Source organism: Paenibacillus paeoniae, from assembly GCF_003388735.1.
Classification (GTDB): domain Bacteria; phylum Bacillota; class Bacilli; order Paenibacillales; family Paenibacillaceae; genus Pristimantibacillus; species Pristimantibacillus paeoniae.
In genome coordinates, this window is sequence record NZ_QUBQ01000001.1 from 519,043 (window position 1) to 576,713 (window position 57,671).

The 57,671-nt window shown below is 49.9% G+C and carries 56 protein-coding genes (1 of these 56 running past the window's edge); 50 read left to right on the top strand and 6 right to left on the bottom strand.

Features of this window, described 5'->3' with window-relative positions:
- Positions 1 to 803 precede the first annotated feature (803 nt).
- From DX130_RS02385 to DX130_RS02435, 11 genes are all read left to right on the top strand, one after another.
- Positions 804 to 3,167 carry a LysM peptidoglycan-binding domain-containing protein gene (locus tag DX130_RS02385; protein ID WP_116042528.1) on the top strand — a complete coding sequence of 788 codons (2,364 nt, stop codon included), beginning with the start codon at positions 804 to 806 and terminating at the stop codon, positions 3,165 to 3,167.
- Positions 3,168 to 3,332: 165 nt separating this feature from the next.
- Positions 3,333 to 4,016, top strand: coding sequence for a BofC C-terminal domain-containing protein (locus tag DX130_RS02390; protein ID WP_116042529.1), 684 nt, complete (start codon positions 3,333 to 3,335; stop codon positions 4,014 to 4,016).
- 212 nt (positions 4,017 to 4,228) lie between these two features.
- Positions 4,229 to 4,732 carry a crossover junction endodeoxyribonuclease RuvC gene (ruvC, locus tag DX130_RS02395; RefSeq protein WP_116042531.1) on the top strand — a complete coding sequence of 168 codons (504 nt, stop codon included), beginning with the start codon at positions 4,229 to 4,231 and terminating at the stop codon, positions 4,730 to 4,732.
- Positions 4,729 to 5,361 carry a Holliday junction branch migration protein RuvA gene (ruvA, locus tag DX130_RS02400; RefSeq protein ID WP_116042533.1) on the top strand — a complete coding sequence of 211 codons (633 nt, stop codon included), beginning with the start codon at positions 4,729 to 4,731 and terminating at the stop codon, positions 5,359 to 5,361. Before ruvC ends, ruvA begins: the two co-directional genes overlap by 4 nt.
- A 21-nt stretch (positions 5,362 to 5,382) precedes the next feature.
- Positions 5,383 to 6,387: a Holliday junction branch migration DNA helicase RuvB gene (gene ruvB, locus DX130_RS02405; RefSeq protein ID WP_116042535.1), complete on the top strand. Its 1,005-nt coding sequence runs from the start codon at positions 5,383 to 5,385 to the stop codon at positions 6,385 to 6,387.
- A gap of 53 nt (positions 6,388 to 6,440) precedes the next feature.
- Positions 6,441 to 8,558 (top strand): SpoIID/LytB domain-containing protein, encoded by a 2,118-nt coding sequence (locus DX130_RS02410; protein WP_116042537.1) that lies wholly within the window; start codon positions 6,441 to 6,443, stop codon positions 8,556 to 8,558.
- Positions 8,559 to 8,568: 10 nt separating this feature from the next.
- Positions 8,569 to 9,615, top strand: a complete 1,047-nt coding sequence (gene queA / locus DX130_RS02415; protein WP_116042539.1) for a tRNA preQ1(34) S-adenosylmethionine ribosyltransferase-isomerase QueA — start codon at positions 8,569 to 8,571, stop codon at positions 9,613 to 9,615.
- A gap of 8 nt (positions 9,616 to 9,623) precedes the next feature.
- Positions 9,624 to 10,772 carry a tRNA guanosine(34) transglycosylase Tgt gene (gene tgt, locus DX130_RS02420; RefSeq protein WP_116042541.1) on the top strand — a complete coding sequence of 383 codons (1,149 nt, stop codon included), beginning with the start codon at positions 9,624 to 9,626 and terminating at the stop codon, positions 10,770 to 10,772.
- A 14-nt stretch (positions 10,773 to 10,786) separates the two neighbouring features.
- Positions 10,787 to 11,098 carry a preprotein translocase subunit YajC gene (gene yajC / locus DX130_RS02425; protein ID WP_116042542.1) on the top strand — a complete coding sequence of 104 codons (312 nt, stop codon included), beginning with the start codon at positions 10,787 to 10,789 and terminating at the stop codon, positions 11,096 to 11,098.
- 391 nt (positions 11,099 to 11,489) lie between these two features.
- Positions 11,490 to 12,005 carry a hypothetical protein gene (locus DX130_RS02430; RefSeq protein WP_116042544.1) on the top strand — a complete coding sequence of 172 codons (516 nt, stop codon included), beginning with the start codon at positions 11,490 to 11,492 and terminating at the stop codon, positions 12,003 to 12,005.
- Between the two features lie 14 nt (positions 12,006 to 12,019).
- Positions 12,020 to 12,637, top strand: a complete 618-nt coding sequence (locus DX130_RS02435; RefSeq protein ID WP_116042546.1) for a hypothetical protein — start codon at positions 12,020 to 12,022, stop codon at positions 12,635 to 12,637.
- An 890-nt stretch (positions 12,638 to 13,527) separates the two neighbouring features.
- On the opposite strand, the gene DX130_RS02440 is transcribed toward DX130_RS02435, so the two are convergent.
- Complete coding sequence (locus DX130_RS02440) at positions 13,528 to 13,920, bottom strand: TIGR04086 family membrane protein (RefSeq protein WP_116042548.1); 393 nt, start codon at positions 13,918 to 13,920, stop codon at positions 13,528 to 13,530.
- 219 nt (positions 13,921 to 14,139) lie between these two features.
- On the opposite strand from DX130_RS02440, the gene DX130_RS02445 reads away from it, so the two are divergent.
- The gene (locus DX130_RS02445; RefSeq protein WP_240644143.1) at positions 14,140 to 14,901 is read left to right on the top strand and encodes a YetF domain-containing protein; all 762 of its coding nucleotides are present in this window, start codon (positions 14,140 to 14,142) and stop codon (positions 14,899 to 14,901) included.
- On the opposite strand, the gene spoVB is transcribed toward DX130_RS02445, so the two are convergent.
- Positions 14,894 to 16,453, bottom strand: a complete 1,560-nt coding sequence (spoVB, locus tag DX130_RS02450) for a stage V sporulation protein B (RefSeq protein WP_116042549.1) — start codon at positions 16,451 to 16,453, stop codon at positions 14,894 to 14,896. The two genes, DX130_RS02445 and spoVB, sit on opposite strands and share 8 nt — an antisense overlap.
- Before the next feature lie 197 nt (positions 16,454 to 16,650).
- Here spoVB and DX130_RS02455 point away from each other — a divergent pair, with 197 nt between their 5' ends.
- The 17 genes from DX130_RS02455 (at position 16,651) to DX130_RS02530 (ending at position 33,897) form a co-directional block, all read left to right on the top strand.
- Positions 16,651 to 16,890 (top strand): post-transcriptional regulator, encoded by a 240-nt coding sequence (locus DX130_RS02455; protein WP_116042551.1) that lies wholly within the window; start codon positions 16,651 to 16,653, stop codon positions 16,888 to 16,890.
- 82 nt (positions 16,891 to 16,972) lie between these two features.
- A complete protein-coding gene (gene secD, locus DX130_RS02460; RefSeq protein ID WP_116042553.1) occupies positions 16,973 to 18,211 on the top strand; it encodes a protein translocase subunit SecD in 1,239 nt (412 codons plus the stop codon).
- Complete coding sequence (gene secF / locus DX130_RS02465) at positions 18,201 to 19,121, top strand: protein translocase subunit SecF (RefSeq protein WP_116042555.1); 921 nt, start codon at positions 18,201 to 18,203, stop codon at positions 19,119 to 19,121. Before secD ends, secF begins: the two co-directional genes overlap by 11 nt.
- A 180-nt stretch (positions 19,122 to 19,301) precedes the next feature.
- On the top strand, positions 19,302 to 19,718 hold the full coding sequence (locus tag DX130_RS02470) for a cation transporter dimerization domain-containing protein (RefSeq protein ID WP_116042557.1): 417 nt from the start codon (positions 19,302 to 19,304) through the stop codon (positions 19,716 to 19,718).
- A 34-nt stretch (positions 19,719 to 19,752) separates the two neighbouring features.
- A complete protein-coding gene (gene recJ, locus DX130_RS02475; protein ID WP_116042558.1) occupies positions 19,753 to 21,768 on the top strand; it encodes a single-stranded-DNA-specific exonuclease RecJ in 2,016 nt (671 codons plus the stop codon).
- 46 nt (positions 21,769 to 21,814) lie between these two features.
- Positions 21,815 to 22,345, top strand: a complete 531-nt coding sequence (locus DX130_RS02480) for an adenine phosphoribosyltransferase (protein WP_116042560.1) — start codon at positions 21,815 to 21,817, stop codon at positions 22,343 to 22,345.
- A 268-nt stretch (positions 22,346 to 22,613) separates the two neighbouring features.
- On the top strand, positions 22,614 to 24,794 hold the full coding sequence (locus DX130_RS02485) for a RelA/SpoT family protein (protein WP_116042561.1): 2,181 nt from the start codon (positions 22,614 to 22,616) through the stop codon (positions 24,792 to 24,794).
- Positions 24,795 to 24,807: 13 nt separating this feature from the next.
- Positions 24,808 to 25,251, top strand: coding sequence for a D-aminoacyl-tRNA deacylase (gene dtd / locus DX130_RS02490; protein WP_116042564.1), 444 nt, complete (start codon positions 24,808 to 24,810; stop codon positions 25,249 to 25,251).
- Between the two features lie 99 nt (positions 25,252 to 25,350).
- The gene (locus DX130_RS26315; RefSeq protein ID WP_165861128.1) at positions 25,351 to 25,518 is read left to right on the top strand and encodes a hypothetical protein; all 168 of its coding nucleotides are present in this window, start codon (positions 25,351 to 25,353) and stop codon (positions 25,516 to 25,518) included.
- 592 nt (positions 25,519 to 26,110) lie between these two features.
- A complete protein-coding gene (hisS, locus tag DX130_RS02495) occupies positions 26,111 to 27,358 on the top strand; it encodes a histidine--tRNA ligase (protein ID WP_116045671.1) in 1,248 nt (415 codons plus the stop codon).
- 69 nt (positions 27,359 to 27,427) lie between these two features.
- On the top strand, positions 27,428 to 29,248 hold the full coding sequence (gene aspS, locus DX130_RS02500) for an aspartate--tRNA ligase (protein ID WP_116045673.1): 1,821 nt from the start codon (positions 27,428 to 27,430) through the stop codon (positions 29,246 to 29,248).
- A 26-nt stretch (positions 29,249 to 29,274) separates the two neighbouring features.
- The gene (locus DX130_RS02505) at positions 29,275 to 30,024 is read left to right on the top strand and encodes a tRNA threonylcarbamoyladenosine dehydratase (RefSeq protein WP_116042566.1); all 750 of its coding nucleotides are present in this window, start codon (positions 29,275 to 29,277) and stop codon (positions 30,022 to 30,024) included.
- A gap of 2 nt (positions 30,025 to 30,026) precedes the next feature.
- A complete protein-coding gene (locus DX130_RS02510; protein ID WP_116042568.1) occupies positions 30,027 to 30,695 on the top strand; it encodes a YdeI/OmpD-associated family protein in 669 nt (222 codons plus the stop codon).
- A 228-nt stretch (positions 30,696 to 30,923) separates the two neighbouring features.
- On the top strand, positions 30,924 to 31,310 hold the full coding sequence (locus DX130_RS02515) for a VOC family protein (protein ID WP_116042570.1): 387 nt from the start codon (positions 30,924 to 30,926) through the stop codon (positions 31,308 to 31,310).
- A gap of 26 nt (positions 31,311 to 31,336) precedes the next feature.
- The gene (locus DX130_RS02520) at positions 31,337 to 32,092 is read left to right on the top strand and encodes a class I SAM-dependent methyltransferase (protein WP_116042572.1); all 756 of its coding nucleotides are present in this window, start codon (positions 31,337 to 31,339) and stop codon (positions 32,090 to 32,092) included.
- 81 nt (positions 32,093 to 32,173) lie between these two features.
- Positions 32,174 to 33,478, top strand: a complete 1,305-nt coding sequence (locus tag DX130_RS02525) for a replication-associated recombination protein A (RefSeq protein ID WP_116042574.1) — start codon at positions 32,174 to 32,176, stop codon at positions 33,476 to 33,478.
- A gap of 140 nt (positions 33,479 to 33,618) precedes the next feature.
- Positions 33,619 to 33,897: a hypothetical protein gene (locus DX130_RS02530; RefSeq protein ID WP_133297877.1), complete on the top strand. Its 279-nt coding sequence runs from the start codon at positions 33,619 to 33,621 to the stop codon at positions 33,895 to 33,897.
- An 18-nt stretch (positions 33,898 to 33,915) separates the two neighbouring features.
- Here the strand turns inward: DX130_RS02530 and DX130_RS02535 are convergent, their stop codons facing one another.
- The gene (locus DX130_RS02535) at positions 33,916 to 35,115 is read right to left on the bottom strand and encodes a helix-turn-helix domain-containing protein (protein WP_116042577.1); all 1,200 of its coding nucleotides are present in this window, start codon (positions 35,113 to 35,115) and stop codon (positions 33,916 to 33,918) included.
- A gap of 268 nt (positions 35,116 to 35,383) precedes the next feature.
- On the opposite strand from DX130_RS02535, the gene DX130_RS02540 reads away from it, so the two are divergent.
- From DX130_RS02540 to DX130_RS02555, 4 genes are read left to right on the top strand one after another with little or no spacing between them, the layout of a single operon-like run.
- Complete coding sequence (locus tag DX130_RS02540; RefSeq protein WP_116042579.1) at positions 35,384 to 36,370, top strand: sulfonate ABC transporter substrate-binding protein; 987 nt, start codon at positions 35,384 to 35,386, stop codon at positions 36,368 to 36,370.
- A 46-nt stretch (positions 36,371 to 36,416) separates the two neighbouring features.
- A complete protein-coding gene (gene ssuD / locus DX130_RS02545) occupies positions 36,417 to 37,556 on the top strand; it encodes an FMNH2-dependent alkanesulfonate monooxygenase (protein ID WP_116042581.1) in 1,140 nt (379 codons plus the stop codon).
- Positions 37,557 to 37,592: 36 nt separating this feature from the next.
- Positions 37,593 to 38,381 carry an aliphatic sulfonate ABC transporter permease SsuC gene (gene ssuC / locus DX130_RS02550; protein ID WP_420818509.1) on the top strand — a complete coding sequence of 263 codons (789 nt, stop codon included), beginning with the start codon at positions 37,593 to 37,595 and terminating at the stop codon, positions 38,379 to 38,381.
- Positions 38,381 to 39,151 carry an ATP-binding cassette domain-containing protein gene (locus tag DX130_RS02555; RefSeq protein ID WP_116042584.1) on the top strand — a complete coding sequence of 257 codons (771 nt, stop codon included), beginning with the start codon at positions 38,381 to 38,383 and terminating at the stop codon, positions 39,149 to 39,151. Before ssuC ends, DX130_RS02555 begins: the two co-directional genes overlap by 1 nt.
- A gap of 49 nt (positions 39,152 to 39,200) precedes the next feature.
- On the opposite strand, the gene DX130_RS02560 is transcribed toward DX130_RS02555, so the two are convergent.
- Both DX130_RS02560 and DX130_RS02565 read right to left on the bottom strand, forming a co-directional pair.
- Positions 39,201 to 40,286: a copper resistance D family protein gene (locus DX130_RS02560; RefSeq protein WP_116042586.1), complete on the bottom strand. Its 1,086-nt coding sequence runs from the start codon at positions 40,284 to 40,286 to the stop codon at positions 39,201 to 39,203.
- Complete coding sequence (locus tag DX130_RS02565) at positions 40,283 to 40,864, bottom strand: copper resistance CopC family protein (RefSeq protein WP_116042588.1); 582 nt, start codon at positions 40,862 to 40,864, stop codon at positions 40,283 to 40,285. Before DX130_RS02565 ends, DX130_RS02560 begins: the two co-directional genes overlap by 4 nt.
- Positions 40,865 to 41,089: 225 nt before the next feature.
- Between DX130_RS02565 and DX130_RS02570 the strand changes: the two genes are divergently transcribed.
- Entirely contained in the window at positions 41,090 to 41,632 is a 543-nt protein-coding gene (locus DX130_RS02570) for a hypothetical protein (protein WP_116042589.1), read from the top strand.
- Positions 41,633 to 41,711: 79 nt separating this feature from the next.
- Positions 41,712 to 43,130, top strand: a complete 1,419-nt coding sequence (locus DX130_RS02575; RefSeq protein WP_116042591.1) for a hemolysin family protein — start codon at positions 41,712 to 41,714, stop codon at positions 43,128 to 43,130.
- A gap of 15 nt (positions 43,131 to 43,145) precedes the next feature.
- Here DX130_RS02575 and mnmA read toward each other — a convergent pair whose 3' ends face one another.
- Positions 43,146 to 44,306 (bottom strand): tRNA 2-thiouridine(34) synthase MnmA, encoded by a 1,161-nt coding sequence (mnmA, locus tag DX130_RS02580; RefSeq protein ID WP_116045675.1) that lies wholly within the window; start codon positions 44,304 to 44,306, stop codon positions 43,146 to 43,148.
- 120 nt (positions 44,307 to 44,426) lie between these two features.
- On the opposite strand from mnmA, the gene cymR reads away from it, so the two are divergent.
- From cymR to DX130_RS02655, 15 genes are all read left to right on the top strand, one after another.
- Complete coding sequence (gene cymR / locus DX130_RS02585) at positions 44,427 to 44,846, top strand: cysteine metabolism transcriptional regulator CymR (RefSeq protein ID WP_116042593.1); 420 nt, start codon at positions 44,427 to 44,429, stop codon at positions 44,844 to 44,846.
- Between the two features lie 339 nt (positions 44,847 to 45,185).
- Positions 45,186 to 45,737, top strand: a complete 552-nt coding sequence (locus DX130_RS02590) for a pyridoxamine 5'-phosphate oxidase family protein (protein ID WP_116042595.1) — start codon at positions 45,186 to 45,188, stop codon at positions 45,735 to 45,737.
- Positions 45,738 to 45,789: 52 nt separating this feature from the next.
- Positions 45,790 to 47,220 (top strand): MocR-like pyridoxine biosynthesis transcription factor PdxR, encoded by a 1,431-nt coding sequence (gene pdxR / locus DX130_RS02595; RefSeq protein WP_116042597.1) that lies wholly within the window; start codon positions 45,790 to 45,792, stop codon positions 47,218 to 47,220.
- 363 nt (positions 47,221 to 47,583) lie between these two features.
- Positions 47,584 to 48,735 carry a cysteine desulfurase family protein gene (locus tag DX130_RS02600; RefSeq protein WP_116042599.1) on the top strand — a complete coding sequence of 384 codons (1,152 nt, stop codon included), beginning with the start codon at positions 47,584 to 47,586 and terminating at the stop codon, positions 48,733 to 48,735.
- Between the two features lie 23 nt (positions 48,736 to 48,758).
- Positions 48,759 to 49,295: a PRC-barrel domain-containing protein gene (locus DX130_RS02605; protein WP_116042601.1), complete on the top strand. Its 537-nt coding sequence runs from the start codon at positions 48,759 to 48,761 to the stop codon at positions 49,293 to 49,295.
- A 21-nt stretch (positions 49,296 to 49,316) separates the two neighbouring features.
- Positions 49,317 to 49,520 (top strand): hypothetical protein, encoded by a 204-nt coding sequence (locus DX130_RS02610; RefSeq protein ID WP_116045676.1) that lies wholly within the window; start codon positions 49,317 to 49,319, stop codon positions 49,518 to 49,520.
- Between the two features lie 167 nt (positions 49,521 to 49,687).
- Complete coding sequence (locus DX130_RS02615) at positions 49,688 to 50,758, top strand: AI-2E family transporter (protein ID WP_116045678.1); 1,071 nt, start codon at positions 49,688 to 49,690, stop codon at positions 50,756 to 50,758.
- A 330-nt stretch (positions 50,759 to 51,088) separates the two neighbouring features.
- On the top strand, positions 51,089 to 53,722 hold the full coding sequence (alaS, locus tag DX130_RS02620) for an alanine--tRNA ligase (protein WP_116042603.1): 2,634 nt from the start codon (positions 51,089 to 51,091) through the stop codon (positions 53,720 to 53,722).
- Positions 53,723 to 53,774: 52 nt separating this feature from the next.
- The gene (locus DX130_RS02625; RefSeq protein WP_116045679.1) at positions 53,775 to 54,038 is read left to right on the top strand and encodes an IreB family regulatory phosphoprotein; all 264 of its coding nucleotides are present in this window, start codon (positions 53,775 to 53,777) and stop codon (positions 54,036 to 54,038) included.
- Between the two features lie 19 nt (positions 54,039 to 54,057).
- Positions 54,058 to 54,474 carry a Holliday junction resolvase RuvX gene (gene ruvX / locus DX130_RS02630; protein ID WP_116042604.1) on the top strand — a complete coding sequence of 139 codons (417 nt, stop codon included), beginning with the start codon at positions 54,058 to 54,060 and terminating at the stop codon, positions 54,472 to 54,474.
- 8 nt (positions 54,475 to 54,482) lie between these two features.
- Positions 54,483 to 54,779: a DUF1292 domain-containing protein gene (locus tag DX130_RS02635; protein WP_116042606.1), complete on the top strand. Its 297-nt coding sequence runs from the start codon at positions 54,483 to 54,485 to the stop codon at positions 54,777 to 54,779.
- Positions 54,779 to 55,090 carry a DUF1292 domain-containing protein gene (locus tag DX130_RS02640; protein ID WP_116042608.1) on the top strand — a complete coding sequence of 104 codons (312 nt, stop codon included), beginning with the start codon at positions 54,779 to 54,781 and terminating at the stop codon, positions 55,088 to 55,090. Before DX130_RS02635 ends, DX130_RS02640 begins: the two co-directional genes overlap by 1 nt.
- Before the next feature lie 135 nt (positions 55,091 to 55,225).
- Positions 55,226 to 56,341 (top strand): endolytic transglycosylase MltG, encoded by a 1,116-nt coding sequence (gene mltG, locus DX130_RS02645; RefSeq protein ID WP_116045681.1) that lies wholly within the window; start codon positions 55,226 to 55,228, stop codon positions 56,339 to 56,341.
- A gap of 60 nt (positions 56,342 to 56,401) precedes the next feature.
- Positions 56,402 to 57,334: a peptidase U32 family protein gene (locus DX130_RS02650; RefSeq protein ID WP_116042610.1), complete on the top strand. Its 933-nt coding sequence runs from the start codon at positions 56,402 to 56,404 to the stop codon at positions 57,332 to 57,334.
- 28 nt (positions 57,335 to 57,362) lie between these two features.
- Positions 57,363 to 57,671 carry the start of a peptidase U32 family protein gene (locus DX130_RS02655; RefSeq protein ID WP_116042612.1) on the top strand. It continues 948 nt past the right edge of the window, so only the first 309 of its 1,257 coding nucleotides appear in the window; it begins with the start codon at positions 57,363 to 57,365; its stop codon lies off the right edge, out of view.

A 57,671-nucleotide genomic window follows, 5' to 3' on the forward strand; every position in this document is an offset into this window, starting at 1 on the left:
TTTGATCGATTGGAGAGAAGCTTGTGCGCGAAGCACAAGACTTTCTGCATGCGGCGAAGGGTTGTTTTTTGCGTATGTAGCGCTGTGTGGTCGGTACGTGGGAGGTTTGTAAGTCGATTTGATCGACTTAAAATGCTCGATGCGTCGGCTTTGCGAGTTTAAGTCGGCCTCACCGATTTAAAACTAGTGATCAGCCATTTTCGGAGCAATAAGTCGGTATCATCGACTTAAAATACCCGTTGCGTCGGCCCTGCGAGTTTTAAGTCGGCCTGACCGACTTAATTGTGACTCCTGAAATTTAGTCGTGTGAGGCAGCGTATTCCCCCATTCCACCGTCTTCAGCAATGTAGTGATGTCTTGCAACGCTATTCCGGAAATGACTGTGACTTCTGAGTTTTAGTGGTGTGAGGCGGCGTTATTTCCCCCATTTTACCGTTTTTAGCAATTTAGTGTTTCTTGGCAGCACTGTTTCCGAACACTCTGCGCTTTTGGTAAATTAGGGTTATATAGCGATGTGATTCTCTTCATTTAGCTGGTTCAAGCGAATGTTGTTTTGCTACTACTACGATCTCCAAGTCGCTTCAACTGACCTGAATCAGGCATAGGCCGCGCTTTTTGCTCAAATAAGACCATCCCATCTACTTACTCTCGTCCGTTCAACTCGCCAACTGTCTCCTTATGCCGCGAGACTATTTTTTCGAGAAAGTGGAGACACCTGCCTATGATCTGCATAGGATGTAGAGATTGATAACGGGCATTAGCCTTGCCAAGTTATTCAGAACGTGACAGGAGGTCATCGGCGAGTGAGAATCCATATTGTAAAAAATGGCGATACCTTATACTTTATCGGTCAGAAGTATAATGTGCCGCTTGAAGACATTTTGAAGCTCAATCCGGGCATATCCAATCCGGATGTGCTGGAGGTAGGAACTAAGCTGAAGATTCCATCGACCCCTACTGCACAGAATGGAGTGAGTGGAATGGATATCATGCATCAGCATATTGTCAAGCAAGGAGATACGCTTTGGAAGCTCTCCAAAGCGTGGGGGGTTCCGCTGGCCACGATGATTCATGCGAACCCGCATCTCAAAAATCCTAATGTGCTTCTGACTGGAGAAGTTGTAAACATACCTAAAGCCGATACGCAAGTGCCTTCGACGGTAACTCAACAAAGCACTGGCGGAAAAACGCCAACGCATCCACTTCACCCAGCTTCGATTATGCAAGGCGTTCAGGGCATAGTTGGCAAATTGTCCACTGCACCGTCGGTCGTTGGCAAGACGTTTACAGGCCTCGCAACGGAAAAGAAAAATACGGCACCTGTGACAGAGAAAAAGCCAACAGCTCCGATCGTATCACCTGTACCGCCGGCGCCAGCTCCAAAGCCGCCTGCCGCCAAGGTCGAGCCGGTCGCAGAGAAAAAAGTAGAGCCGCTTGCTAAGAAAGTTGAACCGCTAGCAACTAAAGTAGAGCCTTTAGCATCAAAGAAGGTAGAGCCTTTAGCATCGAAAAAGGTCGAGCCATTGGCAACGAAGACAGAACCGCTTGCAGCCAAAAAGCAAGAGCCGCTGTCTACCGGGAAGATAGCTCCATTGTCATCTAATGTGAGTCCATTAGCAGAAAACAACGTTGCGCCGCTCGCAAACAGCAATATTGCCCCGTTGTCTTCCAATACGGCACCAGCCCCAAATAGTAACATTGCGCCATTAGCTACCGGAAAAGTAGCTCCGCTGGCGTCCAAAGCTGCACCTCTCGGCACAGGCAAGGTAGCACCGCTATCTTCGAATGCAGCGCCGCTTTCTACTGGCAACATAGGCCCGCTGTCGTCGAACATCGCACCGTTGTCTAACAGCAACGTAGGCCCGCTGTCGTCGAACATTGCGCCGATGTCCAATGGTAACATAGGCCCGCTGTCATCGAACATTGCGCCGTTGTCTAACAGCAACGTAGGCCCGCTGTCGTCGAACATCGCGCCGCTGTCCAATAGTAACATAGGCCCGCTGTCATCGAACATTGCGCCGTTGTCTAACAGCAATGTAGGCCCGCTGTCGTCGAACATTGCGCCGTTGTCTAACAGCAACGTAGGTCCGCTGTCGTCGAACATCGCACCGTTGTCTAACAGCAACGTAGGCCCGCTGTCGTCAAACATCGCGCCATTGTCTTCCAATGCCGGGCCTAACGCGAATATAGCTCCTCTGTCGAATGCCTCTGTGACTAAAGTGACGCCATATGCCGGTAAAAAGCCACTGCCTATTGAAAAGCCGGTGGAGAAAAAGATTCAAGCATCCAATTCGGAATATATGGAAAGCATTGATTTGTTCCATCAGTATGGCACACCATCCTCTGATGTTATGTCTCTATACGATCTGCCTAATTATCCGGAAGCGAACGCTCCGAATATTCAGCCTTACGGCTTACCAAACAACGTAATGCCGTATAGTGTCAATGCGGAGCCGAATATAGCGCCTTATTCGGAGACGTCTCCGTATTACCCTTATGATTGTCCGCCGGGGACGTTCATGTCCGGCTATCCGAATTCATCCATAATGCCTTATGGAACAGGTCCAGATTGGGGATACGGAGGCAATCCTTCTTACTACGGAATGGGCGAAAACACAGCTGTATCACCATCAAGCTATGGCCCCAATGAGGGAATGTTTTCGCCACTGTCTAATGCGCCGAACACAGGAATGGTTTCACCGTTGTCTAATGCGTCGAACGCAGGAATGCTTTCGCCGCTGTCTAATGCGTCGAACGCAGGAATGGTCTCGCCGCTGTCCAATGCGCCGAACGCGGGTATGATTACGCCGTATTCCAATGTTCAGGCATTGTCGGCCATGTACCCGCCGCCTGGTTATGCCGGGTTCCCGAATAGTTACCCGAACAGCTATCCAAACAGCAACCCAAACGCATACTTGAACAGCTATCCCAGCGGATACCCTTATCCTGGATGGCCGAACAACGCGGCTCCTGTGTCGCCTGCAAGCAAATCAAAGGATGATTGCGGCTGCGGCGGGAAAAGGGAAGACGAACTAACGGGTACGACAGGGGCAAAATCGACAGGCGCGAAACCGCGCAAAAAAGGCAAAAAAGCGGTCATTCGCACCGTTGCGCCCAGCCCCAAAAAGAAAAGAAAAAGCGGAAGTCGCCCTTGGTTGAATCGTTAACCCCTCTGTTGATATCTGACTCAAATTGAATCATTGAAGACTCGGCCGAACCGATCAGGCGCTTGTACTGATCGGTTTCAGCTTTGTTAAATGTGACCATTCAGTTTGAATAATTATACAACTTTGGAGCAGACTATCGGAAAACGCAATAAAGGGGTCTTCCTCATGATAACATTCAGCTTGTGGAAGCAATTGAAACGAAGGTTGCGCAGAAACCGCAGACCGCTCTGGACGCTTGGTGGACTCGTGTGTTGGCTGCTATTCGTTTCAACTGCCTTAACACCAATATCGGTACATGCGGCAGACGGTAGTGAGGGCATTTCACAAAGGATACAAGTTGTAACGATGAAATCGGCAGAACTAAACAGTCAACCGTCCATTATACCGTTTTTGAAAAAAAGGAAAGAGGCAATGCCTGTCGTTCTCCAGCGTATTTATGTGTGCGGGGAAGAGACAGAGCCGCTCGGACGGATGAGCAGCCATGAAGTAGTCATGATGCTGTCCGAACATCCCGAATGGAACGCAACGCTGCAAAGAGATAACGAAACGGTTATGCTGGAGCATCGTATCGAGGATATCTCAGATTATTGCCGGGAACACGCACACTTTGGTGTAGACAAACGAGGGAATTTCTCCTTGTTCGATGGAACGCCAAAAGAAGAAAAGGTCATGAGAACCTTCTTCCAATTGGATATTCGCTATATGGAAAGCAGCCTGCCGCAGAGGCAGCTGGAGCTGCTGAATCAGGGCATCCGAGTCAATGATATTGAGGAGTACAACAGCGTACTGTCGACATTCAGCGACTATGCCGTGCAAAATGACGAAAGAGCCATGAAGCAAGCGTATTAACGGACAAGCTGTGAAAAGCGGTACGGCAACAGAAGAACCTCTCTTGAGATAGGTGAAGAGAGGTTTTTTGCGGTGTCTAAAATAGGTCGATTTGTTCTCCACTCTGCAATCGTTGATTAGAAACATCAAACGTTCGTTCTCATTCCCGGCAAGTTTTGCTATAATGATAGATGGGCCTAATTGAGTTGATAGGTTGGTAGGGAGTTGGCGAATTGCGTGTTTTAGGAATTGACCCCGGCATTGCCATAGCGGGTTTCGGATTTATAGACAAAGCAGGACATAAGCTTACGCCCGTTCAGTACGGGGCGATTACGACAGAAGCGCATACCCCTCAGGAGGAACGCCTTGTCCAAATCTATGAGTCGGCAGGAGCGCTCATGGACCGGTACAAGCCAGATACCGTAGCGGTGGAGAAGCTGTTCTTCAATCGCAACGTGACAACGGCTTTTGCGGTCGGCCAGGCGCGAGGCGTCATTATATTGGCCGCCGCCCAGCGGGGATTGCCCGTTGCGGAATATACACCGCTGCAAGTAAAGCAGTCGGTCGTCGGATATGGCAAAGCAGAGAAGCGGCAGGTACAGGAGATGGTGAAAATGTTCCTTAAGCTTTCGGCCATTCCGAAGCCTGACGACGTAGCGGATGCACTTGCTGTGGCGATCTGCCATGCGCATTCTGCCGTTATGACACAAAAAATTAACGAGGTGACGCGAACATGATTGATTTTTTACGCGGGCCGGTCGTACATATGGAAGCTGAATATATTGTAATGGATATCAGGGATATCGGATACCGTGTGTTCGTTCCCAATCCGTATGCCTTTGCGGCGAAGGATGAAGCTGTCACCGTTTATATTCACCATCATGTCCGTGAGGACGCTATCTTGCTTTTCGGATTTGAATCAAGGGAGCAGCAGACGCTGTTCCGCAAGCTATTGGATGTATCCGGCATCGGACCGAGAGTGGCGCTGGGCGTGTTGTCTGCAGGCAAGCCTGAGTCGGTCGTATCGGCCATCCAGCAAGAGAATATCGGACTGTTGACGAAGCTGCCGGGAATCGGGAAGAAAACAGCACAGCGGATGATATTGGATTTGAAGGATAAGCTGTTATTTGCTGTTCCGGAAGGCGGCTTGCTATCTGCAGCAGGATTCGGGGCCGAGCTTGCGGGCGACGCTGGCGGGCAAGGAGCAGGCACGGTATGGCAGGAAGCGCGTGAGGGACTGGCCGCGCTTGGCTATACAGCCGCAGAGCTGGACAAGGCCTGGAATGGATTGCAGGACAGCGTAAAAGCAGATGAGTCTGTAGACTCGCTTATGAAGCGTGCCCTGCAGCAATTGTTCAAAGGGTAACGGAAGGAGGAGCAGCAAGCGATGGATGAGCGAATTATTTCCGCCAACCTGATGATGGAAGACCAAGCTGTAGAGCTTAGCTTGCGTCCGCGGTATTTGGCCGAATATATCGGGCAGTCGAAGGTCAAAGAAAACTTGACCATATATATTGAAGCCGCCAAGATGCGGAAGGAAGCGCTTGATCATGTGCTCCTGTACGGTCCGCCTGGACTTGGCAAAACGACATTATCCAATATTATTGCCAATGAGCTTGGCGTCAGCTTAAGAACGACATCCGGACCAGCTATTGAGAGGCCAGGTGATCTGGCTGCTTTGCTGACGAACTTGCAAGAGGGCGATGTCCTGTTCATTGATGAGATCCATCGTCTGCACCGGACGGTAGAGGAAGTGCTCTATCCGGCCATGGAGGACTTTGCGCTGGACATCATGATCGGCAAAGGTCCGAGTGCACGATCCGTGCGGCTGGATTTGCAGCCGTTTACGCTGATTGGCGCCACGACAAGGGCGGGATTGTTGTCTGCCCCATTGCGTGACCGTTTCGGAGTTGTAAGCCGGCTTGAATTTTATACGGTGGACGAGCTGGCTTTCATTGTGTCCCGTGCATCCGAAATATTGGATGTGGCCATCGTCGGAGAAGCTGCGACGGAAATTGCTATGCGGGCAAGAGGTACGCCGCGTATTGCCAATCGGCTGCTGAAGCGTGTCAGAGACTTTGCCCAAGTGAGGGGAGACGGCGTCATTACGCATGATATCGCCCGATCCGCGCTGGAATTGCTTCAAGTCGATCCCATGGGACTAGACCATATCGATCATAAAATGCTGCATGCAATGATGACAACATTCTCCGGAAGGCCCGTTGGCTTGGATACGATTGCCGCCACAATCGGGGAAGAAAGTCAGACGATTGAGGATGTCTACGAGCCTTACCTGATGCAGATTGGTTTCCTGCAGCGTACGCCGAGAGGAAGGATTGCCACAGACAACGCTTATACCCATCTGGGCTTGCCGGTGCCGAAGCGAAATTAAGCAAGTGATCGGTTTATTGGCAAAAATCATGCGAGAAGAGAGAGGAGAACAGAATGACGATCAAAGCATCATGGAAGAGACTGGCCTTGGCGACCGTCGCACTGTTATTGCTTGTGTCGACCTGGACGGCACAGCCTACGCGTGCCGCCGTTCCTTCACTGGATACGATCAGGGTTGCGATGTTCCTTCAACTGCCGGGAAAATATGAGTCTATGACAGCTGCGGCAACCTTTCAGTCTGCTGGAGGTATCAAGATTGGCACGCGTGAACCTTCAGGCATCAAAGAGTGGTTTGCAGTTGAGGCCAATCGGAGCGTACGCTTCGCTGTAGATGATTATAAGGTTAAGCTGTTTGAGTCAGCTAACTTTGCCAATGCATGGGCTGTCTATCAGCATGTCCAATCAGCAAGAGGGATGGGCTACATTACATCGGTCTCCAAAAACGGAGCTGCGCAATATCAAGTGTTCGAAGGCACATACACCACTGCACTAGAATCGGCTGCAGCGGTTGGCCGCTGGAATGCGGATGCGAAGCTGACGGGCCTGCTCGGCGGATTCAAGCCGGCACAGCATGGACCGTTGCGTCTGGAATCGCCTGCTATGGAGAGCAAGGCAGCGGCGCAAGCTGCGGCGGCTTCGTTTGGCGGAGCGGGGCTTGATGCATACGTTGCAGTGAGGGAAGGAGCAAAGGGAGCAGTCTATTCCGTTCTAGTCGGCGGAGCATCTACACCTGATGAGCTGAAGAACCTTCAAGCGGCCGCTGCAAAAGCGCCAAATGGCGCCTCCCTGAAGCCAAGCAATCTCACGGCCCCGTATATGCTGATTCGTGCGGACCATTCAATCAGCGGCAAGGGCGATGCTTCGCATGAGCTTTACTCTTTCCCGGCTGGCGATATAAAAGTATGGGCTTCTCCTGCCAGCGCTGGGCCGATCGGACTGACCGAACGCAGCAATCGGACGTATCGGGGCAGCTTCGAGCTTAGCGCGTTTAACGGCAAGCTGGCTGTTGTCAATGAGCTGCCTTTCGAGCAATATTTGTATTCTGTCGTTGCCGTTGAGATGTATACCTCATGGCCGATAGAAGCATTGAAGGCGCAGGCTGTGGCAGCGAGATCCTACGCTTTGAACAAAGGATTCGGGTTCCAAATCGCCCATGTCGTAGATACAACGCTCAGCCAAGCCTATTACGGCACCGGTGTTGAGAAGCCATCCTCGACGGAAGCCGTCGAAGCGACCAAAGGAGAAGTTGCGCTTTATAACGGCAAAGTAATCGAAGCCGTATTCTCCTCCAATGGCGGTGGCACAACGGCAGATGCGAGAGATGTATGGAGAAACGAGATTCCGTATTTGCAATCCGTGTCCAGTCCGGATACTTCTGCGGAAGCGGGCTTGAATAGCTGGCATCGCGTTGTGTTGCCAAGTGGACTGCTCGGCTATATTCGTGAGGATTTGGTGAAGGATACCGGTCAGAAGACAGCTGCGGGCAGCCGCATTCTGGAATTGACAACGGATGGCACGAACATTCGCCGTCATCCCGTTATTCAAGACTCCATCCCAGTGGTAGCTCAACTGAAAAAAGGAGATAGAGTTACTGAACTGGAAAAGGTGATTCAATCCAATCCGATGAGCTGGACTAGAGGCCCTTTTACAGGTGATGAGTTGTTGAACTCCATCAACGCTCGTGTTAATCCGAAACTGACAGGCCCAATCACTTCGGTCGAGATCAGCGCTCGTGGAGTATCCGGCCGAGCGACGGAGATGACAGTGAACGGAACTAAAATCGTCCTTCCTTCGCCAGACTCCATTCGTTCTGCATTTGGAGTAGGGGAATCGTTGCCAAGCACGTTGTTTAGCGTAGAGGAAACGGGGAAAATGGTCTTGCAGGGCGCTGGCGGCGCACAATCGACCAAATCCGATGGTTCCAGACAGGTGTATGTGATGGGGGCAGATGGCAAGTCATCGGCCTATAATGGAGATCACATGTACGTCATGGATAGTGGCGGAGATATTCGCGCAGTGACGAAAAATCCGGCATTTAGCTTCAGCGGAACGGGCTTTGGCCACGGTGTAGGAATGTCGCAGTACGGAGCGTTAAGTCTCGCTCAGCAAGGGTATGACTATCAATATATTTTGAAATACTATTACAAAGGCATTACGATAGCCAAGGAATGAAGGTTAAGAGATGAATGTGGATTGGTTTGATTTTGACCTGCCGGAGGAGCTAATTGCACAAACTCCATTGCAGGACCGCACGGCTTCCAGATTGCTTATGCTGAGTAAGGAGTCTGGATCGACCCAGCATGGTATCTTTACGGATCTGGAAGAGAAGCTGCAAGAGGGTGATGTTCTTGTCTTAAACAATACAAGAGTCATTCCCGCCAGATTGCTCGGTGTCAAAAAGGATACCGGGGCTAAAGCCGAGATTCTACTATTGAAGCAGCTTGGGGACGATCAATGGGAAGCGCTCGTCAAGCCTGGCAAGAGGTTGAAGGCGGGAGCAGTTATTGTCTTTGGCGACGATGGCAGCGGCGCTCCATTGATGGAAGCCGAAGTATTGTCAGAAGGCGATATGGGAGGACGGATCATTCAGTTTCGTTATGAAGGCATCTTCCAGGAGCTGCTCGATAGGCTGGGAGAGATGCCGCTGCCTCCATATATTAAGGAGCGGCTGGATGAGAGAGAACGCTATCAGACGGTGTATTCGCGTCATGACGGCTCTGCTGCTGCTCCGACAGCTGGCTTGCATTTTACCGAGAGCTTCCTTCGGAAGCTGGAGGATAAAGGAGTTAAGCTCGTTTACGTCACGCTGCACGTAGGACTGGGTACATTCCGGCCGATGTCTGTGGATACGGTAGAAGAGCATGAGATGCATGCGGAGTATTACGAACTGGATGAGGCCAATGCAGCACTCTTGAATGAAGCTAAGGTAAACGGACGCCGAATTGTTGCTGTAGGAACGACCTCAGCCCGAACGCTTGAGACGCTCGCAGGAAGATTTGGCGAAGGAGAGATTCAGGCTTGCAGCGGATGGACATCTATCTTTATTTATCCCGGGTATACCTTCAAGCTGGTTAATGCCTTATTGACGAATTTCCATCTGCCGAAATCAACATTAGTGATGTTAGTCAGCGCTTTATCCGGCAGGGATGCCATTATGAAAGCTTATGGTGAAGCAATTGAGCACAAGTACCGTTTCTTCAGCTTTGGAGATGCGATGTTTATTTATTAAATAGAAGAATGGAATGTGACAATGTGGCTGTAAAATACGAATTAATCAAACAATGCAAACAATCCGGAGCGCGTCTGGGACGCGTACATACGCCTCATGGCATTATTGAGACACCGACCTTTATGCCGGTGGGCACGCAGGCGACCGTTAAGACGATGAGTCCGGAAGAACTGAAGTCGATGGACGCTCAAATTATTTTAAGCAATACGTACCATCTGTTCCTTAGACCTGGACATGATCTCATTAAACGAGCAGGCGGCCTTCATAAGTTCATGAATTGGGATCGTCCTATTCTGACAGACAGCGGCGGATTCCAGGTATTCAGCTTGAGCGAAATGCGCAAGATTACCGAGGAAGGCGTGAACTTCCGCTCCCATTTGAACGGGGATAAGCTGTTCCTGTCGCCTGAAGTGGCGATGGAGATTCAGAACGCACTGGGTCCGGATATTATGATGGCATTCGACGAATGTCCGCCTTATCCAGCAGAGTATGAATATATCAAACAATCGACAGAAAGAACATCGCGCTGGGCGGAGCGTTGCTTGAAAGCACATGCGAGACCTCATGACCAGGCCCTGTTCGCAATTGTTCAAGGTGGCATGCACAAGGATTTGCGTATTCAGAGCGCCAAAGATTTGACTTCCATGGATTTCCCGGGGTATGCTATTGGTGGACTGAGCGTTGGCGAGCCTAAGCATCTCATGTATGAGATGCTTGATTATACGCTGCCTGAATTGCCGGCGAACAAGCCGCGTTACTTGATGGGCGTTGGATCTCCGGATGCACTGGTTGAGGGTGCTATACGCGGCGTCGATATGTTCGACTGCGTGCTGCCTACCCGAATCGCGAGAAACGGGACAACGATGACAAGCGGAGGACGACTCGTTATACGCAACGCCAAGTTCGCGGAGGATTTCGGGCCGTTGGATCCGAATTGCTCCTGTTATACTTGCCAGAACTACTCCCGCGCTTACATAAGGCATTTGCTCAAGGCAGATGAGACGTTCGGCATGCGTTTAACCACGTATCATAATTTACATTTCCTTTTGCAGCTCATGCGGGACGTTCGTCAAGCCATCATGGAGGACAGGCTGCTAGACTTCAGGGATTCCTTCTTCGATGCTTACGGCCTTCATGATAACGACAAAGGATTTTGAAAGGGGTGAATTCGATGTTTCTAGCAACCGAGGGAGGCAATGCAGGCGGAATTTGGGGTCTGATTTGGCCGTTTATTCTGATGTTTGCCGTGTTCTATTTCCTGCTTATCCGTCCGCAACAGAAGAAACAAAAGCAGCGTACCGCCATGCTAAATCAAATTAAAAAGGGCGATAAGATTACGACAATCGGCGGTTTGCACGGCACAGTTGTAGAATTGTCAGATGACACAGTCGTTGTTCGTGTTAATGATACGACGAAAATGACGTTCGAGCGCAGTGCGATTAATGCAATCGTAAGCACAGCTCCAGCAGCCGCAACAGAATAAGGAATACAGCTAGATTATTAAAACAGATACACCTTTTATAGCAGTCATTCGGATTGAAATGATATTTCACCGATGAAGCTACAAAAGGTGTTTTTTGTTTTTTTAGTAAGCTTAATGAACTTAAAAGCAAAATTTTTTAAAAAATTCAACTCAAATTGCAACTAAATCTTGAGTTTGAGTATCTATGAGATGATTGGATGTAAGTTGTCTTCTTGTAAGTAGTCTCGATTTAAAAATGAACAATATTGTCTAATGAAGTTGGCAAAAAAAGAAACTAAAAATCAGTTGACAAAAATAAATTTAAAATTTTTACTAAAAAAGTAAATAAAATGTAATTTTTAGATGGGAGGTTTATTTTTAATATTTTATCACTTATTCTGGGAGGTAAATTATGAATATCGAAATTGATAGAAAAGCCCTGAAATTAATCATTTGTATTGTTATCTTGTTTTCTGGTGTTTTAATGATTAATACAAAAGCTTCTGCTGATAGCTCAAGATTTGAAGACACAGATATAATTTCTATTTGGAGAGTTACTACTAGTGGATATATTTATTCCCCAGTTTCTGTCACAACATTGGTTACAATCGAATATACGAATAGTCCTTCGATATACTATGTAAATTATAGGCAAGTTTATAGCCAGACCATGGCAAGTTATTGGGCGGTATATCCAAATGCACAATTTGGTCCAGTGAGTTTAAATATTAGAGGGGAAAATGTATCAATACCTACACAAGGAACTTATCTATATAACCCAAGTTATCGGGTTGTTGGTTACTATAATAATAGTTCGAAATCATATGTGAAGAATGAATCCTCAACGGGAAATGGGGTAACTGGATTTTTTGGCGGTGCAGGAGCGTTTCAAGTTGATAATACCGCACAAGTTGATTTTAATTGGTAAAAGGAGGGGTTAAAATGATGAAAAAGAAAGTGATAGCTGCTTTTTTGTTAATTGCAGCTGTAGTTGGTGTTATATCTGCGAATGTTATCGCTACAGATAAATTAACGCATGATGTGGATAGAATAAAGAAAAACATTAGTGAAATTGATCATCTGGATAGGGAGGTATTGGCCAAAGTTGGTGAGAAAGAAATTAGCAATATCGACGTAGCAAAATATATTACATTCAATAATCATTTCGATCAAGCTGTTAAACTTAGTGAAGAGACTGTTTTAGGTACTTTGATTTCAGAAGAGTTGTTTTATCAAGAGGCCGTCAACAGTGGGTTTGGTGTAAGTTTAGAAGACGCAATTGAAGAAGCTAATAAAAATCGAACCTTTTTAGAAAGAGAATCAGAGAACACGTTAAAAACCCATGCTAAATTATTGGAAATTATGAATATTGGTAATGAGCAATATTGGAATGAACTTGTACCATTAGAATATCAAAAAACTATTGCACTTCAAAAATATACTGATTATTTAATTATGGAGGGGAAAATTAATTTTGATGGGACGGATATAGGAAGTGTAGGGCAACAATTGCAGCAATATAAAAATAACTTGTTTGCAAAATACTTGGAAAATAGTTGATACGTAACAAAATGAAAGTTTCTTGTTCTTGTTTAAAATTTCTGGTGAAGTGATGCACTTGAGACTGATGCCATAGCCTGAGACAATCAAAACACCTTCAAGAGAATGGTCCCATATCTTAAGATATGGGATAACCTTGGAGGTGTTTTGTATTGGCAAAAAGAGTCAGCTACTTAGTGGAAACTAAGATGAAAGAAATTGAAATGTGACTGGCTGGTATTGTTTTCAAGCATTAATTAGATGGCTGAAAAGTACAAGGATATGGAAAGGAGGTGTCATTAGAAATCGTAGTAAAATTGGCAAAATTGGTTGAGGCGCTTTGAGGTCAAATCAGCGTGGCAAACGCATGTCTATGGCTAGGTGTCCTTGCATTAGGTATTATCGGTGGAAAGTAGAGTTATAGCGTATGAAACATTATGGCTCAGAAGAAGATTTGAGCTATTCGCAGCAACATAAATGACGCTATGGATATCAGAAGATCACAACATTTTTTCGGATGAAGTATATAATCAATTACAAGCACATATAACGTGAACGGCATAAATTCAGTAAAATCAACACGAGGAAAGTCAGCTATAAAGAAGAGCAGCTATTATTGCTAGATACATATTCCAAAAACTTCTAGTTCTATCAAGATCAATACTTCATAGCGATTATGGCAGTGTATAAAACACAAATGCGCTAACAGCGATAAAAGGAAGAGGCATGATCATAAGCATGTGTCGAAAAGTTACACTCGCTGATTATGCCCCTAGTTGTATCGTTTCGTTTCATTCAACACTAAGTCTAAAACGTTCTACTTCGAAGGTTTAATTAATCCATACAACGGAATATTTGTTGTTCAGCCGTTAGCCTAGAAGTTTTTATTTCTGTCATGATAATAATTTGTTTTAACGTTTTAAGTTAACGCCAATGATACCGCCTAACGCACCCGCTAGCAGTGCCGCTCCCAGGATGAGCGCACTGTTCCATGATGGGGCGGCATTGGCAGCAAGGAAACTGACGATCATGACCAATACACCATAGATCAGACCGAGCAAGCCGCCATTGTACCAGCCTTTTCGCTCGGATCGTCTGCCGGAAGTTAGACCGCCTGCCAAAGCAGAGATACTATGGACTACCATGGAGTAGGTTCCCAGGTTGCCCTCTTTCATACTTGAGAAATGAAGCATGAGGGAAAGCAGCAACGCACCTGCTGCAAGCCAAATCATTGAAAAAACGACGCCAGCCAGCAATGGAGAGCCGATTATCGGCGGTTTGGGAGCTTGCTTGACGGAGCTCATCCTATTCCTCCTATCCGATTTTCACGTATTACTTATCCTTATGGCCAAGCATGTGGTAATAGTACAAGTCTCGAATTAATATTTGGCGAATGAGATGTTTCATTGCCATTAATTCGTGTAGTTTTATTCGTATGATGTGTGAGGTGCAGGGTGAGAATAGCTGTACAACGTTACAGCTGGCTAGACGGTTAGCCGTGACACTTTCGAGGAGGCGCTTACTTGGAAATCTGGAGCCTGTTAATCCGGACGACGGTTATTTATTTCGTCGTGTTTTTGATCATGCGCTTTATGGGCAAGCGGGAAATTGGCAAGCTGTCGGTGCTTGATTTGGTCATATCGGTCATGGTGGCGGAAATCGCGGTAATCGTAATTGAGGATACCGAACGATCCATGTGGGATGGAATTTTCCCAATGGTGATGTTATTGCTCATACAAGTCAGCACAGCTATGATATCGATGAACAATCGCAAGCTTCGCCTGTTATTCGATGGGAAGCCCAGCGTCATTATCGCTAAGGGCAAAATCAACCGCGAAATTATGCGCAAGCAGCGTTACAATTTGGATGATCTTATGCTCCAGCTTCGCGAAAATAAAATTACTTCCGTGGCTGATGTAGAATTCGCCATCCTGGAGACAAGCGGTAAGCTTTCGGTTATCCCGAAAGACGGAGCAGAGGAAGCAGAGTCTGCTGGGGAGAGGGAAACACCTGACATTAATGTAGAAAAATCTAGCCATACGCCTATGCCGAAAGGAAGAGAAAAAATTATTCCTCCTGGCTTTCGGTATGAAATATTGCCCATTCCACTCATTATGGATGGCAAGGTTCAAGATGAAAATTTGGAGAAGATCGAAAAGACACGTTTTTGGCTGAAAAATGTGTTGCAGGATCAGAAAGTGAACGATTTCAAGGATGTTTTTTTATGTACGATCGATCACAAGGGGAAGCTGTTTGTGGATGTCAATCAGAAAAAAATCACTTAAACCAAACGCCTAGCCATGGAATCCTCGCGATGTCGTAACGGTCAATGATACGCATCCAGACCATCAGCAGCATATATACAATAATGCTTGCCAGGCAAGCTACGAGGAGACTGAGCCATTCCTTGGAGAGTGGTGAATGATTCATCGTCAACTGAGCGGCTGCACCCATTACCGTCATGGCGGCACCAACCTTTAAGAAGTCCAGAATGTTCATACGGAACCCGATGGACCGCATGACGCTGATGCCGTGAAGAATGGTAACCAGCACAATATTGACGCTAATGGCGATTAAAGCGCCATAAATGCCAAACTCCGGCTTGGACGCAAGCTGAACGATGAGCACCAGCTTGACTGCAGCGCCGATGAATGTATTCATGAGAGCATTGCCTGGTTTGTTCAAAGCTTGCAGTGCTGCTTGCAACGGAGCTTGCAAATAGATGAAGATTCCGGCAATGGAAAGTAGTTGGAGCATCGGTGCATATTCGGGATGATCGTAGATAAGCCGGCATAGTGGTTCAGCGAACAATCCCATAACGACGACGAACGGCGCTCCCGATACAAGCGCTAAGCGCATGGACTGATGAAGTCTTTTCTGAATTAATGCTTTGTCTCCGCGTGCCGCAGCTTCAGACAGCGAGGGGACAAGAGATACGGCAAGCGAATACGTTAGAGCAGTAGGAAGAAGGAGAAGCGGGATGATCATACCTTGCAGAGCGCCGTATTGAGCGGTTGCTACACCCGTTACAATACCTGCAGCCGCCAGGCTTCGAGCGATGAAGATGGATTCAAACAAGTAGGATAATGAACCGACTAGCTTGCTGCCCGTTACAGGGATGGACAGCCCCAGCAGCTTGCGAAGAATGGGAGGCTGGGGTTGGCTGGATGGAGGAGAGGGCAGCTCGCTTGATGCGGCTGGCTTCTTTTTTTCGCGTACATATTTCCATAGAAGAACAAGCAGCCCTCCGATTTCTCCTGCGACAACGCCCAGCATCGCGCCGGCCGCTGCCCACTCCAGTCCCATAGGCAGGAACAAGTAGGCCAAAAACAACGAACCGATAATACGGACAACTGTCTCTGCAAGCTGGGATATGGCGCTTGGTATCATGTTCTGCTTGCCTTGGAAATATCCCCGGAAGACGGAGGATACACCAACAATAAGAAGCATAGGCGTCATCATAAGGAAGGCGCGATAAACCCTTGTATCGGGAAGAATATATCGGATAATAAGGGGAGCAAATAAAAGCATCCCGATGGTAAGCACAACCGCGATGGACACCGTAAAAATCATGGCAGTTCGTAATATATGCTTGACGCGTTTCGTATCGCCCAGCGATTCAGCTTCTGCGATCCACTTGGCAATGGCCAGGGGGATGCCCCCCGTTATGAGCGTAAGCATGACGATCAGGAACGGGTAGGCAAGCTGATACAGACCGACGCCCTCGGCACCAATAATTCGGGGCAAGGCAATTCTCGGCACGAAGCCGAGCAAGCGGTTCACGATGCCTGCGGCGAGCAGAATCATCGCTCCCTTGATAAACGATTGCTTTGTCATAGTGGGAGACCTCTTCTCTTTCAAGGTAACGGTAATGCCTCTTCGTGCGCTAGCGCACTTGCATGTACTATCACCTTATGCGCGGCATGTCCTCTTCCATGTCAGTCCATTTGGCCCATCTTCCTTCCATCGGCAGGAGAACGACAGGCATGATCGAATATATACAAGGAACAGCAACGTGAAAAAGGAGGTGCAGCATGGCAGACGAGGAATTGGACTTCATAATTGAGGAGCTATGTCGCAGCAAAGCGGAGGAATTCCGGCTGCTCGGCTACGAGCATGTCGAAGGCAAGGAAGTTTGGGACTGCGTAAGCGCCAAATATGCGAAGACAGGGCAGCCGGAGCTGCATCAGCTGGTCAACGATATTTTGTCGCTCAAAGTCACGCAATTTATGAATTTCATGACGCTTAGCGCTTTCAAAGGCAACCCGTTCTAACGCGGGGCCTTTTCTTTTTTTGACTCGTTTTTGCCGCATCTGTATAATGGGACTATTGAGATCATAAGGGGGATTCAGACGTATGTTCGGGAAGAGAATAATTGCCTTCCTTGCAATCGTGGTCGTCGGTTTTGCGGCGATGGCTGCAACGACTCCGTGGGTTATGGATGGCGTCAAGCTAGGCCTTGATTTGAAAGGCGGCTACGAGGTTTTGTATGAAGCAGTTCCGTTTGAAGGCGGCTCGGATGTGACGCCAGAGACGTTGAAGAAAACGGCGAAAAGCTTGCAGGATCGGATTGACGCATCCGGATTGGTAGAGCCGGAAATTACGACGGAGGGCAAAAACCGCATTCGCGTAAAGCTCCCTGGCATCAACAGCGAAGATGACGCAGTACTTCAAATGTTGTCCAAGCCTATCAATCTGACGTTCCGTGCGCCTGATGGTACCATTATGCTTAATGGTACGGATTTCGTAGAAAATGCTGCGGGACTACAATTTGATACTTTAAATCGACCAGTTGTTACGATTGAACTAAAAGATGCAAAGAAATTTGAGAATGTAACAAGCCAATTGGTAGGGAAGACCATGTCCATTTACTTGGACGAAGAAGAGATTTCCAGCCCCCTTGTTAAAAATGTAATAGCGAGTAAAAACGCTAGTATTGAGATGAATAATGGCAGCACTGAAGAGGCGAGAGAACTTCGTGACCTGATCAACATGGGTTCCTTGCCGCTTAAGCTTGAAGCTAAATATACGCAAAGCGTAGGCGCAAAGCTCGGTATGGAATCTCTTAAAGATACCGTAACGGCCGGCGTCATTGGCTCTTTGATTGTACTTGTGTTTATGGTTGTTATTTTCCGAGTGCCTGGTTTTGTTGCGGCGATCACTATTATTACGTACGCATGGCTGCTTCTGCTCGTACAGAATTTGATGAACGCGACGCTGACACTCCCTGGTATAGCGGCATTCGTACTCGGCGTTGGTATGGCCGTCGATGCCAATATCATAACGGCCGAGAGAATCAAAGAAGAAATTCGCAGCGGCAAGAGCATGCTGTCTTCACTTAAGACAGGTTCCAAGAACTCTTTCCGTACCATTATGGATGCTAATATTACGAGCATTATTGCCAGTGTCGTCCTTTATTACATTGGTGATGGTGCGATTAAAGGCTTTGCTTTGACGATGATTTTCAGTATTTTGGTGAGTATCATCACGAATATTTTCCTTGCTCGTTTCCTGCTGACGCTTCTCGTTCGGAGCAATAAGTTCATGAAGCCGGGCTACTATGGCGTGAAGGAGAGTGAAATTCGTGAACTTTGAGACGAAAATTCGCTATGATGTCGTGAAAAATCGAAATAAATTTTTAGGTGCTTCACTGGTTTTGACTATAATCGGCATTTTGTCGCTCGTGTTCTTTCAATTGAATCTGGGTATTGATTTTAAAGCAGGTTCAAATATGGACGTAGCTACAACAAAAGCCGTAACTCAGCAAGAGGTCAATGAGGTGTTGACATCATTAGGATATGACGAATTGTCCCCTACAATTGGCGGACAAAACAATGATCGGATTTCGATTCGCTTCAATGACGTTCTTGATACAACAGAATCGAATAAAGTCTCTGCTGCTTTCAAGGAAAAGTTCGGCCAAGATATTGATACGGAAGTTAACGTTGTCTCGCCGGACATCGCTCGCGAGCTTGGCATTAAGACAATCTGGGCGATCTTGATTGCGAGCTTAGGTATTATGCTTTATGTCATGATTCGCTTTGAGTGGCGTTTCGCGCTTGCTGCGAATATTTCTATTTTATATGACAGCTTTATTGTTGTTGCGGCCTTCTCGATCCTCCGCTTTGAGGTAGATCTGCCGTTTATCGCAGCCGTACTGACAACACTGGGGTATTCGATTAACGATAAAATTGTTATTTTTGACCGTATTCGCGAGAATATGAGGTTTGCGTCGATTAAAAACGAAGAGGATCTTGCTGAAATCGTTAATGCAAGTATTTGGCAAACGATGGCGCGTAACTTGTATACGGTATTGACGGTTGTTATCGTGACCGTGTGTATCTTTATTTGGGGCAGCGCATCGATCAAGATGTTCTCCTTCGCGCTATTGATTGGTCTTGTCAGCGGCGCCTACTCTACGATTTTCGTAGCGAGCCCGCTTTGGTTCCTGTTCAAGCGCAATCAGAAGCAAAAACCAAAAGTTGCTGTAAAACCTACTCCTTAATTAGGACATCAAAATAAGAATTGCGAGCGGAGTATGCCTGCTTCTGACAATGCTTACGAAGTCGGGTTTTGCTCCGCAAAACCTAAGCCAATGCTTACGAAGTCAGGTTTTGCTCCGCAAAACCTAAGCTAATGCTTACGAAGTCAGGTTTTGCTCCGCAAAACCTTTCAGGAGGTTCAAATGTCAACCAGACCGCGAGATGGGAAGAAGGCAACCCGGGGCAGAACTCGTATATGGGATAACGTGCTGGACGTTCTGTTTCGGGGTGCTCGAAGGAATCAAAGGGATTCGGATCGAAATGAAAATGCGGATGAATTGATGCAAGTGGTGCAGCGCGTGGAAGGTGTTGTAACCGTGCAGTCCATACGCGCAAGAGAACACGGTCACTACGTTGTGGCTGAGATCGTCATTAGCGTCAATCCCCGCATTACGGTGTTGGAAGGCCAGGAAATTGCCAAGCGGGTTCGTATGCTGCTTATGCACCGGTTCCATCATCTGACGGATGTGTCCATTTATGTTGAACCGTACGATCCCGGTTATCCGTACAAATCCAATCATGATCCAAATCAGGAGCAGATGCCGACACTGCTGCAATAGTTATTATCGGACAGCAGGAAGGAGTGAGAACCTGATGATTCATAGAAAGACACGCTGGGCTCTTGCGGAATGGGAAGAGTCGGGGGAAGGTGCAGCCGAGAAGTTGAGCAAGGGGCTGAGCCTTCCTCCTCTTGTTGCCCGCTTGCTCGTGCAACGGGGGTACCGCGATGAGGAAAGCGCTCGAACGTTCCTTTATGGAGACGAGAGCGGGCTGCATGACCCGTATTTGTTAAGCGGTATGAAAGAAGCGGTAGAACGGATTCGGCTAGCGGGAGTGCGTCAAGAGAAAATCCGTATTTATGGTGATTATGATGCCGACGGTGTATCCAGCACATCGCTGCTCGTTCATGTATTTCGTTCTATGGGACTGAATTTCGACTATTACATCCCTCATCGCGCTTTGGAAGGGTATGGGTTGAATGAAAAAGCCATTGCTCTTGCCGCAAGTGAAGGTGTTACGTTAATCGTAACGGTAGATACAGGTATTAGCGCATATGATGAAATTGAATACGCCAAAACGCATGGCATTGATGTTGTAATTACCGATCATCACGAGCCGCCGGATCGCTTGCCGCAAGCTTCTGCTGTGGTTAATCCGAAGCAAGGTCATTGCTCCTATCCGTTCAAAGGGCTTGCAGGTGTTGGAGTTGCCTTCAAGCTTGCTACTGCTTTGATGGAGAGGCCGCCGCTGGAGTGGGCGGATATTGTCAGTTTGGGTACGATAGCCGATCTGATGCCACTGGTGGACGAAAATCGAATTTTGGTACGGTATGGACTCCAGCGGATGCGAAAGGAGCCCGGAATGGGGTTCCGAGCCTTGGCGGAAGCGACCGGCATTGAATTGCCGACTATTGTCTCCACCGGCATCGCATTCGGGATGGCGCCGCGCATCAATGCTGCGGGTAGACTGGATCATGCAAAACGTGCCGTAGAGCTGCTGACAACCCCCGAATACGATGAGGCGATTCTAATTGCGATTCAACTGGATACGCTGAACAAGGAGCGTCAGCGAATCGTTGAAACGATCGTGAAGGAAGCGGAGGAGCAGTGGCTCACGAAGCGCCTTGCCTCAGAGGATCAGGGTATTGATCCTCCTTCGGTTATCGTATTAAGCGGAGAGGGCTGGAATGTGGGTGTGATCGGTATTGTCGCCTCCAAGCTGCTGGAAAGGCATTATCGACCCGTCATTATTTTAGGCATCGATGCAGAGACAGGAAAGTGCAAAGGCTCGGCGCGATCCATCGAAGGCTTCGATCTGCACGCCGCTCTGACGGAATGCGAAGCGTTAATGGACCACTACGGCGGCCATCAAGCGGCGGCTGGCATGACCCTGCATCGGGATCATTTGGAGTCCTTGGAGCAGCGGATGTCTCAATTAGCCAAGCAATGGCTTACTGGGGAGGACTGGATCCCGAAGACGCATGTCGATATAGAGTGCGGACTTGAGGATGCAACGCTCGATACGATTACTCAGTTGTCCCTTCTGGAGCCGTTCGGTATCGGCAATCGGTCTCCGCGCATCCTATTCCAAAGTATTCAGCTTGCTGATCGCAGGGCGATTGGGAAGGAGTCCAAACATCTTAAGCTGTCGCTGGGCGGCGGCCGCAAGCTGCTGGATGCCATCGGCTTTGGCATGGGTGAGATGGCTTCCTCCATGCCGGCAGGGAGCAGGCTGGACATTGTTGGCGAGCTGTCGATCAACGAGTGGAACAATCAGCGCAAGCCACAGTTGCAATTGCATGACTTGCATTATATGCCAACGCCGCTGTCGAGTTTTCCAAGCAGAGAGCAATTTGGCCAGGTGTATCAGTGGCTTCGCGGGGTGAAGAGAGCTCCGGAGCAAGGACTTACCATGCGAATTGCGGGTCAGGTCAGCTTGACTGTGGAAGCCGTTCAGCTTATGCTTGACGTATTCGAGGAATTGAAGTTTATCGGACGCCATGATGGCGCTTACGTTGCAGCAACAGCGCCGGAGAAGCGAGAGCTCGCGTCTTCGGAGCGTTATCGTGCCGCGAAGGAGCAGCATGACCGTCTTCATGATCTCGCATAAAACATATCCAATTAAACAAGTGTGTAGAAGAAAGGGTTGACCATTCGTGTCGAAGGCATCATACAATTTCAAGGATTACATTCGAGTCATTCCGGATTTCCCGCAACCGGGCATCCGCTTTAAAGATATTACGACGCTGCTGAAGGATGGAGCAGCTTACCGTGCTGTTATCGAAGAGATGCGCGCTGCGGTTGAGCACTTGAAAATCGACGTTATTGCTGGACCAGAAGCACGCGGCTTCGTCGTAGGCGCTCCGCTTGCGCTGGCTCTAGGCGTTGGATTTGCACCAATCCGCAAGAGCGGCAAGCTGCCGGGCGAAACGATTACAGCAAGCTATGATCTAGAGTACGGCAAGGATGAACTTGCGATGCATAAAGATGCCATTTCCCCTGGTCAACGCGTCCTTATTGCGGACGACTTGCTGGCTACTGGCGGCACAATTGCGACGTCGATGAATCTGATTCGTCAGCTTGGCGGAGAAGTGGTAGGCGCTGCCTTCCTGATCGAGCTTGCTTACTTGACTGGCCGTGAGAAGCTGGACGGCGTTGAAGTCTTCTCTCTGATGACTTACGAATAAAACATCTGTCATGCAGCCGCAAGAGCAGGCTGATGGATGCGCCCCGACGTGGACTCGTCTTCGGACGATTCGCCAATCGGGGCGTTTTTTCCTATAGGGTGATCGTACACGTCACGTCAGGCGGCGAAAGACGCCGTTTTTCTTCCGCAGGAAGTTGACGTAACCGCTCACTTAAAGGCATAATATTAGAAAACTCGGATCGTGCCGCAGCGGCATATCTTATGAGAATACGATGGCGTTAACCCGTACGCTTGGAAAGGGACGTTTCATGGGCATAGAGCAGTTACTTGAGAAGGCATCCGTCTATATGAAAGAGCAGGATCTCATACGCATCAAGGAAGCCTATGATTTCGCAGAGCAAGCCCATCATGGACAAGTGCGGAAATCAGGAGAGCCGTATATTTTGCATCCTGTTACAGTTGCCGACATTTTGGTGGATATGGGCATGGACGTGCTGTCGATTATCGCAGCGCTGCTTCATGATGTCGTGGAAGATACGACCGTGGATTTGGGGACTGTCCGCGCGAAATTTGGCGAAACCTGTGCCATGCTAGTGGACGGACTGACCAAGCTCGAGAAGATCAGGTTTCAATCCAAGGAAGAACAGCAAAACGAGAATTACCGCAAAATGTTTGTCGCGATGGCGCAGGATATTCGTGTCATACTGATCAAACTGGCGGATCGTCTTCATAATATGCGTACGTTGAAATACCAGTCGGAGGAGTCACAGCGTAGAATCGCTTATGAGACACTGGAGATATTTTGCCCGATTGCGCATAGGCTTGGCATCTCTGCGATCAAATGGGAGATGGAGGATATTGCCCTCCGTTATTTGAATCCGCAGCAATATTACCGTATTGCCAATCTGATGAAGAAGAAGCGTGCGGAGCGGGAGCAGTTCATTGACGATGTCATTACCCGAATTCGCGAGAAGCTGGAGGAGATGGGGATTGAAGGCGATATCTCCGGAAGGCCGAAGCATCTGTATAGCATTTATAAAAAAATGACGGCTCGCAATAAGCAGTTTAATGAAATCTATGACCTGCTGGCGATTCGGATTATTGTAGACAATATTAAAGATTGTTATGCGACGCTTGGCATCATCCATACGTTATGGAAGCCGATGCCGGGCAGATTCAAGGACTATATCGCTATGCCGAAGGCGAATATGTATCAGTCCCTGCATACGACGGTAGTGGGACCGAACGGCGAACCGACTGAAGTACAGATTCGAACATGGGAGATGCACCGCACGTCGGAGTACGGCATCGCTGCCCATTGGGCGTACAAAGAGGGCATGGTCGTGCCCGATGGCAACTTCGAAGACAAAATGTCGTGGTTCCGTGAAATTCTGGAGCTTCAGAATGAGACCCGGGATGCAGCCGAATTCATGGAGTCGCTTAAAATGGACTTTTTCGCCGATCTTGTATTTGTCTTTACACCCAGCGGCGAAGTCATCGAGCTGCCGGCGGGATCGGTTCCGCTCGATTTTGCCTATCGGATTCATACAGAAGTGGGCAACCGGACTATTGGCGCGAAGGTCAACGGCCGTATTGTGCCGCTCGACCATAAGCTGAAAACCGGCGATATTGTCGAGATTTTAACGTCGAAGCATTCGTACGGACCAAGCCAGGATTGGGTGAAAATTGCGCAATCCTCGCATGCTCGCAGTAAAATTCGGCAATGGTTCAAGAAGGAGAAGCGCGAGGAGAATGTCGCCAAGGGACGCGACCTGCTGGAGCGGGAGCTCAAGCGTCTTGGCCTTGAACCGCCCGCGTGGATGACGGACGAGAAGCTGCAGGAAGCGGCGGGCAAGTTCTCATTCAATGATATTGAAGATATGATGTCTGCCATTGGTTTTGGCGGCATTACGGCAGCTCAGATTTGCACGAAGCTGACGGAGAAAATGCGCCGGGAAGCGGAAGAAGCCAATCAGATTGAGCTTACGAACGAGAAGAAGGAAATTAAATCGGCAAACGCCAAAAAAGGCCGCCCGAATCATGGCGTTACGGTAAAAGGCGTCGATAATTTACTCGTTCGATTTGCTCGCTGCTGCAATCCTGTACCAGGAGATGCAATCGTTGGCTATATTACGCGCGGACGCGGGGTATCCGTTCATCGCATGGACTGTCTTAACATTCCGTTCGGCATGGATGGAGAAGAGGCGGAGCGTGTTATCGAGGTGGAATGGGAAGAGTCGGTGGAGGCGAATTATAGCGTCGACATTGAGATTACCGGACATGATCGCAGAGGTCTCTTGAACGACGTGCTGCATGCAGTATCGGAGAGCAAGACGAATATCTCCGCGGTGACGGGACGTTCCGTTAAGAACAAGATGGGGCTTATTCATATGACAGTGCTTATTCGCAACGTCGATCATCTGTCTTCTGTCGTGGAGAAGATCAAGCGCGTGCAAGATATATATTCGGTGCATCGCATTATGCAATAAAGGAGATTACTCATTGAAAGTTGTGGTACAACGCAGCAAAGCGGCAAGTGTAACCGTGGAAGGTGAAGTAACGGGCGCCATAAATTCCGGTCTCGTGCTGCTGGTCGGTATTACGCATGAGGATGCGATGGCCGATGTGCGCTGGATGGCGGATAAAATAGCAGGACTGCGTATCTTTGAAGACGAGTCGGAGAAGATGAATCTCTCGGTTAACGATGTCGGCGGTTCTATATTGTCCGTATCCCAGTTCACATTGTACGGAGACTGCCGTAAGGGCAGAAGACCGAACTTTATGGCGGCTGCGCGTCCCGATCAGGCAGAGACCTTGTACAATGCCTTTAATGACGCCCTGCGCGATCTGGGGCTGCATGTGGAGACAGGAAGATTCGGCGCAATGATGGACGTGCAACTGATCAATGACGGGCCAGTGACGATAATTTTGGAGAGCGGCGCTTAAGAATAAGCATACAGGCAACAATAAAGGTAGAGAGCAAGGATGCTTGGTGGTATAGCCGGGCTGCGCTTGTGACACACCGATGTTGGAGGAATGCCTGTCATGCACCAATCGAGAAAAGAGCAGGGCGTGGAGCGTATGGCGAGCGCGCTAATCAATCCCGATCTGCGGGAAGCTAGAATTACAGCAGAGCTGACTACGGATATGGAAGCAGCCGAGGAATGGGAAGGCAGACCGCAGCATGCGGGACGTTCGGGTAACCGGATGTAGCCATGCGTAATAAAAGCGTTTTCGAATTTGTAATAGTACTGTAATCAATTGCTAACGTTCTGTTAACATCCAAGGCCTATAATAAATCTCGACCCCCTTTTTTAAAATATACTTTTACTTTGGACCTGCACAGTGTGCGGGTTTTTTTCTGTCCATTTTTTTGAATATAATCATAGACGCTTTTTTCCTAATAGAAGTAAGGGAGATAAGCACCTGGTTGACTTAAGCGGGTCGAACGGGTAAAATATACTATCAGTATTATCTAATTTGAAATGAGTGTTATAAACGATTCGATGACGGGACAAAGTATGGCCGTACGGATACGCAGAGAGGGATGCCATAGGCTGCAAGCATCCTTATACCGACGACAGGAAAGAACCTCCCTGAGAACGATTGGCGAACGGCTTGGTGCCCAGTAGTTAATTCGCGGTTAACGGACGTTACCCGTTGCAAGCGAGCAATCCGTTGACCGGATCTGTTCGGAATGTGGGTGGTACCACGGAAGCTCAAGCTTTCGTCCCTTCGGCGATGCCGATTGGACGGGAGCTTTTTTTGATTGCTATGAGAATCAATGAAGAAAGTAGGGAAAGGCATGAAATTTCAGAAATCGCCCGGAACGCAAGATATATTGCCAGGTGCGGTAGAGAAATGGCAGTACGTAGAGGGCAAAGCCCGCGACATTTGCCGCCGCTTTAATTTCAGAGAAATCAGGACGCCGCTTTTTGAGTCCACTGAATTGTTTCAGCGCGGTGTTGGCGAGACAACGGATATTGTCGAGAAGGAGATGTATACCTTTATCGACCGCGGCGAACGCAGCCTGACGCTGCGTCCGGAAGGCACGGCTGGTGTTGTGCGCTCCTATGTGGAGAATAAGCTGTTCGGCGATCCGGATGTCAGCAAGCTGTATTACATCGGACCGATGTTCCGCTACGAACGTGCGCAAGCAGGACGCTACCGCCAGTTCCATCAATTCGGCATTGAGGCGATCGGCGCTGTCGATCCGGCGATTGATGCAGAAGTGATTGCCCTTGGCTATACGTTCTACACGGAAGTAGGTCTGAAGGACGTTCGCGTCGAGCTTAACTCCGTCGGTACGCCTGCTGTACGAGCAGCGTTCCGCGAGCGTCTGCTGGAGTTCCTGAATCCGAAGCGCGAGCTGCTGTGCAAGGACTGCCAGTCCCGTATAGATCGCAATCCGCTTCGCGTGCTGGATTGCAAGGTGGACCAGGCGCATTTTGAAGGAGCGCCCTCCATATTGGACAGCTTGGACGAAGAGTGCAACGCACACTTTGAAAAGGTGAAGCAGTGCCTGACGGATATGGGTATCCCTTACGAGATTAACCATAGACTCGTCCGCGGCCTTGATTATTACACGCATACCGCGTTCGAGTACAAGGCCGAAGGGATCGGCGCGATCGATACGATCGGCGGTGGCGGGCGCTACAATGGCCTCGTATCCGATATCGGCGGTCCGGAACAGCCTGGCGTAGGTCTTGGGCTTGGTCTGGAGCGTACGATTCTTCTGCTGGATCATCAGCAGACGGAACTGCCGAATTTACATGAGATCGACGTGTATATCGTTGCACTTGGCGAAGCCGCAGATCGTGAAGCAACTCGATTGGTTTACCAGCTTCGGCAGCAAGGTGTTCGCGCAGAACGCGATTATCAAGGCCGTAAGATGAAAGCCCAATTAAAGTCTGCGGATCGTCTAGGCGCAAAGTTTACCGCTATTCTTGGCGATAACGAGCTGGAGCGCGGTGAGATTGCACTGAAGGACATGGCGAAGGGCGAGCAGCGTATGGTTGCGATCCATGCACTTACTGCTGAGCTTCAGGCTTAAATGAGTATGACCTGCTTAATGATTCCATAACCATTAACGATAAAGCGAGGAGACATGATTATGACGACGATGTTAAAGACGCATAACTGCGGAACATTGACGAAAGCGGATGTAGGACAAACGGTAACACTGAACGGCTGGGTGCAGCGCCGCCGTGACTTGGGAGGCGTATTGTTCATCGACCTTCGCGACCGTACCGGTATTGTGCAGACCGTATTCAACCCGGATTTCTCCGGTGACGCGCTATCAGTCGCTGACCGTGCGCGCAACGAGTTCGTATTAGCTATAAAAGGTAAAGTGGTTGAGCGCGAGGCTGAAACCTTCAACGCTAACCTGGCAACGGGCGAAATCGAAATTCGTGTAACGGAAATCGAAGTGCTGAACGCAGCGAAGACGCCTCCATTCCCAATTGAGGATGCTGTGGAAGTAGACGAGTCGCTTCGTCTCAAGTACCGTTACCTGGACCTGCGTCGTCCGGAGATGCAGAAGACGCTTCTGCTTCGCGCGAAAGCAGCGAAAATTTTCCGCGACTATCTGGATGGACAAGGCTTCATCGAAGTAGAGACGCCGATTCTGACGAAGAGCTCGCCAGAAGGCGCTCGTGATTACTTGGTTCCTAGCCGTGTGCATGAAGGCGAGTTTTTCGCCCTGCCGCAATCGCCGCAAATTTTCAAGCAATTGCTGATGGTCGGCGGCGTGGAGCGTTATTATCAAATCGCTCGCTGCTTCCGCGATGAGGATCTTCGTGCAGACCGTCAACCGGAATTTACGCAAGTCGACATCGAGACTTCCTTCCTGTCGCAGGATCAATTGCTTGGCATGATGGAAGAGCTGTCTGCAAGATTGCTTCGTGAGACAGTAGGCGTGGAGCTGGAGCTTCCATTCCAACGCATTACGTATGCGGATGCGATGAACAAATACGGGTCCGACAAGCCGGACCTGCGCTTTGGTCTGGAAATGGAAGATATTACGGATATTGTCGCATCGAGCGATGTTAAAGTATTTGCAAGCGTAGCGGCTGGCGGCGGCGTAGTTAAAGCGCTGAACGCAAAAGGCTGTGCAAGCTGGAGCCGCAAGGAGCTTGACGACTTGCAGCCGTTCGCAGCTCGCTACGGCGGCAAAGGCCTTGCATGGATCACGGTGAAGGACGGCGAGTGGAGAGGTCCAATCGTGAAGTTCCTGAAGCCGGAGGAGATTGAAGCTTTGACTGAGCGTCTGGGCGTTGAGGAGGGCGACCTGCTGACATTCTCCGCTGACAAGCCGAAAGTGGTAGCAGATGTGCTGGGCAACCTTCGCTTGAAGCTGGGCCGTGATCTGGGATTGATCGACGAGTCGAAATTCAAATTCGCATGGGTAGTAGACTTCCCGCTGCTCGGATGGGACGAAGACGCGAAGCGTTATGTAGCTGAGCATCATCCGTTCACGCGTCCGAATGAAGAAGATCTGCATTACTTCGGCACCGATCCTGGCCAAATCCGTGCGCAGGCTTATGACCTCGTATTGAACGGCTACGAAGTGGGCGGCGGTTCGATGCGTATCTACAAGCGTGAAGTTCAGGAGCAAATGTTCAACGCGCTTGGCTTGTCGCCGGAAGTTGCGCAAGACAAGTTCGGCTACCTGCTGGACGCTTTCGAATACGGCACGCCTCCGCACGGCGGCATCGCGTTCGGTTTTGACCGTCTGGTCATGCTGCTTACGGGTCGTACGAACCTGAGAGAGACGATCGCATTCCCGAAAACGGCAAGCGCAACGGATCTGCTCTGCGACGCACCGTCCGAAGTCGAGCTGTCCCAGCTTGAGCAGCTTCATATCCGTACGGTTCTGAAGCCTAAGCCAGCAGCAGCTGCTGCAGCAGAAGCGCAAGCTTCCGCACAAGGCGAAGAGAAATAAGCTTAAAGCAAAGGAGGCGGCAGAGCATGCTGCATCAATTTTCGCGAACGGAGCTTGCGATCGGCCCGGAAGGGCTGGAGCGGATGAAAGGGAGCACGGTCGCCGTGCTTGGCATCGGCGGAGTGGGCGCCATCGCGGCAGAGGCGCTGGCTAGAACTGGCATCGGCCGGATCATCTTGATCGACAAGGACGTTGTCGACATTACGAATATTAACCGTCAGATCCATGCACTTACGACAACTGTGGGTCAGCCGAAGGCTGACCTGATGCGCGACCGGATTAAGTTGATTAATCCGGAATGCGACGTGATCTCGCTGCGAATGTTTTACACGGAAGAGACGTATGAGCAGTTGTTCGCCTATCCGCTTGATTATGTGGTCGATGCATCGGATACGATCATCTATAAAGTTCATTTGATCAAGCAATGTCTGGAGCGTGGCATTCCTGTCATCTCCAGCATGGGCGCAGCTAACAAAATGGATCCTTCGCGCTTTAAAGTAGCGGATATCTCCAAGACGCATACCGATCCCATCGCTCGCGTCGTACGCACGAAGCTGCGCAAGGACGGCATTAAGAAGGGTGTGAAGGTTGTCTTCTCCGATGAGGAGCCAATAAAGCCGCGTGAGGACGTGACGCAGCGCATTGTGCCGGAGAATGCTCCGGAAATCCGCAAGGCGAAGCAGCCGCCGTCCAGCAACGCATTTGTGCCGCCGGTTGCGGGACTGATCATGGTCAGCGTAGTGGTGAAGGATTTGCTTGAATCGGGAGAAGCCTGAGCATGAACGTCGAACTGGCCCGTAAGCTGAGGCTTGAGCCGGATATGCGGGCAGTCATTTTTCATTCTCCTGCCGATTACGATGTTGTCCTTGAATTGGGATTGCCGGATTCCGCTAGCCGGTCGACGGAGAATGTGCTTGGGGAAGCGGCCTATGAGTTCGTTTTGCTGTTTGTCACTTCGCTGGCAGAGTTAGAGAAACGTGCTCCAATCGCTATCGCAGCAGCGGAGCCGGATGCCTTGTTATGGATTTGTTATCCTAAAGGGTCATCTCGTATCAAGACAGACTTGAATCGCGATACGGGCTGGGCGTTCATGAAGACTCTCGGTACGGAAGGCGTCGCGATGATCTCCATGAACGAGACGTGGTCTGCGATGCGCTACAGACCGGAAGGAGCGGCGAAAACAAGCCGCTCTCGCAAAAAGGACAACGTGTCTGGTGCTGCAGCAGCGAAACGGTCTGCCGCTGTGCCGGATATGCCGGATGATCTGCAAGCAGCCTTGGCAGCATCGCCCGGAGCCCGCGATTTTTATAATACGTTAACGGATTCCATGAAACGGGATTTTTTGAATTGGATTCTGGAGGCGAAGCGGGAAGAGACGAGAGCGAAGAGGGTAGCCGCAACGATCGACAAGCTCGGGAAGGGCCTTAAGCGACCTACCGATAAATAAAAGTATTGCAGCAGCGCTGCGACGGGTTTATCCCGTCGCAGCGCTGTTTTTTTATATCAGGGAAGCGCCGCAAGCACCAGATCGTTCGGCATCGGCAGCAATTCGAATTGCGGGATAGCTAAACTTGGTATATAATAGATTTATAAAAATGAAACCTTGTTTCACCTTATGAAACTAATGGAGGTCAGACATGAAAATTTCAGTCCGAAACCGGAAGGAGGATAATCGATGTCCTACGTTTTTGCAGGTATTGATCATGTGCAGCTGGCAGCACCCGAGGGATGCGAGGAGCAGGCAAGGGCGTTTTTTGGCGGTGTGCTGGGCTGGCCCGAGCTGGAGAAGCCCGTAGCATTGCAGCCTAGAGGCGGCGTCTGGTTCCGCTGTGGAAGCCATGAGGTTCATATTGGTGTGCAGCCTTCCTTCGTGCCAGCGCTGAAAGCCCATCCGGGCTTTGCCGTACAGGGCCTTCAGCAGTTGAAGGAAAGGCTGGGAAGTTGCGGCGTTGTGGTCATCGATGACGAACTCCGACTCGAAGAAGGATATAGTCGTTTCTTTGCATCGGATCCGTTCGGCAATCGGCTAGAGTTTCTGGAGCGAATGGAGATTGCAACATAATTCAATCAAGAGGGAGGACTACAAATATGGACAACAAGGAAAGATTTACGAACCGGGTGGATAATTATGTGAAGTTTCGCCCGACCTATCCGCAAGAGGCGATTGATTTCTTATATGAAAAGCTGGGATTTCGTTCGAATAGCGTCATAGCGGATCTGGGAGCGGGTACGGGGATCTTCTCTAAGCTGCTTCTGGAAAGAGGAAGCACCGTGATCGGTGTAGAGCCGAATGAAGCGATGCGAGAAGCGGCCGTGCAAGCACTTGGCGGCACGGAGCGATACCGAGCTGTTGCCGCATCGGCGGAAGATACGGGATTGCCTTCGCAATCCGTCGATTTCATTGTATGCGCACAATCGTATCACTGGTTTGACAGGGAGCTGGCGAAGGCCGAATTTCAGCGCATTTTGAAGCCGGGCGGCAAGGCTGTTCTCATCTGGAACTCGCGAAAAACGTCCGGAACGCCTTTCCTGGAGCGATTTGAGCAATTGCTGCTCGACTATGGTACGGATTACGAGAAAGTTGGCCATAAGAACATTACGCTGGATACGTTGCGGCCCTATTTTGCAGCTGGCGGACCGGTACTAAATACGTTTTCGATCAAGCAACTGCTTGATGAAGACGCGCTTAAAGGTCGACTCATGTCCTCTTCATATAGTCCAACGCCGGATCATCCCAGATTTGGAGCGATGATCAAGGAATTGGAGGACATTTACCGGAGCAACGAATCAAACGGGGTAGTCGCAATAGAATATGTGACGGAGTTGTATGCGGGCGAGGTATAGTCCGTGGCTTGTTGGTCTGGCGAACGTCTGTGCCTGTATGCTATCATCTAGTTATACCATCATAAAGGATTGAGTGTCGGCATGGACTTATTTAGCTATGAGGAAGCGGAGCGGCCTCGGGCGCGATTGCTCGCGGACCGAATGAGGCCGCAGACGCTGGATGAATATATTGGGCAAGAGCATATGGTCGGCAAAGGAAAGCTGTTGCGCCGGGCGATTGAGGGTGATCAGGTATCCTCGATCCTTCTGTATGGTCCGCCTGGCTGTGGCAAAACTACGCTTGCGAACATTATTTCGCTTCGGACCGAAGGCGATTTCGTCAAGCTGAACGCCGTAGACGCCACTGTCAAAGATGTCAGGGAAGTGATTGACCGAGCGAGGTCGAACAAGACCTTGTATGGTCGTAAAACGACTCTGTTTCTCGATGAGGTTCATCGCTTCAACACGTCGCGTCAGGATGCGCTTCTGCCTGCTGTAGAGCAGGGTATTATCATCTTCATCGGCGCGACAACGGAGAATCCGTTCCACCATGTGAATGGAGCCCTCCTCTCCCGCTCGACGTTGTTCCAGCTCGAAGCGCTGGAGGAGAAGCATTCCATGGAGGCCATGCGCCGTGCTATAGAGGATGCGGACCGAGGCCTTGGCTTCATGAAGCTGATGGTGGATGAAGAAGCGCTGCAGCATATCGCTGACATGTCCAGCGGCGACATCAGGCGGTCTCTGAATGCGCTGGAGCTGGCAGCGGTGACGACGCCATCCGAGCCGGACGGCTCCGTTCATATTACACTGGAGGTTGCGCAGGAGTCGGTACGAAAGCCTTCGATTCGGGCCGATATGTCTACGCAATACGATATATTGTCGGCTTTCCATAAGAGTGTCAGAGGATCGAGCGACGCTGCCTTGTTCTGGTTTCTCTATGCGGTGGAGAAGCTTGGTATGGACCCGATGACCTTTCTCAGAAGGCTGATCGTTGCCTGCAGCGAAGATATCGGTCTTGCGAACCCGCAAGCGATGATTCAGGCAGTGACTGCGATGGACGCTTATCATAAGATCGGCTGGCCGGAGGCCAAATATAACATTTCCCAGGCCATTCTATTCGCCGTTGAAAGTCCGAAGTCTAATGCGACAGCGGTAGCGATTGGGAATGTGATGAGTGCCATTGAGCGCAACGGCAATCTGGAGGTGCCGCTCCATCTTCGCGACACGCATTATAAGGGCGCGACTCAGCTTGGTCATGAAGGCTACAAGTATCCGCATGACTTCCCGAACCATTACGTGAAGCAGCAATACTTGCCTGATCCGCTTTCGAAAGTTTCCTTTTATAAAGCAACAGAACAAGGAATGGAAGACAAGATCAAACAAAATCAGCAGCGTCGCTCCAAGTGACGCTGCTGATTTGCATATACGGAAGATGCACCGCGCAAGTCGGGCTCATAAATGAAGGCAGGATGCAATAGGTTAGAAATAGAATCAATGCTCGTATGAGAACCTGCTACGGCGGCAGACGTCAGGCGGAGAAGGAGGCAATGATGAACGTACTCGATCGCGAAGAATACAAGAAATGGGCGCTAGTCAGGCAAAAGGGCAAGTTCCGTTATATGGTGAAATGGATTCTCTATTTTTTTCTCTTCATGACGCTAGTTCATGGATTTCTATCGCTGGTAAACGGCACGGAATTTGGACTTCAGGAAGTATTGATCGTACTGGCCATAAGCTTGCTGATCGGCAGCATTGGTTCCATGCTGAGATGGATGTTTTTCGAAAAGCGGTTCAGTAGCAGCCATGACCACAATTCATCGCTATGAAGATAACTCTGATCGTGGTCAATAGATAACCTCACAGGACCACTCTCCCTGCAAGGGCAAGTCCGGGAGCGGGGGCAATTGCAGCGCTTCCGCCGCTTCCTGCAAGTGCTGCTTCTGGAATTCAAGCCCTCCCGTGCTTCGTTTATGGGCGGATAGCCAATCCATTTGTCCATACTGGTCGTTGCTTAGTGCCCGCAGATCACGGCTGTAGAACGAAGCATCCCATCGAATGCGAGACAAGACTGCATGAATGAGCGAGAGAGGAAAGCCGTTCGCCGAATGGATAAGCCGGGCGGCACGCTCCGGCTCGCGACGAATAAAAGCATGTGCTCTCAGATGGGCCTTCAAATAGGCTATGACAATAGTAGGGTTATGCTGTATCCACTTGCCGTCAGCAACCAGTCCCGTCAAATAATCGGTGCCTATCCCTTCCATCTGGAGCGGCACGCCTGCCCCGATTGCTTGCACCCAGCTCAGATAAGGCTCCCACAGGATGCTGGCGCCCACTCTTCCTTCCATAATGCCGTTTATGCATTCGCTCATGCCGCGATGAATGACAGGCTCGCTTCCAAGGCCGCTTGTGCCTACCCATTCCTTTAATCGATAAGAAGAGCTTGATCCGCCTACGATAGAGATAGATGAGGAAGTCAATTCATCGGAGTATCGCACCGTGCTCGTCGAGGGGACAACTAGAGCAATGCCTTCTCCGCTTTGTGCTTTCCCATCAAACGCCAGCACTTGCGGATCATAACCTGGCAATATCCGACTCAGCGTGCGACTGGCCATAATAGGATAATCGCCAACGGAGGCAATATGGACTTGCCCCGCAATTTGCTTCTCGATCAGCTCCATGCCGTTCGGAGCGTCCACCCAACGTATATTCGTTTTCGTATAGGGGTTTAGAAGACGCAATTCTTCTTCAAAGAGGCCAAGCTGTTTCATAATAATAGAGCTCCATAACAAGGCGGCTCCGCTTTGGTACCCAACGACAACAACTTGTTCTCTTTCAGTTTCCCTTGAGAGGGGGACATGGGAGCGGCTGGAGATGGCATGCTCCTGAATCCACTGTTGCAGCTGCTCCTTGTCAATCCATATTTCTTTGCCAATTTTAATGTGCGGGAGTTGCTTCTCCTTGCGCCAGCGATCGATGGTGGCACGGCTAATCTGCAGCAAATCCATCGCCTCATGCAAACGTATAAGATTAAGCTCCTCTTTCATCCTTTATGTGCCTCCCCGCAGCATCCCACTCATACTTCTATAATTCAAAGTTAACTTATAGGAATTATCATATATCATTATCATAATCGATGATTCGTCAAACTTCAATCGCTTTGCCCTGTCCTATTTTCCTCATTCCTCCTCATTGTTCCTTATCTTTGCTCAATTTGTTGACAGCAGAATCGAGCCATGATACTTTTTTTGGGAAATACTCAGTAATTCGGTTGGAATTATGAGTTTAAAACGAGATAAGAAGGGCAGTGGGGCTATGAATAAGGGATCGCAATGGAAAGCTGGGAGATTAAAGGTATGGATCAGTCTAGTGTCGCTATTTGCTCTCGTTACGATTTCGGCTTGCGGGTCGACCGGGTCAAGTGAGGGCAAAGAGGGAGCGTCCGGCAAAGTGGTTCGGATCGGCTATCAGAAGTACGCGTCCGTGAACATCATGAAGGAACGCGGAGGCTTGGCAGAGGAGCTGAAGAAGGGAGGTTATACGGTAGAGTGGACGGAGTTCCCGGGCGGCCCTCAGCTGCTGGAGGCGCTGAACGTAGGCAGTCTGGACTTCGGTCATACGGGTGAGGCTCCGCCGATCTTTGCTCAGGCAGCGGGCGCTCCTCTCATATATTTGGCCCATTCACCGGAAAGCCCGAAGGCGGAGAGCATTCTGGTACCGGAAAATTCACCGATTCAAAGCGCTGCCGATCTGAAAGGAAAGAAGATCGCGCTTAATAAAGGCTCCAACGTTCACTTTTTGCTAGTGAAATATTTGGAGAATCATGGTGTGGCGTACGATGATGTAGAGGTGGTCTACTTGCCGCCAGCGGATGCAAGAGCTGCGTTTGAGAAGGGCAGTGTCGACGCATGGGTGATTTGGGAGCCATTCTACTCTGCCGCCCAGTTGGCCACCAAGGCGCGCGTTCTTGCCGATGGAGAGGGCCTGGTGAAAAACTACGAGTTCTATTTGGCCTCGCGTGACTTTGCAACCGCCCATTCGAAGGCAATCGATATCATTCTGGAGCAGCTGGAGAAAACCGACCAGTGGGCGAAGGACCATCAGAAGGAGGTAGCGGAGCTGCTGTCGCCTGCGCTTGGCCTGGAGGTTCCGTCGCTGGAGCAAGCGTTGTCCCATCGCGGCTGGGGCATCATTCGAGTGAACGAAGAGACGATTAAAGCGCAACAAGCGATAGCCGACACGTTCCTGAAGCTTGAGCTTATACCGGAAGCCATTGATGTCAGTAAAGCAGTGTTGAAGTAACGAAAGATTGGACCTTACACCCTACTTAGGAAAAGGAGCGCGAATGATGGAGTTATTCTGGTTTATTCCCCTGCATGGCGATGGGCGTTACTTGGGCACCTCGAAGGGCGCCCGTGCCCTGGACTTCGATTATATTCGGCAAATCGCCCAAGCCTCAGATCGCCTCGGCTATCATGGCGTACTTGTTCCGACGGGCAAAGCCTGCGAGGATGCGTGGATTGCGGCCTCCTCACTCATCTCCGCGACGCAAAATTTGAAGTTTCTCGTAGCGGTCAGGCCTGGCTTAATGTCGCCTTCGGCAGCGGCCCGGATGGCCTCAACATTCGATAGGCTCTCTGGAGGCAGGTTGCTGGTGAATGTGGTAACGGGCGGCGATCCACATGAGTTGGGCGGTGACGGCATCTTCTTGTCGCACAGCGAGCGTTATGAGCAGACGGACGAATTTATGACGATTTGGCGCCGGCTGATGGAAGGTGAGGAAGTTAACTTCGCTGGCAAATATTTGAGAATCGAGTCGGGTGAAGTGATGTTTCCGGCGCTTCAGAAGCCGTATCCGCCGATTTATTTCGGTGGTTCATCCCCCTCAGCACTGCGGATTGCTGCCGATCACGTCGACTATTACCTGACCTGGGGTGAACCTCCTGCAGAGGTAGCGAAGAAGCTGGAGGACGTACGGAGATTAGCCGAGGCGAGCGGAAGAAAAGTGAAATTCGGCATCCGCTTGCATGTCATCGTCCGTGAGACGGAAGAGGAAGCTTGGGATGCCGCTAATCGTCTGATTCAGCATGTGGATGAAGGGACGATCGAGGAGGCCCAGCGCATTCTATCCAGATATGATTCCGTCGGGCAGCGCCGTATGGGAGACCTGCATAAGGGGGACAAAACCTCGCTGGAGATTTCTCCTAACCTGTGGGCAGGCATCGGTCTGGTGCGAGGCGGCGCGGGGACGGCGCTTGTAGGCGATGCAGACAACGTGGCTGCCAGAATCCAGGAATACAAGGAGCTTGGCATCGAAACCTTCATTCTGTCGGGATACCCGCATCTGGAAGAAGCCTATCGCACGGCAGAGCTTCTGTTCCCTAAGCTTCCATTGTCGCCAAGACAAATTGCGGAAACAGCTGGTATTCCAGCGATAGGCGAGATTGTAGCTTACAACAAACGGCCGAGGGCTGCCTTGCAGCCGTAACGCTGGAAGGGTGGAATCACATACGTGTGGAAAAAACTGATCAATAGCCGGTTTGCGCCGGCTTATGTGCCAATTCTCATATTGATTGTCTGGCAACTGCTCGGACAGTTCGAGTGGATCTCATCTCGCACCATGCCAACACCGCTCAAGGTAGCTGAAGCCGCATATAAGCTGACGATATCGGGGGACTTGTTCCGATATATATGGAGCAGTTCGCAACGAGCTTTTATAGGCTTTGTCATCGGTGGAGGCATCGGCTTTCTGCTAGGACTGTTGAATGGCATGTCGCAGACAGCGAATCGTCTGCTCGACAGCACTGTCCAGATGATCCGCAATGTTCCTCATTTGGCGCTTATTCCGCTTGTTATTTTATGGTTCGGCATCGGTGAGACGTCCAAAATTTTTCTAGTTATTTTAGGTGTGTTCTTTCCCATCTATCTGAATACTGTGCACGGTATCCGCTCAGTCGATTCGGGGTTAATTGAGATGGGCCGGGTATACGGCCTGCGCAGGAGCGCATTGTATCGTCACGTGATATTGCCGGGAGCCGTATCGTCTATTCTGGTTGGCGTTCGGTACGCACTGGGATTCATGTGGCTGACGCTGATCGTCGCTGAGACGATCTCTGCCAATTCCGGCATTGGCTATATGGCGATGAATGCAAGAGAATTTATGAGGCTGGATGTCGTCGTACTTGCAATCATATTGTATGCGATACTCGGGAAGCTGTCGGATACGGCTGCGAAGCTGCTGGAGCAAGCTTTGCTGAGCTGGCATCCCACCTATGTGCGGCAGAAGTCAGTCAAGCGGAGGGGGACGCAATGATGGTGAACACCAAATCTGGCGCAAGATTAATCGTGGACCATGTATCCAAGCACTTTGGCGAGACGCCAGTGCTGCAGGATGTCACACTGGATATTCCTGCAGGGCAATTCGTCGCTATTGTAGGACGCAGCGGCTGCGGGAAGAGTACTCTTCTTCGGCTGATTGCCGGTCTGGAAGAAGCTACGAATGGCAGTATGAATCTAGCAGGTTCTCTGATCGCGGGTATTCGTGAGGAAACCCGTATGCTCTTTCAGGATGCGAGACTGCTTCCATGGAAGAGCTGCGTCGACAATGTAAGTGTGGTGATGAAGTCAGGTACGAGAGAGCAGGCACTGGATTCGCTTAGGCAAGTCGGTCTGGCAGATAAAGCGGAGGAATGGCCCAGCGTATTGTCAGGAGGCCAGCGGCAACGTGTAGCGCTAGCCAGGGCGCTGACAGGCACACCGTCGCTGCTTCTGCTGGACGAGCCGCTTGGGGCGCTTGACGCGCTTACGAGACTGGATATGCAGGGGTTGATCGAGGATATATGGAAGGAAAGGTTATTCACCGCCATACTTGTCACGCATGACGTCAGCGAGGCGGTGGCGCTTGCTGACCGCGTTATTTTGATCGAGAACGGGAGTATTGCTCTTGATATTCATATCACACTGGATCGCCCGCGTGAGCGGGACAATGATTTTGTTTACTTCGAACGGCTTATACTGGACCGTCTGTTGGAGCGGAATTCCGGGGAGCGGAAGCATGCGAGAGACGTTGTATACTCTATATAACCAATAAGGAGCATCATTCCCAAAGGGGGAGGATGCTCCTTGTGGATGACTAGGCAATAGAAAACATGAGGCCGAAATAGGCGAATCCAGCCATGAGCAGTCCCATCAGGAAGGCTATGCTCGGGCGATTCAGCCGGTACGACCAGACGACGCCAACCGCCATCAGCACTGCTGCGGCGAACATGAGCACGCTCTCCATATGCAGTGTGAACGTAAGCTGAATATCCGGGCTGAATGCCCCTTTGTAAAGCCAGGTGAACAGTGGCGAAGGAGATACCGATTGCAGCGTATCCTTGAGGTTATGCGGCGGCGCCTGTTGGCCCATGAAGGCCGTAGCGCCCAGCACCAGCATCGCAACGACACTTTCAGCACGCAGCCACTTGACCGGCTGGAACCCGCTGTCCTTCGCTGCCACAGATTTATACAGAAATCCGTTTGTATAGGCGAATAGCAGAAGCGGCAGGATGAGCAAATGCTTGATCAGCAGCGCCTGCCCATAAGGGATCATCCAGGAACTCACATATTGCGGCGTTGTAAAGCTCATTAGCGTAAAACCGGCCAGCAGCGTAACGACTACGCATAGAATTGCAACTGGCGAGAACCATTTCAGAAATGCGGACCAATAGTCTTTATCCTTGGAGAACCAGCTGACAACGAACAGAATGCCGATCCAGACGCTGAACGCCAGAAAATGCAACGTATGTACAAACAAGCCCTTAAAGGAGCTAAGGGACGAAGCGTGGCTGGCATACCCAAGCCAGATGACAAGCAAGGCGGTGACAAATAGGGCGACCTTGGGCATATGCTTATCGTTTCGGAAGGCTTTCATACTGAGCAGCAGAGCCAGTCCCAGCGAACCGACCGTGGACCATATCCATGCTTTGCCCGATTTGATATCCATCAGAATGCTTTTCAGCATCTCGCCATACGATAAGTCGAATTGAGAGGCATATTGGCTGGCAAGCTGATGAATCGGTGCGAAGGACAGGACTGGAATGGCAAGCGCGCAAGCCAGCAATAGCCCGTCCGGGACATGAACGGAAGGACGCTTGCTCTCCGGCACAAGCCGAAGCACAAGCGTTCCCATTAGAATAGCAAAGCTAATATAGAGAAGTCCTTCACTTACATAAATCATGAGGATTTTTTCCGCATCAATACGACAAAAATGACTACAGCTATAATGACGATAGCAATCATGACCAGCACAGGCGGCGATGCCAGCACTTCAGCGAAGTCATCATGCGAGTCGTTGTCCGTCGGCGTCGGTGTTGAAGTTGGCGTAGCGGACGGTTGCTCGCTTGGCTGCTCGCTAGGTTCGTTCGATGGCTCTTCGGATGGCGTAGGCGACGGCGTCGCCAGTACAGGCGTATCTACTGTAAAAGCATATTCGCCTTCAACCGCATGGCTGTCCGCTCCGATAATCGTCCATTTCACCGTGTACTTGCCATTGTCCAGCGCGGCGGGGACGGTGCCGGTCATCGTGTCTCCACTTACTTCGGCTTTGCCGGTATCGAGTTGTTCCCCGGCTTCGTTGAACAGCTTGAATGTGCTTAGCTTCTCAATTTTGGTGTCAAACTTCATCTCAATACGCTCTGGAGATACATCTACCGTGGCGTCAACTCCAGGCAATGCGGTATGCAGCGTGGAGTGCGCCAGTGCCGCGGAGGGCAGGAGCCAGATGAGGGCCATAAGGATGAGCAATGCTCGTTTCATAAGGGATCAATCCTCCGTTCTTTGTTTGCGAGTGGCAGCGCTTCAGCATGGCAATCGCTCCTTGCATTATACCATCTTTACCATACGTAATGCTTCAAGGTCGTGATCAATTCGTTGCAGACTTATGAACGTTTATTGAATGAATTGATTTGAAAAAAATAACAACTTTACCCCGATAAAGCGCGTATATGATTCATAGTGGAAAATGGGAAGAGGGGTGCGGTTGTGAAAAATAAGATGAAGTACGCATGGCTCGTCGGACTAGCGGTTTTATGGCTAGCGGGTTGTACGAATAGCGCAAACGATGCCGAGATTAGAGTGAAATCCGAATCGAAGACGATTGATTTTATTGCTGAAAAGGGAGGTGGAGACGGTGTACTCAGCATAGTGGATGGCCGTCTGTTTCAGGAATGGGTAAGTGATCAAGAGGAGATTCCCTATCTCAAGCTTGGGGCTGCGATAACGATTCAGCTAAACAAAAACATATCGGGCAGCTACGAGCTCAAGGATGTTTTATTAAAGGAAGATGGTGCGCTCAAGTATATAACCCAGCCATTCATTGAGCAGAGCCATGATACTGTTATTGATTTCGACAAAGGAGTTGGCAGCTTTATATTGACTGAAAATGCCTATGCCTATTTGAGTTCCCAGAGCAAAGATTATGAACCAGGTGCAACCATTAGAGGATTTCAGCTTTATTTGCATGATAAGGATGAGACGATCGCATTTGTCATTCGAACAGATGCGTCAAGTCAGTCAGAAGCATAATCACGTATAAAGGCGCATATCGACTAAGCTCTCCCGAATACATATGACTACTACGCGCAAGAATTAGGCTGATACATGTATGGGCAAAAAAGGAGGTGTGCCCGTCGCCGGGCACTGCGCTGCGGTTGACGGGGAGAGGTTGGGAGAGCCTTTGCCGATTGGTTTGTCGTTAGTGATTGTGATGCTTCTGGTTGGTTTGAACGGTTTTCTGGTTGCGGCACAGCATGCCATGTCCAAAGCGAGAATGAACCGGATGGAGCGCTTGACGGCGGGGAAAGATGACCGCGCGGGGCGGGCGAGGCGAATGCTGGAGCGAAGCGGGTATGTGACGGCTTGCCAGCTCGGCATTACCGGAGCTTCAATCGGTATCGGTTGGCTCGGAGCCAACCTGGCTGCCGCACGTGTAGCTCCGTGGTTATCCCATGTTGCAGGTGTAGGTCCATCCATCGCGGTATGGCTTTCCGTTGCCGCTGTATTTCTTCCGCTTGTACTGCTGCATGTGACAATAGGAGCGCTAGTCCCCAGAGCGGCGGCGCATCGCAGGGCGGAGCTTGCCGCGATACGGGCAGCAAGACCGCTTCATCTCCTCTTTCTCTCCATCTGGCCTCTCGTATGGCTGGCCCATCATGCGACATCCCTCTTGCTGAAAATGGCTGGAATCGCGTCTGCACATGAGAAGGAATCCGCACATACAGAGGAGGATCTGCGCAACCTGCTCAAGGAAAGTCACCGCAGCGGCTATATTGACCAGACCGAGCTAACCCTTGTGGATAACATATTTGAATTCACAGAGACGACTGCACGTGAAATTATGATTCCGCGGACAGAGATGATCTGCTTGCATGCGGGCCTATCACTGCAGGCGAACACATCGATTGCCGTCCAATACATGCGAACCAGGTATCCCGTCTGTGAGACGGACAAGGACGATATCATCGGATTTGTGCACATGAAGGATCTGTTCAACTTAACGGCGGGAACGGTCGAATCGATCACAGATGTAATCAGATCCGTCACGTCCGTACCGGATTCCATCCCGATCAGCGTGCTCTTGAAGCTGATGCAAAGGAACAAAACTCAGTTGGTCATATTAATTGACGAATATGGGGGCACATCAGGGCTAGTTACCCTAGAGGACATTATGGAGGAGATCGTAGGCGATATCCGAGACGAGTTCGACTCCGATCAAGCGGCGATCGTCAGGCAAGAGGACGGCTCTTGTCTGGTCAGCGGTTTAATACTCATCGAAGAGATGAACAGCTTCTTCGGCATGAGTCTGGAGACGGATGATTACGATACGATTGGAGGGTGGTTGTACGCGCAGCTGTCTTTTCCGCCGGCAAAAGGACACTCCTTAGATTATGATGGAAGGTTCCAGCTTATTATCGAAGAGATGCAGCATCTGCGCATCTCGCGCATTCGCGTCGTCGATAGGGGTGTGGACGTACAGCATAATATGAAAGAAGGACTCAACGGGAGTATATACTACTCCGATTGAGTCCTTTTTATTGATTTATTGCACCGTCTCTGCCTGTATCTTGTGAACGACGTCGATTGTGCCGCCGCCGAGGCATACCTCACCGTCATAGAAGACGACGGCTTGTCCCGGGGTTACGGCTTTCTGAGGCTGATCGAACGTGACAAGCGCAGTTCCGTCTTCGCGCATCGTGACCGTTACGCCTTGATCCGGCTGACGGTAACGGAATTTCGCTTTGCAAGCGAATGACTCCTTCTTGTCAGGCGCTGCAATCCAGTTGATGCCCGTTGCGATCAGGCTCTCCGAGTACAGACTTGGATGAGTCTCGCCTTGTACGACATACAGCACATTGTCCTGCAAGCTTTTGTCGGCTACGAACCAAGGCTCGCCAGAGCCGCTGCCGGAGCCGCCGATGCCCAGCCCCTGGCGCTGGCCCAGCGTATAATACATGAGGCCGTCATGACGGCCTTTCTTCTCGCCGGTACGGATATCGATCATATTGCCCGGTTTGGCGGGCAGATAGCCGCTCAGAAATTCCTTGAAATTGCGCTCGCCGATAAAGCAGACGCCCGTGCTGTCCTTCTTCTTGGCGGTATGCAGTCCGGCTTCTTCCGCGATCCGGCGAACTTCCGGCTTCGGCAGATGGCCGATCGGGAACATCGCTTTTGCGAGCTGGTCTTGATTGAGCGCGCTCAGGAAGTAGGTTTGGTCCTTGCCAGCATCCACGCCGCGCAGCAGCTTCGTTACGCCGTCCCCGGTCCGCTCGACTCTGGCATAATGCCCGGTCGCCAGATAGTCGGCATTCAGCTCAAGCGCTTTGTTCAAGAAATCGCCGAACTTGATTTCCCTGTTGCACATCACATCGGGGTTCGGCGTGCGGCCCCGCTTATATTCATCGAGGAAATAGGTAAATACTTTATCATGATACTGTCGTTCAAAGTTTACCGTATAATAAGGAATGCCGATCCCATCGCAGACGCGACGGACATCCTCGGAGTCCTCTTCCGCGGTGCAATGTCCGAATTCATCGGTATCATCCCAGTTTTTCATGAATATGCCGATTACGTCATAACCCTGCTGCTTGAGCAGAAGCGCGGTGACGGAGGAATCGACGCCGCCGGACATTCCGACGACAACTCTCGTTTCGGCGTTAGACTTGCTCATATATGCCACCACCTTGTCTCTTGAAACTTTCATTATTGTATCATATGCTAAAAAAGTTTTCATGAAGAAGTGGGGCTTTTTTGACACGAGGGGTAGGCAATATGTTACCATATAAAGATAATAGGAATACAGTGATTAAAGAGAGGTGCTACCTTGAAGATATCAACTAAAGGACGTTACGGTCTTACCATTATGATGGAACTCGCGGCAAAGTTCGGAGAAGGTCCAACTTCGCTAAAGAGCATTGCCGAGCGCAACTCGCTATCGGAGCATTATTTGGAGCAGTTGGTCGCTCCGCTGCGTAATGCAGGACTGGTGAAAAGTATTAGAGGCGCATACGGCGGATATATCCTGTCCAAGGACCCTGCGCATATTACATCCGGAGACATCATTCGCATTTTGGAAGGTCCCATCTCACCGGTAGATTTTACGGAAGAGGATGATCCGGCGAAACGCCATCTGTGGTTGCGTATCCGCGACAGCATTGCTGAAGTGCTGGATTCTACGACGCTGGAAAACTTAATCGCTTTCAAGGAAGAGGAAGCGAAGGATAGCTATATGTTCTACATTTAATGGAAATGAAAAGCAAGAATCGACAATTATAGCGGCTGACGAGGTTCTGTTCTTTCCTTTGTCTCCACTGCCAAGCCTACCCTTACTAATGTACAGGGTAGGCTTGTTTTGATGTTTTGTTTTTAAGATTGAGTCCGGTGATGAAGTACCACGATTTTGAGGGAATGGGAGCCATACCGTGGAATCTCTTTATCTTTGCGTTCTTGTGTTGCAGGTCTCTCATATGGATTGCTCAAATCTTATTATTTTGGATATAGTAAACCATCATAAATAAGCTAGGATAGATTCATAACTTAAAATTCACGTGTATACTTAGCAGAAGAAAGGAAGCCACTCCCTATGAGACCCATGATTCATGCACAAAGAAACTGCGAGGATCAGGAAAAAATCGATTTTTTCTTGACGAAAACCCGTACTGGATTATTAGGCTTGGCAGACGGGCCTCAACCCTATGTCGTGCCGTTGAATTACGTCTGGTGGAACAAATGTATTTATTTTCATGGGCTTAGCAGCGGCAGAAAGATATCCGTTATTCAGCAAAATAATAAGGTTTGTTTTACCGTATTCGAAGAGTTTGGAACCATAACTGATCCCGTCCCAGCTAAAACAGATACGGCCTACATGAGCGTCATGTTATTCGGAATCGTGGAAAGGGTCGATCAACTGGAGGATTCGACAGATGTTCTTCAACATTTTTTGAACAAGTATGTCCCCGGTTATTATGACCGTCCATTATCAAAAGTTCATGTCGAGAAATACCGTTCCTCACTTGATAATCAAGCCGTAGCTGTATATCGCCTGCGGCCACACACCATAACAGCGAAAGAAAACCCAGTTAACGAGCAAACCATGTTTCTGGAAAGCTCGGTATCCAATTGCCCGGCTCACTAAATTTCAGAGGCACCATCTATCATCTACACGAGATCCTTGGAGGGGTCAGCCCATGCTAACCTTTAACCGTGACGACGACCGTCCCATTTGGCAGCAATTGCTGGATCAAGCTATCCATAACATGACTACCGGCAAGTGGCCGCCAGGCGAGTTACTGCTCCCTTCTCGCGAGCTTGCCCAACTGGTGGGTGTGTCACGTTCGACGATCCAGATCGTATATGAGGAGCTATATAGCCGAGGATATACAATTACTTCGCGCCGAGGCGGTACAAGAGTTAGTAATTGGATGTACCGTCCTCATTCCTCCGAGTCCGCAGCTCTTCAGGGGCGGTTTCAACCCGAATTGCCTGCGTTGAATGCAACTGCAAGCCACTTGCAGAACTGGCTCCGCGGCAAAGAGCATACCCATGTTGACATCGACTTCAACCCTCATGAGCCTTATTTGGACGACCAATTCCATAAACAATGGCGGCAATCTTATGTACAAGCCTCGTCCACACCTGACTTGACTCAATGGTCGTATGGCAACGCCTACGGCTATGAGCCGTTACGCGAACAGATACAACGTTACTTGTCGCTTGCGCGTGGCGTCCATGTACAGATCGACCAAATTGTCTTAACTTCAGGTGCCCAGCACAGTCTCGATCTGATCGCCCAAGCTCTCTTGCAAGAAGGAGATACGGTTTCAGTGGAAGATCCCGGCTTTCCTGCTGCCTGGATGGCAATGAATTATCGGCGCATGCAGGTAGATCCCGTAACTGTCGATGAGCATGGTCTGCAGGTAGATCGTATGAATCCCAAGTCCAAGCTTGTTTTTGTTACCCCTGCGCATCAATGTGCGACGGGTGTCATATTGTCGGAGCCGCGCAGGCAGCAATTGCTTCATCAGGCCGCCCAACGGCCATTCTGGATTATTGAGGATGATTATGACAGCGAATTCCGCTACCGTGGCGACCCGCTTCCAACCTTATTCAGTCAGTTGCCGCAAAACACGCTGTACATGATGAGTTTTTCGAAGCTGGTTGCTCCCGGTGTTCGACTTTCGGCAATTGTTGGTCCCAAAGAGGCGATTCGCCAAATTGTCCAAGTACAGGAGCTGGTGTATCGGCATCTTCCGATTATGGAGCAAGTTACACTTGCTCATTTTATCGAGCACGGCCATTTTATTCGCCACATGCGCAGAGTCCGCAATGTATACCGACGCCGGCATGAAGCGATGACGAAAGCAATCGCCGCAACCGATCTGGGTCAACGCTTCACGCTAAGCGGAGTAGAGACGGGACTGCACATGCTGCTTGAAGCCGATGTATCCTTCGACGAAGAAGCGGTTACGAATCAAGCTATTAAGCATGGGGTTCGGGTTTATCCGCTTAGCATGTATTGTCTGGAAAGCAATCGAAAGGGATGGGTGCTGGGCTTTGCCAAAGTAGATGAGGCCGCCATTGAAGAAGGCATTTATCGTCTCTCGGAGATGCTCTCGTAAGTCAAACTTGCCTTATTACGATTTCTGGCCAGCCTGGTAAGAACCATTTGGATTCTATGACTCTCCCCGGAATTGCCCATGTATGAATGCGTGGGTGATCAAACCTGCTATCCATCCTCAACATGCTCCGTCAAGGAGCTCTTTCTATTACAAGCCACCTTTTTTGTTGAATCATGTTGATGAAATGTTTCTGAAGAAGCAAATATCGATAGTGCGACTATGTAATTCGTACGATATAAGAGCCTTGACGAATGTGTTATACTTTTCTAGATAAAGCTGTATGTGAAATGAAATTTTACGAGGTTTGAAAGGCTCGTCCCGTGAGGCCGACTTTTTGAGCATCTACTATAAGGGTGACGGTTGATGAGTACATACTTTTTTGATCATGCCGCTACAACGCCCATGCATCCCGATGTCTTGAAGACGATGATCGAGTTGATGCAAGGTCCAGGCGGCAACGCATCGAGCATTCACGCGTACGGACGAGCAGCGAAGGGAGAGCTCAGTCGTGCGCGTGATCTGATTTCAGCGGCGATTGGCTGCAAGCCTGGAGAGCTGATGTTCACCTCAGGCGGTACGGAAAGCGACAATTTGGCGTTAATCGGTGCGGCGAAGGCGCAGCGCAAGCGCGGCCGAAATCATATTATTACGTCTGCGGCTGAGCATCATGCCGTTCTCCATACCTGTGAGTGGCTGGCGCGGGAAGAAGGCTTCGAGCTGACAGTGCTGCCTGTTGACCAGCAAGGGCGCAATCATGCGGAGCAAGTGAAGGAAGCCATGCGTCCTGACACTGCGCTTGTAAGCATTATGCACGGCAATAACGAGGTCGGCACGCTGCAACCGATCGAAGCGATCGGTGAAGTTGTGCATTCGGGCGGAGCTTTGTTCCATGTCGATGCAGTGCAGGCTTTCGGCACAACAGATTATCGGTTGTCAGAACTTCCTGTAGACTTCATGAGCTTCTCCGCTCATAAAATCAATGGCCCGCAAGGCGTAGGCGCATTGTATGCAGCTGCAGGAGCGCCGTTCGAGCCGTTGCAACAGGGCGGTTCCCAGGAGCGAAAACGTCGTGCAGGCACCGAAAATATACCTGGAATAGCCGGATTCGCAAGGGCTGTTGACATTTGTGTGAACGAAATGAAAAATAAGCAACCTTTTTTGGACAAGCTTCGTAAAGTATGGGTAGAGCTGATGATAGGGGAATTGTCAAGCGATGAAGTAATCGTGAATGGCGATCCGGAGAACAGCTTGCCTCATATCGTTAATATTAGTTTTATCGACGCACATACGGAGTCGATGCTAATGAATCTCGATATGGCCGGTATTATGGCAGCAAGCGGCTCGGCTTGCACATCAGGTTCGCTGGAGAAGTCTCATGTACTTCGAGCCATGGGTATTTCGCCAGAAAGATTGGATACGGCAGTAAGATTTAGCTTTGGCTTGGGGAATACTTTGGAGGAACTTCAGCAAGCCGCTCCTATCGTCGCCGGTATCGTGAGGCGGATTCGGAGCTAGGCTAGGGGAGGCTTCCGGCCAAAGTGATCAAACTTCAACAGCTTATTGGGCTTCCGGTCATCGTCATCCATTCCGGCAAGCAAGTGGGCACCGTAAAGGACTGCTGGTTCGATGAGAACTGGAAGCTGAACGGACTCATTTTGGAATTTGCCAAATGGTTCGCGACGAAGGTGCGAATTGTGGCATGGAATGATGTGCTCACATGCGGAGAGGATGTTGTCATCATCGCAAGCGAAGAGGCAGTAACTGCGATGAAGCCCGGGAAAGTGAGCCGCGCGTTTTACAGCGGCGTAGTGAAATTAAAGGAAATGCCGGTCGTGACCGTGCACGGCGACCAACTTGGTTTGTTGTCGGATGTTTATTTTTACCCTTTGCAGGGTACACAGATAGTAGGCTATGAGCTTACTGACGGTTTTGTTTCGGATCTGATGGAAGGGCGTAAGTGGCTAAAAGCGCCGAGCGATCCGGATATGGTGTTGCTCGGGGAAGACGCGATTATCGTTCCTGCTGTCAGTGAAGCGGAATTGGAGCCTGTCGCAGCTTCCAATTTCAGAGGATAGGGAGAAATGTTTATGATGAATATGCTGAGATGTCCGAATTGCAATTCGAAAGATATCGGCAAGATTGGTTCCCATCAATTTTATTGCTGGGGCTGCTTTATTGAATTGACAGTGAACGGTGAGAAGATGTCCGTCTATCAAGTAGAAGAAGACGGTACGCTAAGCTCGCTCGACGATTTGTTTTTCGAAGACGATATCGCTTCACAAGAAATTCACGTCAACTAATACGATTGTTTATATTGACATAACGAACCGAAGACGGCCGGCTGGCCGTCTTTTTTTGTAATCCAAGGATGATCGGCTTAACTTGTACATATACTGAACAAGATAGGAGATCCTTTGCTTGCAAGCTGATGTATAGTTGCGCGCATGGATGTTCGGGGGTGCAAGAGGTGGAGCGATTCACAAAAAACCGGTTGTTCGTAGGGCTAATCTATTTGATTCTGAGCTTGGTGGCCATCTATTTTTTATTGCAGCTTAAGCCGCTCGTTGTCTCCATCTATGATTTTTTGAAAGCCGTACTGGGGCCGTTTATTATTGCTATGATTATTTCCTATGTCCTGAATCCGATTGTCACACTGCTGCATGAGCGGAAGGTGCCGCGTACGATCGCAGTGCTGTTGATCTATGCCGTTTTTTGCGCAGTTGTTACGGTCCTGCTCGTCAATATCATCCCGATGTTCGTCAATCAGATTCAGGAGTTAAATCACCATATTCCCGAGCTGTCCATGCGGGCGCAAAGCCTGGTGACGGACATTAACAATACATCCTTCCTGCCCGAGAGCTTCCGGGATGGCGTCAACAAGGCGCTGGTTAGCATTGAGAAGCGGGTATCGGAATCGCTGCTGCATTTTATCAACAATATCGGAAATATGCTCAATGCCGTGTTCATCGCCTTTATTATCCCGTTTCTCGCCTTCTATATTTTGAAGGATTTCGACGTCTTCGAACGAACCGTTATTACTTATGTGCCGAAATCTCATCGTAAAAATACGGTCCGTCTGATGAAGGATATCGACCATGCGCTTGGCAGCTACATTCGCGGTCAATTTCTGGTCTGTCTCATAGTCGGCCTATTGGCCTACACGGGCTATTTGCTCATCGGAATGCCCTACGCGCTTCTGCTGGCGAGTATTGTGGCGATTACGAATGTCATCCCTTATATGGGACCATTCTTCGGCGCGGCGCCTGCTTTGCTGATGGCATCGACCGTTTCTCTGAAGATGATGATTCTTGTAGCTATCGTGAATACGGCTTGTCAAATTCTCGAAGGCAACGTCATTTCTCCTCAGGTGGTGGGAAGGACGCTGCATCTTCATCCGCTTCTTATCATTTTCGCCTTGTTGGTTGGAGGGGAGATTGCGGGTATTGTAGGCATGATTTTAGCGGTTCCGATTTTCGCGGCATGCAAGGTCATTGTTCAGCATATGTTCGCCTACTATGTGCGACGAAAGATTATTTGACAGCCTCAAGGGGCAAAGTTATAATTTGTCCTATATATTGAAACACGTTGATGAAATGAAGTAAGTCATTGCCCGCAATCCAGAGAGAATGCTTCTTCGCTTTAGTTCTACCAGGACGAGCGTCGGTTGAGAGAGCGTTTTGCGAAGAATGGCCGAAAGCTAATTTCAGAGTGTGAACGAACTTCACCGGTTGGACCCGTTATCGTCCTCTAAGGAGATTGCGCAAGCTGCGCGATAACCAGGGTGGTACCGCGATATCGATTCGTCCCTGTCATTGACAGGGGCTTTTTTATTTTTTCAAAACTTAGAACCTATAGGAGGCAATCGTCGATGAAAGCAAGTGAAATTAGAGCCAAGTGGCTGCAGTTTTTTGAAGAAAAAGGGCATAAAATCGAGCCGAGCGCTTCGTTAGTCCCGCATAACGATCCTTCCTTGCTATGGATCAATGCAGGCATGGCACCGCTGAAGTCATACTTTGACGGTCGTGTTATTCCGGAGAACCCGCGTATTGCCAACTCGCAGAAGTGCATTCGTACCAATGATATCGAGAACGTCGGCAAAACTCGCCGCCACCATACGTTTTTCGAGATGATGGGCAACTTCTCCATCGGTGATTATTTCAAGGAAGAAGTGATCACATGGGCGTGGGAGTTCTTGACGGACAAAAAGTGGATCGGCTTCGATCCGGAGCGTCTGTCCGTAACGGTGTACCCGGAGGACGAAGAAGCGTTCCGCTTCTGGAATGAGAAGATCGGCCTGCCGGCGGAGCGCATCTACAAGCTGGAGGAGAACTTCTGGGATATCGGTGAGGGACCGTGCGGACCTTGTACGGAAATTTTCTACGACCGTGGCGACAAGTACGGCGATCTGACCGATCCGGAGTGCTGGCCAGGCGGTGAGAACGAGCGTTTCCTTGAAGTGTGGAACCTCGTATTCTCACAATTCAACCATAACAAAGACGGCAGCTATACGCCGCTGCCGAGCAAAAATATTGATACAGGCGCAGGCCTTGAGCGTTTTGCTTCCATTCTGCAAGATGTGGATTCCAACTTCGACACGGATCTGTTCCGTCCGATCATTGATCGTACTTGCGAAATTGCAGGTGTGACGTACAAAACGAACGAAGAGCAAGATATCGCTCTTAAAGTGATTGCCGACCATGTGCGTACCGTTGTCTTCTCCGTTGGCGACGGCGTTATGCCATCGAACGAAGGCAGAGGCTACATTATTCGCAGACTGCTTCGACGCGCTGTGCGTTATGGTAAGAAGCTGGGCGTCGACCGTCCGTTTCTCTATGAGCTTACGTCCGTCGTTGGCGATGTAATGGGCGTCTACTACTCGGAAGTAGTCGAGAAACGCGAGTTCATCGAGCGTGTGATCCGTACTGAAGAGGAGCGTTTCCACGAAACGCTGTCCGATGGTCTGTCGATGCTGTCCGAGATTGTAACATCTGCTCAATCGGCGGGAAGCAGTGAGATTCAAGGTGTGGATGCATTCCGCTTGTACGATACGTACGGCTTCCCGTTCGACCTGACGGAAGACTTTGCGGCTGAGCATAACATGACGGTCGACCGTGCCGGATTTGATGCGGAGATGGAGCTTCAGCGCGAGCGTGGCCGTGGGGGACGTCGCGAGACGGAAAGCATGAAAGTGCAGGGCGGTCCGCTGTCTGACTACACGGATAAAAGCGAATTTGTTGGCTATACTGATCCCATAACAGAATCCCAGATTAAGGAAATCGTATTGGACGATGCATTCGCTCAGGAAGCTGGGGAAGGGAATCACGTGCTTGTGCTTCTTGACCGTACTCCTTTCTATGCAGAGAGCGGCGGTCAGATCGCCGACCGCGGTACGATTACTGGCGAAGGCTTCGAGCTTCGCGTAGACAACGTAACGAAAGCACCGCATGGACAGACTGTCCATCATGCGGTTGTGGTGTCCGGCACAGCCAAAGCGGGTGCGACCGTTCAATCGGTTATTGATAAAGGCGCGCGTGAAGATATTATTAAAAATCATACGGCAACTCACTTGCTTCATAAAGCGCTTAAGGAAGTATTGGGCGATCATGTAAACCAGGCTGGCTCACTGGTTGAGACGGACCGTCTCCGTTTTGACTTTTCTCACTTCGGCAGTGTAACCGCTGAGGAGCTTGCGGAAATCGAGCGCAAAGTGAATGAGCAGATCTGGCTGGGCACAGATGTCGACATCTCGAACAAATCGCTGGCGGAAGCCAAAGCGATGGGCGCTATGGCGCTGTTCGGCGAGAAGTACGGCGATGTTGTGCGCGTCGTACGCGTTGGCGACTACAGCCTTGAACTCTGCGGCGGCTGCCATGTTCGCAATACGTCACAGATCGGATTGTTCAAGCTGCTCGGCGAGAGCGGTATCGGCTCCGGCGTTCGCCGCATAGAAGCTGTAACCGGAAGACATGCTTATACGTATTATGAAGAGCAAGTAGAATTGCTCAAGCAATCGGCAGCTTTGGTGAAGTCTAATGTAGCTGACGTACCGAAGCGTATCGAGGGCTTAAATGCACAGTTGAAGGAGCTTTCACGAGAGAACGAGTCGCTTCAGGCGAAGCTGAGCCGCATTGAAGCGGGTTCACTGGAGTCGCAAGCAGTTAAGGCTGGAGAAGTGACGATATTGTGCGCGAAAGTTAACGCCCCATCAATGGATGCGCTGCGTGGTATCGTAGACGAGCTGAAGCCAAAGCTGGGCGCAAGCGTTATCGTACTGGGAGCTATTGCCGATGATAAGGTCAATCTGGCTGCAGCTGTATCGGCAGATCTGGTGAAGAAGGGCTTCCATGCGGGCAAGATCATTAAAGAAGCGGCAATCGTATGCGGCGGCAACGGAGGCGGACGTCCGGATATGGCACAGGCGGGCGGCAAGGATGTGTCCAGGCTGGATGAGGCGTTGAAAGTTGCGGAAGAACTGGTTGTGGGCCAAGCAAGTGTGATATGATAGTGCTAGGCAACATCCCTTTGGATGGTTTTTGGAAAGCGAGGTGCTGTTGATGAGTTCTATGGACCAAACAATGAAGTTTAACGTGAAGGCGGAGGGGGTAGAGACTTCTTCTGGGGATATTCTTCTTAGCGTGCATGAAGCTCTGCTGGAGAAGGAATATAATCCAATCAACCAGATCGTTGGGTATTTGCTGTCCGGAGATCCCGCGTATATTCCGCGGCACAACAACGCCAGGAGTTTAATCCGCAAGAAGGAACGCGACGAATTGATCGAAGAGTTGGTCCGGTTTTACTTGCAGCACAAGAAACAATAACAAGGAGCCGGACAATTAGATGAGAGTAATGGGACTGGACTATGGGGACCGCAAAATTGGAGTGGCGATCAGTGACGCCTTCCGATGGACGGCTCAAGGCATCACAGTCGTGGAAAAGCGACGCGACGGAGGAGAGCTGGATCGATTATCCGAACTGGCAAAGGAACATGAAGTATCCGAAGTCGTGGTTGGCTTGCCGAAGAATATGAACGGATCCGTCGGCCCGCGTGGCGAAATTTGCATCGCATTTGCCGAGCAGATTGGGCAGAAGCTAGAAATACCAGTTCACCTTTGGGATGAAAGGCTGACAACGGTAGCTGCCGAGCGTACGCTCTTGGAAGCGGATGTCAGCCGGAAGAAGCGAAAGCTAGTCATAGACAAGATGGCTGCTACGATCATCTTGCAAAATTATCTCGATTCTAAAACGAAAAGGTGAGGGTTACGATGACAAAGGACGACATGCAGTACGAAGAGCCGGAAATCATTTATATTCCGGATGAAGAGGGCAACGAAGAGGAGTTCGAAGTCATCATGAAGTTCGAGGTAGATGATTCGGATCAGAAATATATGATGGTTGTACCGCTGATTGGCGCGGATGACGAGGAAGACGAAGTCTATGCGTTCCGTTATGAAGAGGATGGCGACGACCTGAAGTTGTATACGATTGAAGACGAAGAAGAATGGAACATGGTCGAGGAGACGTTCAACACGCTGCTCGGCGAGCTGGAGGAGCAGGAATAATGACTGATGTTTCACACAACAATCCAGAGCGGCTTAGCCGCTTGAAGGAGCTGTTCGGCACCGAGGTAGAACTCGTGTCCGAAGATGGCACAGCCGAATTTTTCTATATCAAGGCCGAGTTTAAGCTAGGCGACGTGCAGTATGTTGCGCTGCAAAGCGAGGCGATGCGCGCCGAAGACGAGGTTGAGCTGTTCCGCATCAATCTGGACTCCGATGAGCCTCATCTGGAGACGATTGAAGACGATGAGGAATGGGAATCGGTCTCGGAAGCCTATGACGATCTGCTGTTTGCCGGGGAAGAACGTCCATAGCGTCCTGTACGGCGTTATCATTCGGCAGCTTATCATAGTGCAATAAATACATTCGTATAGTGGAACCAAAAGGGCGGCTTACCACCGCTCTTTTTTTCGGAAACTTGCAGAAGAGGGTGCGATTGGTTGGATACGATGGAAGAGAAGCAAACGCAGAAAAAGAAGAATAAACGGAGAAAGAATCAGAAGCCTAGAACATGGCTCATTAATTTGTGGGTCTTTGTCAGCTTGGTAGGGATTATGGTTCTGGTCGCCGGCGGTGCGGCTTTTTATTTGTGGAACAATCTTGAACCTACGCCTAAGGGCGAGATGAAGCAGGTGACGATCACGCGGGGGATGTCCGCCAATTCAGTGGCCGATCTGCTCGAAGAGAATGGCATTATTAAAAATGGTTTTGTATTTAGTTATTATTTGAAAATGAAAGACGAGGGATCCAAGTTCCAGGCGGGTACTTATGAGTTGCAGCCCGGCATGGACAAGTCTGCCGTTATCGCCAAGCTGAATGCTGGGGATACCATTGCAGCGGAGACGATCAGGTTCACGATTCCGGAGGGCTTCACTGTTCTGCAGATTGCGGACAAGCTTGCCGCTGACGGATTGATCAATAAAGACAAGTTTCTAGAGCTCGCCGAGACAGATCGTGCTTGGGGAGATGCGGAGACGGTTCGCGGCTTGCCGAAATCGGATAAGCTGCATAAGCGCTTGGAAGGGTATATGTTCCCGGAAACTTACGAGATGAAGAAGGAAAGCAAGGAAGAAGATATCATTATTCGAATGGTGACAGAGACCGACCGCAAACTAAGCGCTTTGCCGGAAGGCTGGCAGGACGCGATGGATGCTTCGGGTCGAACGCTGCACGAAATTCTGACGATCGCTTCGCTGGTTGAACGGGAAGTTGTCGTAGACGAAGAACGCGCACTGGTTGCCGGAGTTATCTACAACAGGATTGCCACCCCTATGCGACTGCAGATCGATGCTACGGTCCAATATGCGCTGGATACGCCGAAAGCGCGCTTGTCATTGTCGGATCTGGAGATCAACAGTCCTTATAATACGTATAAGATTGACGGATTGCCGCCTGGACCGATTGCAAGTCCAAGTCTTGCGTCCATTGAAGCGGCTCTGTTTCCTGCAGATACGAAGTATTTGTTCTATGTTACCAAGAAAGATGGCACTCAGACGCATCTGTTCGCAGAGACATTCAAGGAGCATCAAAAAAATATCGCATTGAGCGAAAAAACAACGCAATAATGGATGCCGTCAGCAGTCTTTAGACAAAGGCATCAGGACGAAAGAAGAAGGAGATCCAACATGACGTACAGACCCGAACTGCTTGCGACTGCATCGTCTCTTGAAGAGCTGAACCGACTGATGGATGCCGGAGCAGATGCATGCTACATTGGCGAGTCCCGTTACGGAACCCGGCTTTCCGGCGAGTTCACGAGAGAGATGATCAAGGAAGCCGTAAGCCTGGCACAGGCGAAGGGCGTTCGAATCTATGCAGCAGTCAATAACATTATTGACAATGATACACTGGAAGGCTTGCATGACTATATTGCATTTCTCCATGAAGCGGGTGTAGACGCCATCGTGTTCGGCGACCCTGCTGTATTAATGGCTGCCAGGGCTCATGCGCCTGGCATGCCGCTTCACTGGAATACGGAGATGACCTCTACGAACTTTGCGACTGCGGAGTATTGGGCGCGCAGAGGCGCAACGCGCTACGTACTGGCGCGCGAGCTGAATATGGAGCAAATTGAGGACACGAAGTCGAAGTCCAAGCTTGAGATCCAAGTTCAAGTACATGGCATGACGAATATCTATCATTCCAAACGCTCGCTTGTAAACAACTATCTGGATCATAAGGGTGAGCCGGATCGCATCCCGAATGCTGATCTTGAGCGCGGTCTGTACATGATGGAAGCGGATCGTCCCGATGAACGTTATCCGATCTTCGAAGATGTCAATGGCACCCATGTCATGAGCTCCAGCGATATTTGCATGCTTGAGAATCTGCATGAGCTGCTCGCTGTTTCAGTCGACAGCTTCAAAATAGAAGGCATCATGAAATCGATCGAATACAACGAGCAGGTTGTCCGTGTGTATCGCCTTGCGATTGATGCCTATCTGGCCGATCCTGAAGGCTATCGTTTTCAGGAGGAATGGCTTGATTCGATCAGAGAATTGCAGGATCCGAAGCGCGAGCTGAGCTATGGCTTCTTTTATAAGGAACAAGTGTATTAATCGGATATATGCAGGAGGTGTGAACACGATGACAACAGGCACAGGAACGAAGCCCCGCTATCAGGGCAAGCGCAACAGGCTGGATCGACCGGAGCTGCTCGCCCCGGCGGGCAATCTGGAGAAACTGAAATTCGCGATTCATTACGGCGCGGATGCCGTTTATATCGGCGGACAGAAGTATGGTCTGCGATCTAACGCGGACAACTTCAGCTTTGAAGAAATGAGAGAAGGCGTGGAATTTGCCAACCGCTATGGCGCGAAAGTATTCGTCGCTACCAATATCTATGCACATAATGAGGATGTTGAAGGCATCGAGGAATATTTGCGCAATTTGGAG

Excerpts from the sequence above, each read along its gene's own strand:
- DX130_RS02455 (WP_116042551.1), top strand. The coding sequence starts at position 16,651 with ATGGCAGACGAGGAATTGGACTTCATAATTGAGGAGCTATGTCGCAGC.
- DX130_RS02520 (WP_116042572.1), top strand. The coding sequence starts at position 31,337 with ATGGACAACAAGGAAAGATTTACGAACCGGGTGGATAATTATGTGAAG.
- recJ (WP_116042558.1), top strand. The coding sequence starts at position 19,753 with ATGATTCATAGAAAGACACGCTGGGCTCTTGCGGAATGGGAAGAGTCG.
- ruvB (WP_116042535.1), top strand. The coding sequence starts at position 5,383 with ATGGATGAGCGAATTATTTCCGCCAACCTGATGATGGAAGACCAAGCT.
- DX130_RS02510 (WP_116042568.1), top strand. The coding sequence starts at position 30,027 with ATGAACGTCGAACTGGCCCGTAAGCTGAGGCTTGAGCCGGATATGCGG.
- mltG (WP_116045681.1), top strand. The coding sequence starts at position 55,226 with ATGGAAGAGAAGCAAACGCAGAAAAAGAAGAATAAACGGAGAAAGAAT.
- DX130_RS02390 (WP_116042529.1), top strand. The coding sequence starts at position 3,333 with ATGATAACATTCAGCTTGTGGAAGCAATTGAAACGAAGGTTGCGCAGA.
- DX130_RS02515 (WP_116042570.1), top strand. The coding sequence starts at position 30,924 with ATGTCCTACGTTTTTGCAGGTATTGATCATGTGCAGCTGGCAGCACCC.
- DX130_RS02590 (WP_116042595.1), top strand. The coding sequence starts at position 45,186 with ATGAGACCCATGATTCATGCACAAAGAAACTGCGAGGATCAGGAAAAA.
- pdxR (WP_116042597.1), top strand. The coding sequence starts at position 45,790 with ATGCTAACCTTTAACCGTGACGACGACCGTCCCATTTGGCAGCAATTG.
- DX130_RS02540 (WP_116042579.1), top strand. The coding sequence starts at position 35,384 with ATGAATAAGGGATCGCAATGGAAAGCTGGGAGATTAAAGGTATGGATC.
- DX130_RS02505 (WP_116042566.1), top strand. The coding sequence starts at position 29,275 with ATGCTGCATCAATTTTCGCGAACGGAGCTTGCGATCGGCCCGGAAGGG.
- DX130_RS02435 (WP_116042546.1), top strand. The coding sequence starts at position 12,020 with ATGATGAAAAAGAAAGTGATAGCTGCTTTTTTGTTAATTGCAGCTGTA.
- mnmA (WP_116045675.1), bottom strand. The coding sequence starts at position 44,306 with ATGAAAGTTTCAAGAGACAAGGTGGTGGCATATATGAGCAAGTCTAAC.
- DX130_RS02410 (WP_116042537.1), top strand. The coding sequence starts at position 6,441 with ATGACGATCAAAGCATCATGGAAGAGACTGGCCTTGGCGACCGTCGCA.
- alaS (WP_116042603.1), top strand. The coding sequence starts at position 51,089 with ATGAAAGCAAGTGAAATTAGAGCCAAGTGGCTGCAGTTTTTTGAAGAA.
- queA (WP_116042539.1), top strand. The coding sequence starts at position 8,569 with ATGAATGTGGATTGGTTTGATTTTGACCTGCCGGAGGAGCTAATTGCA.
- tgt (WP_116042541.1), top strand. The coding sequence starts at position 9,624 with ATGGAATGTGACAATGTGGCTGTAAAATACGAATTAATCAAACAATGC.
- hisS (WP_116045671.1), top strand. The coding sequence starts at position 26,111 with ATGAAATTTCAGAAATCGCCCGGAACGCAAGATATATTGCCAGGTGCG.
- yajC (WP_116042542.1), top strand. The coding sequence starts at position 10,787 with ATGTTTCTAGCAACCGAGGGAGGCAATGCAGGCGGAATTTGGGGTCTG.
- DX130_RS02560 (WP_116042586.1), bottom strand. The coding sequence starts at position 40,286 with ATGATTTATGTAAGTGAAGGACTTCTCTATATTAGCTTTGCTATTCTA.
- DX130_RS02650 (WP_116042610.1), top strand. The coding sequence starts at position 56,402 with ATGACGTACAGACCCGAACTGCTTGCGACTGCATCGTCTCTTGAAGAG.
- ssuD (WP_116042581.1), top strand. The coding sequence starts at position 36,417 with ATGGAGTTATTCTGGTTTATTCCCCTGCATGGCGATGGGCGTTACTTG.
- DX130_RS02600 (WP_116042599.1), top strand. The coding sequence starts at position 47,584 with ATGAGTACATACTTTTTTGATCATGCCGCTACAACGCCCATGCATCCC.
- DX130_RS02530 (WP_133297877.1), top strand. The coding sequence starts at position 33,619 with ATGATGAACGTACTCGATCGCGAAGAATACAAGAAATGGGCGCTAGTC.
- DX130_RS02470 (WP_116042557.1), top strand. The coding sequence starts at position 19,302 with ATGTCAACCAGACCGCGAGATGGGAAGAAGGCAACCCGGGGCAGAACT.
- aspS (WP_116045673.1), top strand. The coding sequence starts at position 27,428 with ATGTTAAAGACGCATAACTGCGGAACATTGACGAAAGCGGATGTAGGA.
- DX130_RS02610 (WP_116045676.1), top strand. The coding sequence starts at position 49,317 with ATGCTGAGATGTCCGAATTGCAATTCGAAAGATATCGGCAAGATTGGT.
- DX130_RS02430 (WP_116042544.1), top strand. The coding sequence starts at position 11,490 with ATGAATATCGAAATTGATAGAAAAGCCCTGAAATTAATCATTTGTATT.
- DX130_RS02485 (WP_116042561.1), top strand. The coding sequence starts at position 22,614 with ATGGGCATAGAGCAGTTACTTGAGAAGGCATCCGTCTATATGAAAGAG.
- DX130_RS02635 (WP_116042606.1), top strand. The coding sequence starts at position 54,483 with ATGACAAAGGACGACATGCAGTACGAAGAGCCGGAAATCATTTATATT.
- DX130_RS02640 (WP_116042608.1), top strand. The coding sequence starts at position 54,779 with ATGACTGATGTTTCACACAACAATCCAGAGCGGCTTAGCCGCTTGAAG.
- DX130_RS02535 (WP_116042577.1), bottom strand. The coding sequence starts at position 35,115 with ATGAAAGAGGAGCTTAATCTTATACGTTTGCATGAGGCGATGGATTTG.
- secD (WP_116042553.1), top strand. The coding sequence starts at position 16,973 with ATGTTCGGGAAGAGAATAATTGCCTTCCTTGCAATCGTGGTCGTCGGT.
- DX130_RS26315 (WP_165861128.1), top strand. The coding sequence starts at position 25,351 with ATGCACCAATCGAGAAAAGAGCAGGGCGTGGAGCGTATGGCGAGCGCG.
- DX130_RS02575 (WP_116042591.1), top strand. The coding sequence starts at position 41,712 with ATGGGCAAAAAAGGAGGTGTGCCCGTCGCCGGGCACTGCGCTGCGGTT.
- DX130_RS02625 (WP_116045679.1), top strand. The coding sequence starts at position 53,775 with ATGAGTTCTATGGACCAAACAATGAAGTTTAACGTGAAGGCGGAGGGG.
- DX130_RS02525 (WP_116042574.1), top strand. The coding sequence starts at position 32,174 with ATGGACTTATTTAGCTATGAGGAAGCGGAGCGGCCTCGGGCGCGATTG.
- spoVB (WP_116042549.1), bottom strand. The coding sequence starts at position 16,453 with ATGACAAAGCAATCGTTTATCAAGGGAGCGATGATTCTGCTCGCCGCA.
- ruvX (WP_116042604.1), top strand. The coding sequence starts at position 54,058 with ATGAGAGTAATGGGACTGGACTATGGGGACCGCAAAATTGGAGTGGCG.
- DX130_RS02440 (WP_116042548.1), bottom strand. The coding sequence starts at position 13,920 with ATGAGCTCCGTCAAGCAAGCTCCCAAACCGCCGATAATCGGCTCTCCA.
- ruvA (WP_116042533.1), top strand. The coding sequence starts at position 4,729 with ATGATTGATTTTTTACGCGGGCCGGTCGTACATATGGAAGCTGAATAT.
- DX130_RS02565 (WP_116042588.1), bottom strand. The coding sequence starts at position 40,864 with ATGAAACGAGCATTGCTCATCCTTATGGCCCTCATCTGGCTCCTGCCC.
- DX130_RS02555 (WP_116042584.1), top strand. The coding sequence starts at position 38,381 with ATGGTGAACACCAAATCTGGCGCAAGATTAATCGTGGACCATGTATCC.